Below are 57,671 nucleotides of genomic sequence, written 5' to 3' on the forward strand. Positions count from 1 at the left end.
TCGGCCTGCGACCCGGCCCTTTCCGAACACGACGAGAAGACATACGAGAACCCCTTTCGGATGGTCCTCGTTGCGACCGTCACTGGAAACCACCCGGTCGAAAAGTGAACACTCAACGATTGGAGAGTGATCACTTTGGAGGACTGGGCGTTGATCCGGCGGCTGGTGAAGGATGGGGTGCCGAAGGCGCGTATCGCTGAGCGTTTGGGGATCTCACGGACCACGGTCGTGAAGGCCGCGGCGTCGGATGCGCCGCCGCGGTACGAGCGGAAGCCGGCGGCTTCGACCTCGTTCACGCCGTACGAGGATCGGGTGCGGCAGTTGCTGAGGGCGACGCCGGACATGCCGGCGACGGTGCTCGCGGAACGAGTCGGCTGGGAGGGGTCGATCACGTGGTTTCGTGAGAACGTGCGCCGGCTGCGACCCGAGGTGCGGCCGCAGGATCCTGCGGACAGGTTGTCGTGGGAGCCTGGCGATGCGGCACAGTGCGATCTGTGGTTCCCGCCGCGGAAAATCCCGCTTGAGGACGGGTCGCGGGTGCTGTTGCCGGTGCTGGTGATCACTGCGGCGCACTCGAGGAGCATGGCCGGTCGGATGATCCCGACGCGGAAGACCGAGGATCTGCTGCTTGGGTCGTGGGAGTTGATCCAACAGTTCGGTCGGGTACCGCGGCGGCTGATCTGGGACAACGAGCCGGGCATCGGTCGGGGTCAGCGGCGCGCTGCCGGGGTGACGGAGTTCGCGGGGACGCTTGCGACGAAGATTGTGCAGCTCAGACCGCGGGACCCGGAGTCCAAGGGCATCGTCGAGCGACGCAACGGGTACTTCGAGACGTCGTTCATGCCGGGCCGTTCGTTCGTTTCCCCTGCGGACTTCAATGCGCAGTTCACCGACTGGCTGGCTATCGCGAACCAGCGGGTCGTGCGCACGATCAAAGCCCGCCCGGTCGATCTCATCGATGCCGACCGGGCGGGCATGCTGCCGCTGCCACCGGTGGTGCTGCATCTGGGGTGGCGTAACCAGGTGCGACTGGGGCGGGATTACTACGTCAGGGTTGATAGCAGCGACTACTCGGTCAGCCCCGCCGCGATCGGCCGGGTCGTCGATGTCACGGCCGACCTGGACCGGGTTCGTATCCGGATGGGCGGGCGGATTGTGGCCGAGCACCAGCGAGTATGGGCGCGCGGGCTCACCGTCACCGACCCGTCCCACGTGGAAGAAGCCGCGGTGCTGCGCCGCCAGTTCCAGCAGCCCCGAACCCTCGCAGCTGTTGATGACGGGCTGGGTCGGGATCTGGCCGACTACGACCGGGCGTTCGGGTTGAACGGGGTGGGCGCCTGATGGGCACGTCGAAAGCACCGTCCGAGGCGGTCAAGCAGATCCACTACCTCGCTGCTGCGCTCAAAGCGCCACGGATCACCGAGGCCTCAGCCCGGTTGGCCGACCACGCCCGCGACGCCGGGTGGACCCACGAGGAGTACCTCGCTGCCGTGCTCGAGCGGGAGGTCGCCGCCCGGAACGCGTCCGGCGCTGAGCTACGGGTCCGCGCCGCTGGGTTCCCGGCGCGGAAGACGCTGGAGGACTTCGATTGGGATGCACAGCCTGCCGTTCGTCAGCAGATCGGCGCCCTGGCATCGGGAGCGTTCCTTACCGAGGGGCGCAATGTCGTGCTCCTTGGCCCGCCCGGTACGGGCAAGACGCACCTGGCCACCGGGTTGGGTATCAACGCGGCACGGCACGGTCACCGGGTGTTCGCGACCGCGACCGATTGGGTCACCCGCCTGTCCGACGTGCACCGTGTGGGCCGGCTGGCGCAGGAACTCGCGAAACTGCGCCGGTACGCGCTGATCATCGTCGATGAAGTCGGCTACCTCCCGTTCGAGCAAGACGCCGCGAACCTGTTCTTCCAGCTGGTGTCGTCCCGCTACGAGCACGCTTCGCTGATCCTGACCAGCAACCTGCCATTCAGCGGGTGGGGCGGAGTGTTCGGCGATCAAGTCGTCGCCGCCGCGATGATCGACCGCATCGTCCACCACGCCGACGTCCTCGCACTCAAGGGCGCCAGCTATCGGCTACGCGACCGCGGCATCGACACCCTGCCCAGCATCAGAGCCGAACAGGACCACGGCTAGACTGCCCGCGACCGTTCACTTTTCGACCGCCGCAAGCGTCCAGAATTCGTGCGTCGTCGACAGCGAGGTCGAACTTAACCCGAAGTTTCAACGAGGTAGCGTCTGGTCTACACCGGCAAAGTCGTACCTGATCGACTCGATACTGAACGGGTATCCGATTCCCAAACTCCTCTTTCGAACCACCGTGGATCGCGACACTCGTCGGACCCTGCGGATGTTGTCGACGGGCAGCAACGACTTCGGACCATATTCCAGTTCGCGGACAACCGCCTCACGCTCGGTCGAAAGTCACCCGACTTCGAAGGCAAGACCTACAAGACGCTTGAACCAGGAGATCAAGACACCTTCTTGAACTACAAACTCACGTGCGAGCAACTCCTGGGGGCGGGTCTGCTGCACGGATAGGTGACTCTTGTAGTCACGCAGCCAGTGCGGCTGGCGTGTTCATGAGGGCCTCGAACTCTGTCGGAGTCAAACGGCCGAGGCGGGGCTGCCGGCCGAGGCGGTGGTTGCGCCGATCCGCGTACCGCGGAACGGTTCAGCAGCGCTCAGCACGCTTCGGTCAGCTAGGTCGCTTTCGTACAGTTCCAGCGCTTCGAGTCCCAACGTATAGATACTGGGCAGGCGGAGGCTGGCCGGGATTCTGATGCTGCTCGGGACCCATGCACGGGGTGAAGGGGAGACGAGAGCGCTCTTTTCCCACTGGAAGTGATCTGTGTCAGGTGGAACTAAGCTCACGACCTCGGCTGATGGCAATTCTCGAATGCTCGAGATATGGTCTGCCGTAACATACTCTGCGACCAATGCGGCCCCCGCGAACTCGACCTGCACGAGGGTCCACTCAGATGCGAAAGCGCGGCACTTCTCAAACTCGTTTCGGCTGAGATGGAAAGCGCTCGCGGTCACCTCCGTGCATCCCTTCACCTCCCACCGTCGAACCCCAGTGCCGTGGGCGCTTTCGACGTCATACCCGAACCGGTCCGAGATGGCGGACACGTGAATCGCAGACCCATCACCGCCTGTCAGTGCAGCAAATACTGCAAGCTCAGCCGCCCTCCCGATCCCCAGGGCCAGGGTGTCCGTGTGAGGCGCCTTTGGTGGTGCCGCGTTGAGGAGCAACTGCTCCAGATCCGGCCGCAACCATTCCAAGGCTTCCATATCCGCCGACGGTATGACCTCGTAGTGCACTTGACGGTCGACAACAGCAATCGGCAGCCATGGTGGCGGGTCAACCTCGAGGAGTAACGCGGCGATCGCAAGTAGCGTCTGCCGATCAGCGCGAGCCGACACGGCCTTGAGTCGTGTCCTTGGATCGATGCCTGCGGCGGACGACACCAGACCTTCCCTGATCAGGAATCTGGCCGTCGGCTCGTGATCGAGTGCCGCGGCCAGGAACGCACTCTTGGCCCGAGCTGCACCAACCCATGTCGCCACGTCGGGCTGACGACCATATCGTACGGCATTGGCCAGGAGGAAGACGCTTGTCACTGCACCGTGCGTCGGTAGCATGCGCCTACCCAGACCCTAGATGGTTCAGGATCGCGACCGTGTCGTCAATCTCGGTGGGCGGCTCTTCGTGATCCTCGTCACTCTCAGGCAAGGCGACCCGCACTAAGCCGGGATCGTTCATCAGCGCGGCAAGGGACCTCACTTTGTCTCGGAGGCGGTCATCGACGACGGCGTCGATTGAACCCTCGCTGATCAGCACGGTGAAACGCGTCTCGACGTCCGGGGCAAGCCCAAGCCGGTGAATGCGGTCCTGGCTTTGGAGGAAATGGCCGGCGTTGAAGGTGCGATCGAGGTAGATCGCATGGTGGCACCAGTGATGGAGGCTGATGCCCTCACCGGCCGCTGCAGGGTTGGCGAGCAACACTGCGCACGAGGGATCATTTCGGAAGCGCTCCAGTTCAGCCTCCCTTGTAACGACTCCAGGCGAGGCCGAGTCCTCCGAAGGCACTCCACCATGAATGAGCGCCGGGCTGAACTGTCTCAGTTCACGAGACAGGGCGCGTAGGTTGCGCACGAAAGTCGACCAAACCAAGACCTTCTCGCCACGACGCGCAGCATCCGCAACAGCCTCGATGACGTAGTCGTACTTCCAGGGGCGCTCATACTGGCCGTAGTCCCGCAGTAGCTTGCCCAACGGCTCATGTCCCGTGATTTCGATAGGCGGGTGCGCGAATCCGTCCTCGTCAGCGCGGTCCGATCCCGCCACGATGAGCGCGGGGTTCGCAGCTGCCTCGAGCAAGTACATGACAATGCGTCCCAGCTTGTCGAACTGACGCCTGGAGTCGGTCGAAAGCTGAAACGTGCCGCGATATCGGCCGACGAGAGCGGCATAAATCGCCGACTGGATAGCGCCCATAGGCCGCTCGATAATGTCCCACTTCGGGTCCGGGATCCCGAGTTCGGACTTCGGGGTGCGCGCGAAATACTGGTGGATCGCCTCACTGGTCTGACGTACAACCTCCGGATCGCGCCCCATCGATTCATTGAAGACGTCGGCCGGCAGAATCGCGCGATCTTGCCCAGGATATAGGAAGCGCATGAGCGCGATCAGGTCGCCTGCACCCTGGGGAGCGGGTGTGCCGGTCAGGACATCACGGCGGCGTGCGGCATAGGCGAGGTCCAGCACGGCACGGCCGTGTACTCCCGCCGCGCCGCGCTTCACCCGATGCGCCTCGTCGAGCACGACCTGCGTCGGCGCGGCGTCAACGAATCCACGGATTCGCTCATAGTCACTGGCGACCCTGTGGTAATTCGTCAGTAGCAGCTGGGTGTCTCGCGGGATAACGGAATCAGGGCCGGTGTGAACTGTGATCTTGGGTGCGCTCTCCAAACACGCTGCCGAGTCAGTCTTCCACGCGTCGAACGCGGCGATCGGGCCGATCACAAGCATCCGCTCCACCGTCCCGCGGGCCCGCTGGAGGACGAAGTTCGCCAGCGCAACTGTGGTCTTGCCTGCACCAGGAACCGAGAAGTCGGCGCCATGAGGCAGGCGGAGGATCTTTTCCAGGTTGCGGATTTGGAACGGCTTCAGGGTGCGGACGAAGCCGTTCGCAGCGAGTTCGTCTGCCAGTTCATCCGCGGACTGCGTCGGGCCTGCCGCGACCGCGTGCTCGCGAGCCTTTCGGTCTCCTGCGAGTGTCCTCAGCTCCTCCCGAATGCGCGAGCCGAAATCCAGGCGCTCGCCGAAGAGGGTCTGGGCCTCACGCACGCCCGCCAACTCAGCGTAGAAGACCTCGGCGCGGACCTCCAAGGAGGCCGCACTGCCACCTGTGGTGCCACGGGACAGTAGCGACTGCAGGTGCGCCCAAGCGCCTCCTCGAGATCCGGGCTGTAGCGTCAGGAAGACGGTCGGCCGTGTCCGATCGCCGAGTTCGATCGAGATCACGCGTTGCCCAAGTGCCTATCGACGAGCCCCTTGAGGTGCCGCACCCGATCGACCACAGCGGATTCGTCAAACTCGCTGAACGTGCGCGCCTTCGGTAGCGCGGCCAAGGCACGTTCGAGCTCGTCGATCGCATTGTTCACCCGAGTCAGCGGCGCCGACTGCGCCTCCTGGTCCTTCTGGTCTTCCTTGGCTTCATCGGCGGCCGCCGTGATCGCGCTCTGAAGCGAGCCGAACAAGTCCTGGACATCTACCGTTCGGCCGCCGTCGAGGATCACGGCCTCATCGGGCGCCTTTGTCGCAAGCAGCGTGAGGACTGGCGTGATCGGACCGGGCTGTGACTCTGCACCAAGTATCTCGTCGAGAATGTCCGACTCGAAGTCGGGATCGAAATGAGCGCGGGCGGCCGGGAGCAGCGGCTTCAGGGAAGGGTCGTTCTCGATTTCTTTCTGGACCAGTGCGGCGGCGTCCGGCCGCCGAAGGAGCCTGAGCTTCCGGTAGGGCACCCCTGCGAGTGTCCCCAGGAAGTAGACCGACCTGACCGCTTCTGCCTCTGCGGGCTGCTTGTTCTTGATGTGCTTTGCGAGCTCGTCGAACGCTGCCTCATTGTCATTGAAGTCAATGTGCTGCCGGGCTCCGCCGGACAGGTCGACGAGCTGATGCACCTGCTGGAGCTTGTCGTAAAGGGACTGAACGTCCGCCCTGGATCGGTGCATTCTCTTGGCAACTCGCGCGAAATCTTTGTTCTCCCGCTCAAAGAGCTCTTCGATGAGGAACGCCTCATTGATCCAGCCATACTCCTGTTTGAAGTCGCGGGCGATCTGGAGTTCGGTCTCGAGGTCGATGAGTTCCGCAGCCGTTGCGTCTGCGGGGAGGACGAGGCACTTCACGTAGCGGGCGTTTGGATGGTTGTCCTCCAAGTAGAGACTTCGGAGCGCTGCAGAGCGACGGTTCCCGTTGATTAGTACGCCGTCGGCAGACACGATCGCCGGCTCCTGTTGGCCCCTTTCGCTCAGGTCCTGCTTGAGGTCGCCGAATCCATACTGGTCGTGGAGGATCTTGTACTGGGCGGCTTGCGCTTTGGGTCCCAGGGGGTCTTGGGTGAAGAGACCATTGTCACCCATGCGGGATACCGCGGCGCGCTGTTCGCCGCGTGTGCGGTGGTTGAGGGTGGAGAACCGCACCCAGTCCACCTCGAGCTCGACGAGACTCAGCTCCTTTGCGGCACGTGGCCAAGCTGGCACCGGGACTTTTCCCATGACATCGCGCGCCTTGAGGAACTCTGCGCGTTCTAAGTCGAGGACGGAATTGGTCTGGGGTTCGATGGTCAACCTATTCAGCTCCTGTAGGTGGAGGAGCGACCTGCTCCAAATCGTGTCGCGACGGTTGTGCGGATTACGCCGTTGTCCTTCCGTTGAAAGCCGACGAACCCAGTGAACGTATCAGCCTCGGCCGCCTTGATGTCGAATGCCTGGAGCAGGACCGCGGGAAACTTCACGTGGCGGCTCCCAGTCCAGTTCCAGGCGTTCGCATCCTTCTGACGTTCGGGCATCGTGTAGATGCACGGCGCTGGGACAAGCTGGCCGTCGATCTCGGCCGCCCTTTCCTGTTTTGGGCATGGCCGCTGGGCTGTGCCGCACAGATCGTTGTGGAATATCACACCTGACAACACCCGGCCGTCGGGCTCAGCGAAGAATTTGCCCCGCAGTCGATTGACTCCCTTGATGATGTGTTCGCCAGGGTGTGCTTTTAGGCTCGGGCACAACCACCAAAGGTAGGTCTCCTGGGCCCAGTCGGGGACCGTCCAGCGGACGCTGCTGTGGGCACCATCAGGACATCCCTTCTGGATGATGGCGACTGCGCCGATGGACGGCACGTTCAGTCGGTAGACCGTGTCGTCGCCGTAGTCCGGCTTTGTGACACTTGTAGCAAGGCCACGGTCGACCACGTGGGTAAGCACACTCAGCAGGAATTGCCGTCGGTCCGCATTGCTGGCGCTCATGCTGCCGCGGACGGATTCAATCGCCGAGGGCAAGGCCGAGGTGAACTCGTTCGGTGAGATCCCGTAGCGCGCAAGCACGTCAGGGTGACTTGCCAACGATTTAATGACTGCGGCCGCCCGATCGACCGTGGCGGCGGGCGGCGCACCGATGTGTCTGCACGGTGCTGCGGCGTCTGCTGCGGTCGTCATATCGCTGCCCTCGCAGTGCGCAACGTCATCATCTCGTGCGCTCCCGATCTTTCCACAGGCCCCATCATGGCGGGGCTCCGCCGCTAAATGGAAGGATATCAACGCCGTCCGACACGTTCGGAATCTACATCCGGCCGAGACGAACTTGCGATGACGCCGTACGTGCGTGCCACGGGCCGGCCGGCACACGAACCGCCGTATCCAAGAGCGGCAGGGCCAGTGCGCCGACAGCAGGTCACACCCCCCGTAGGCTTGCGGTATGTCCGAATCGTGGGCCTCGAGCGAACATTCACGACGGGCGATGCAAGCCAATCGATCGCGCGACACCGGGCCCGAACTTGCAGTGCGGCAGCTCTTGCACGCCCGCGGTCTTCGGTATCGCGTCGACGTGCGCCCACTCCTCACACTCCGGCGGAAGGCCGACATAGTGTTCACACGCGCCCAGGTGGCCGTCTTCATCGACGGCTGTTTCTGGCACGGCTGCTCGGAACACTTTGTGATGCCCAAAGCGAACGCCCGGTACTGGGAGGGGAAGATCAACCGCAATCGACAGCGAGACGCAGAGACTGACTTGCGTCTTGCCCAGGCCGGCTGGGCGGCGCTCCGCTATTGGGAGCATGAACCGCCTGCGGAGGTCGCGGCCGCGATAGAGGAAGCAGTCCGCGTCGCACGTCTCCGTAGACGCTGAGGGGTTTCGCCCTGACGTCGGTGGCTGCTGCGATGCTGGCACCCATGACCCTCGACAGCGCAATGCGTGTCCCTGGCGCCCCAGACTGCCCGACCAGTTACGGTGAGAGCGTGAGCAACATCATCCCGCTTCGCCCACATCCGCAGGTTCTCGAGTTCTTTGCAGGGGTGGGACTGGCCCGGCTCGGACTGGAGCGTGCAGGCTTCGAGGTGGTCTGGTCGAACGACTACGAGCCTGACAAGCACGCGATGTACGAAGCCCACTTCCAGGATGGCCCGCAGCACACCTACGTCGTCAGCGATATCGGCAAGGTGAAGCCTGAGGAGCTTCCCCAAGGCGCACGACTGGCGTGGGCGTCCTCACCCTGCACAGACCTCTCGCTCGCCGGAACTCGATCTGGCCTTGCCGGACGCGAGTCCAGCACCTTCTGGCTGTGGATCGACCTCCTTCGAGGTATGAGGGACGAGGCACCCGATGTTGCCGTGCTGGAGAACGTGACCGGCCTTGCTACGTCGCATGGTGGAGACGATCTCAGAGCAGCCATACGTGGGCTCAACAGCCTGGGCTATTCAGTTGACATCCTCGCGTTAGATGCTCGCAGATTCGTTCCGCAATCGCGCCCCCGCATGTTCCTCGTCGGCGCGAAGAACCCTCCGAAGAACAGCGACGACGGACGCTCGGAGCTGCGCCCCGATTGGGCTCAGAACTTCTATGGAGACGACAGCCTCCGCATGCACAAGGCTCGGCTTCCCGCGCCGCCGCCCTTCCGCACGTCGGGTTTCGGAGAGTTGGTTGAGGAGATGCCCACTGCAGATGAACGGTGGTGGGATGCCGATCGGACTGAAGCCTTCGTGCGCTCACTCTCCCCAATGCAGCGCGACCGGCTGAGCGAGTTGCGACGCAGTCCAGGTGTCAAGTTTCGGACTGCTTATCGTCGCACACGGCATGGAGTTGCCGTATGGGAGGTTCGCGCCGACGACGTGTCTGGATGCCTGCGAACTGCGCGAGGAGGCTCCTCCAAGCAGGCGGTCGTGCGTATCGGTAACAAACGCCTCCAGGTTCGCTGGATGACCCCGCTGGAGTACGCGCGGCTGATGGGCGCGGGCGATTTCAATCTCGAAGGTGCTCGGACGAATCAGGCGCTCTTTGCGTTCGGAGACGCTGTCGCCGTTCCTGCTGTTGAGTGGCTGGCCAAGGAGTATCTGCACCCGCTCGTAACCGGCAAGCTCGGCTCCGAAGAGCCGGTCAGTCTGAAGAGCAGTGTCCAGTAGGTGGTCTTCGCAGCCGGACCTGCGCGTCTCACGGCCATCGCGAGCCGCGCTCCCGGCGGATGATGTCCGACGCTTCCGCAAGAGCCTGCGCGACTTTCTAGACATGTCGGACGACTCCGGGCGCAAGTGGGCTGATGCAACCTGGGGCGTCTACGCGTTCTATGACTACGACGGCGAGCCGATCTACGTCGGTCAAACGAACGAGAAGTTGCGAACTCGCATCCGTCGCCACCTGACCAATCAGCGAACCGACGCCGTGGCAATGCGCATCCTGGACGTGTTCGAAGTCGCTGAGATCGAGATTTTCCCAGTGTGGGAGTTGGAGGGCATTCCGCGGAGCAGCCAGGAGGCGAAGCGCCGCCTCAACGCCCTTGAGTACAGCGCCTACTTGCGCGCGATCGACAACTCACGCTTCAAGGCGATCCTCAATGAGAAGATCCCGCCGGTGTCCGCTCGCGTCGACCTCCCGGAGTCCTTGCGGCGCGATCTCATCGACCCCGAGACCCGCGCGGAGCGGGGTCATCCAGACATCCGGATCGGTCGTCGGGCTGAGACGGTGGCTCGGCTCGCCGCAGTCGCACGTGAACGCGGCGAGGTCTCAGACGGACTTCGCCGGGTCATCGTGATTCAGGCGGTTCGATTGGCCTATCTATCCGCGGCCAGGCTCGCAGAGGTCGAGGGCAGGGCAGCTCCTGACCCCGCTGCCGCCTTCAACATCGAAGCTCTGGTCGGGTCAGTGCTCTACGAGCATGATGGCACGATCGCAGAGGGCAGTGACGACGAGGAGGTGCCAGACGCGTGACGCTCCCAGACGGCAACCTGGTGCATGGCACGACCAATGTGTACGGTAACCACGGCTGCCGCTGCGAAGCTTGCAAAGAAGCGCACCGCCGGAACCACAACGACTTTATGCGCCGCGTGCGCGAAAGCGGGGAACTCGCGGCACCCGACAAGAAGCACGACACCGCCTACCGATATGACCTTGCGTGTTGATGCGATCCATGTGAAACCGCTCACAATGAGAAGTCCCGAGCGACTAAGGCCCGTCTACACGCCCGACACGACCAGCCCCCGTCAACCGGCACTTAGCAGCCGCCCTTCACTTCTCTCGAAGTGATACTGCATGGGTATGCCCGCGAGCGTGACACCGAGTGTCGTCTCATCAGCAACTGAATCCGCGGCTGCGAGCCGGCCTCGCCGGTGACTTCCCGCTCGTGTCGGAAGACGTCCCTACGATGAAGCAGAGACGTACTCGTGGGGGAAGGCACCTATGGCACTGGGATACCGCACCATCCTGACGGCGGACCCCACCGAGGACAACCTCAACGGCATCATCAAAGCTTTCAGCGGCTGGATCACCGGCAAGAAGGGCTACTCCGAGCTTCCTTCTTCCGGATCCCTCACACACCTTTCCGGCGCGACCCTCACCGCCGCCAGCTACGCCAGCGACGACGGCACCGTCAGCGCAAAGCGCTGGACCATCATCGAAGACTGGGCACCGCCGAAGTGGTACGACAATCCCGAGACCTCACGCACCGGTGTCACCAACGTGACTCTCGCTCTGGCCGAGCACCTGCTGTGGCTCTGGGTAGATGTCGAGCCGCCCACCCTCATCTGGACCAATACGAACGGCCGCGAGGTCGAAGAAGTGCAGATGAGTGGGCGCCCCACCTTCGTGCAGGACATCCTCAACACCGTCAACATGAGCGACGGAGCCGCTGAACCGCTGTCAGAGTTCCAGGTGATCGCGAGCCAAGGCCACGTCGATGAGTTGGCTCGAATCCTGTCCGACTCGGAGCGCATGGGCGCGGTCTTCGTCACTGCGACCCCGGACGGTACTGACTCTAATGAGTGGGCCGACAAAATCACGAAGCTTGCCGGGCAGATCCAGGGAATGGGCATCGGTTACACGCTCACCCCGGAAGCTCGCGTCATCTTCAACCGCCAGCACGGAGGAGCTGGTCACTGGGTCTCACCCGGAGCCATGCGCACATTCCTTCCCGGTGTGGACCTCTCCGACAGGCAGGACGCTTTCAAGCACCGCCTCCTGCACGCCTCGACCCTGCGCGATTCCACGGAAGCTCGTATCCGACGTATCCTGCGCAACGCTCAACTGAAGCGCCTGAACGCGCTCCGCATTCCGGACGCTCTGCGCGAGGTCGATTTCGAGTTCCTGCGCAAGGAACGGCTGCAACCGTTCGCGGTTCTCCACGAGCCGGTCTCTACAGATTCGCCCTCTGAAGATGAGGCGACAGTCTGGCGAGCCCTCGCCGAGCTCGCAGAAAGCGAAGTCAAGAAAGGCCTCACCGAGAACAAGGAACTCGCTCGACGCGCATCGTTGGCTGAAAGCCTCCTCGAAGAGGTTCAAGCTGAAAACGACGTGCAGTATGCCCAACTCACTGCCGCTCGTGAGGAGGCTGCATTCCTCACTCGCCAAGTGGACTACCTGCGCCGTGAACTCACCGACCTCGGCGGCGAAGGAGCCGCCTCAGCATGGTCGTTCGTCGATGAGGAAGTTCCCAAGACTTACCCCGATACCTTCGCTGAGTTGCTTGATCGTGTGGATGGACTGTCCGGCGTCAAATTCACTGGAGACATTGAGGATGCCCTTGAGCTGGATGAGCACACCGTTCTCGGCCAAGCAGCGGTGATGAAGACTTGGGATGCGCTTCTGACCTTCGATAATTACTCCCGTGCTCGACACGATGGTGCGTTCGATCACTCCCTGAGCAACTTCATCACCCATCAGAATCACGGCCACCGGGTGCAGATCGGCAAGATCGTCTGGACCGAAGGCGAGACGGTCAAGAACAACGACAAGTACCGTGCCCAGCGGATGTTGCCTGTCGATAGGAAAGTCGACCCCTCTGGTAAGACGCTCATGGTGGCTCACCTCAAGTTGTCGAACCTCACCGGCGTGGCTCCACGGCTCTACTTCAAGGACACCTATTCCGACGTCGGCTATGTGACCGTGGGCTACCTGGGCTCGCACATGGACAACACCCTCACGAACTGACCGAAGGGAAGCGGATCGCGAACTCATGAGCCACTGGCAATCCCCGACGCCTGAGTTCAGCGCCCGGCTTGAAGAACTCTCAACTCTGTTCCTAGAATGCCGCGATGCTTTCCACGAGACGGCGGACAACTACCACTGGACTCCCGCTCCAGGATCTGCCGCTGCCGAGGATGCCGCCGTGCTCCCGTCGCCTGACTCGCTCGTTCCCGAACCAAACGGGGAGACCGGCCATCGGCTGCTAGCTGAGGTTGTTCAGATATTTCTCTACACTGCAAGTGGTCACCTCGGAGGCCTCGCAAGCCTCTATGCCAGCGGCGAGGTCCTGTTCTCACCACCGCTCCTCCTTCGCGCAATCATCGAGAACTGCGCTCACGCGGTATGGGTACTCGGGGAAGAAGGAGAACCGGCACAAGACCGTCTCGCTCGCTGCTACCTCGAAGAACTGAATAGCGCGGAGGAAGCCAAGAAGAACGCCGGTTACATGCACGGCAAGACACATGCGAGTTACGTGCACGCAGCAGGCAGATACACGCGACTCAAGAAGCAGATCCTCGCGAGATTTCCCGATGCGAGCAGGCAGGCGCTGGGAGAAGGAAGGCTCCACAATCAGGAGCTTCCGAGACTCGAAGAGTCGGTGAGGCTGATGTACTCCCTAACCGAGGCCGCTGGCGGCACCATCACTCAACTGCAAGCCTCAGGAATCTACGGCTTCCTGTCCAACATGACTCACCCGACCCTCTATCCGGCTCGACAGCGGCGCGCATGGTACAACGATCCCGAGCACGGCCACGAAGTCGCTTACCTCCACGTCGAGCTGGGCTCCATCGAAGAGGAGGCGCGAGCCGGGCTTGCAGCCTTCTACAACGCGCTCACCTACACAACTTCCTACTTCGGCTGGCCGACCACGATCATGGGGGCCCTCGAAGCGAACATCGAAGCAGTCATCCCCAAATTTTTCCAGTGAGGGTCGCAGTCCTCGAAGCAGCCGAACCAGTTACGGACGAGGTGGGCGCTCATGCCCACTTCCATTCTTGAGAAGTGATAGACATCGTCCCCACGTTTGAATAGATGACGCCCAGGATGACTTTGCTCGCGAGTCGCAGATCGCGCAACTCTCGGGAGGTCGGTGCCAGGAAGCGTCACGACAGAGTCGGCCGACACTCACTGTGCACCCCTGAACTGCGTGACATCCCAGCGTCATCTCACTCGACAATGGCGGCCGCGACCCGCACGCTCCCTCCGCGCGGACCGCAGCCCGAGGCATTCGCTCGCCCTTTGGTGCCGGTCCCGCCTAATGTTCACCACCTTCCGCAGCGTGTGCCGCACCCGCCCGAGCGACGCGGCATCCGCCATCACCCGGTCGATCGGCTTTTAGGCCTGCGGGATCTCGTCGATGAACGCATCGGTGTCGCGGAACTCGATGCCGGCCATCGCCTCCCGCAGCTGCTCGTGCGTGAACTCCCGCCGAGCCGCAGACCGCGAGTACGACCGCCCCGCGCCGTGCGGCGACGAGTTCAGCGACATCGGATGCCCCAGCCCTTCGACCACGTACGACGCCGTGCCCATCGAACCCGGGATGAGCCCCGGCCGACCCGCGTCGGCCTGGATCGCGCTCTTCCGCGACACCCACGCCCGCTTGCCGAAGTGCACCTCGCAGGATCTCAGCGTTGGTCTGCACGCTGTCGCGCGCAGCGCGGTGCACCCAGACAAAGAGGTGGTCGCGGGCGCAAGTTGTGGCGACGTACAGCAAGCGCCGGCGCTCCTCGTCACCCATCTGCTCGTCGAGCGGGAGGGCGTCCGCGATGTCGTGCGTCTGGATCGAGCCCGACAGGTCTACACGTACTGCGGAAACACCCGAGCGAAATCGTCGGCCTTCGCGACCAGCCATGACACCAGTTCCTCGGCGATCGTCTCGTCGCGGAAGTCCCCGTCGCGCAGGACCTGGATGCGGCTGGCCTTCCTGTCGGGCAGCTCGAGCCACTCGAGAGGGTAGCCCAGGTCGGCCTCGATCTCGGCGCGACGCTCGAGCAGTCGATGGAAGAGAGCCTTGTCGTCGCGGATTCGGAAGTCGACGAGCACGAGTCTGCTTTCCGAATTGACGACAAGCTCGATGTTCGCACCCTTGGTGCCGATCCAGAGGCTAAACCACATCTGGGGCAGCGGCTTGCCCCAGGAGCGGATGTGAGGCGAGTGGTCAGGGCCGTAGGCTTGGACCCGCTTCCAGAATTCCAATTGGTCGATGTTCAGCTGGGTCGGGCTGGAGGTGCTCGTGGGGCGGCGCCGCTGGTTGAGTAGCTCTTCGTCCACCTCGTACCCGGCAATCGCCGCGAGATCGAGCGCACCGATGAACTGCTCAGGTGCCGCCTTCCCGACCTCATCGAATACGACACCCTCGGCCTCGAGGACGGCGCGCGGGTCATCGGTGCGACCCGGTTCGAGCCAGCGGAACCCCGGCGACAGGGTTCCGCCAACTTGGAGCACCCGCCACGCGTTCGGGATCGGATGAGCGGCGAGCACTGCTGCGAGGGGCTGTGGGTGCGTGCCTACGACAAGCGCGACCTCGCCATAGGACGTCCACCGGCCGGTCGGGATCTCGGGGACCACCTTGGCGACCGCGCGGCGCAACTCCGATGGAGTGTCGTCGACGCCGACGAGGCTCTCGTCGGGACCCGGCCACAGTTCGATGATGCGCTCGGCGAGGTCAGCAGAGCGCGCCGCGATTTCATCAGGGCCCCATTTGGGTAGCTCGGCGATGATCTGGTTCATCCGCAGCCCGCTTGTAGCGAGCCACGTCTTCTTCATCTCGAACGGGCTGTTGCTCATCTCGCTGTTGTACCCGGAGAGCGTCAGGTTGCCGAGGGTGTGGACGATTCGTTCGTGTTCGTACGCGACATCCGCCCCCTCGTCGAGTACTTCCGCAAGTTCCTCGCGCACGTCATCGCTGAGCGTCTGTGGCAGCACGTGCTCGATCGTCAGATCCTCTGGTGAGACGACCTCCTTCTGCCGGTAGGACTCCTCGAGCCACTGCAGAATGAGCTTCTTCTGCACCGCCCTGCCCTGCCAGTAGAAGGCTACGGTGCCGACTGCGTCGCGCACCTGCGCATTCGAGGCGAAGTGCTTCCGACCGGTCGACAAATATCGACGCAAGGCCAAGCCTGCGTCTTCCGCGTCGGCGATGGCGCCAACGGCCTGCAAGAGGCTGCGGTTCAAGCCAGCTGTTGCCCGTCCGATCACGATGCGACGGACGAAATACGACTCGAGGTAGGTGAGCGCACTCACCACCTGCTCGGGCGTTGCCGCACCCGCGTCATGGCGAGCGAGGATGTTCATGACCACCGGGTATGCGGTCGCTGATCCCCATGCCTTGATGCGCACCAGGTGACGGCGGATCTCGGGATTGTTCTCACGGCGCGGGTCGAGGATCTTTGCCAGTACGTCGCCGAGCTTTGCGATGCGGGCGACTTCGGCTTCGACCTCGGCGGCGGTTCGCAGCCTGGATAGGCGCTTCTGCTGGCCGACGTAGGTATCTGACTGCTTGGCGCGCTCGTCCGTTTGCACCAGATCGAGCCAGAACAACAATTCAAGGCTCGCTGAATCGAGTTTCTTTTCCAGCGGCAGCCACACGCTGTCGTAGACGGGCTCGGCACGCTCGCCGAGACGCATGAAGAGATAATTCTTCAGCAGATCGCTCTGCGTGAGCTTCAGGCCGGTGTTGTTGAGGGACTCGAAGATCCGATGCGCGTTGTCACCCGGTTCAGCGGTGACTGCGACGACCGCGAGCCCACGGAGCACGGCGTTCTCGATGCCGGCGATGTCGTATGGGTCTTCGGGGTCGTCCGCCTCGGCGATCTTCGCCCGAAAGCGCCTGTAGGCGTCACCAATCTCGTCCTGTCCCCCGGCGCTTGGCGCAGCCCTGAGCACCGCCAAGTACGACGCCCGGTCGGCCTGCGTCGGCAGAAGCTTCGCTGGTACACCGTCCTCATACTTGTTGACGAGGTACTGCGCGTCGATGCGGTCGCGGTGCCCCTCCCCCTCGGTCTCGAGGAGGTGGTCACGAAGTGCGGCAAGCAGAAGGGTCAGCGTGGTGAGGCGTTGTTGACCATCCACGACGAGGAACGTCTGCAACCCGACGGCCGCATTGTCGGGGCTCGCAGCCAACACAAGTGACCCGATGAAGTGGGTCGCCGTCGGATCGGTCCTCCGGGTCTCGGCGATCGCGACAATGTCGTCCCAGAGTTGGTCGAGTTGCTTCGTGCGCCAGGAGTAGACACGCTGATAGAGCGGCACCTGGTACTGCTTCTTACCTTCGAGCACGCCCTCGAGGTCCGTCTCTTTCGCCTTGACCATGAGACCCTTTCTAGCGACAACTCTCGGACCGCGTGAACCCTCTATCGCCGCGGATCAATCGCCCTCCGTTCAAGGGCAGCGCCCACCAAGTGATCGGTTATGTCCGGTCTGCCACTACGCCGGCACGCCCACCACCCGCCCCGCAGCACCCCCACCGTCGAGGAACACCAGCATCGCGCGCGCCCGCTCGTCGGTCGCGGCCTCGAGCGCGCGCACGTAGGCCTGCAGCTGCGGGGCGTAGTGCGCTGCACGCTCGGCCAGCGCCGCGGCATCCGACACCGCATCGGTCTTGTAGTCGACGATCACGAGCGAGCCGTCGACGTCTCGGAAGAGCAGGTCAATGAAGCCCTCGAGCACGAGTCCGTCGCTCTCGAGCGCGCCGACGTAGAGCTCCGTCCAGTGCTCCGATGCGAAGGCACGCGCCACCGGCTCGGTCGCGAGCGCCGACCTCACGAACGACGCCACGGCCGCGTCGAGCTGCGGGATGCCCTCCGCCAGGGCCTGGGATGCAGCCACATCGTCGATGCGCGACGCGTCGCCGCCGATCGCCTGCAGGGTGCCGTGCACGGCCCGGCCGATGAGGTTGCCGTAGCGTCCCTTCAGCCAGGGCGCGAGCTCGACGTCGCGGGGGCCCTTTGCGCGGCCGGCGAGGAGGTCGGCGGTGACGGGATCACCGGCCTCCTCGGCGTCGGCGATCGCCCACACCACGTCGGGTTCAGTGCCCTCGAGTCCAGAGGCGGTTCGCACCGACGGCTCCCCCGAGCGATGCCGAGCCGTTTCGGTGTCGCTCCACCAGGTGTCCCACGATGGTCCTCGGCCGGGCTCGGCTCGTCGAACGGCCGCGGGCAGCTCGACGTCGCCGGGTTCGAACAGGACGACGCCCGGCGCCTCGAGTGCCCCGGCATCCACGAAGATCTCAGCGGCGGTCTGCACGATGTCGCGCGCGGCGCGGTGCACCGAGACGACGAGGTGGTCGCGAGCGCGAGTCGTGGCGACGTAGAGCAGGCGCCGGCGCTCCTCGTCGTCCATCTGCTCGTCGAGCGGGAGGGCGTCGGCGAAGTCGTGCGTCTCGATCGAGCGCGTCAGGTGCACCGAGTACGAGTGATCCTGCCAGAGGAGCCGCACGCCTCGCTGTCGATTCGGCTGGCTCGACATGCCCGAGAGCACCACCATGCCGAACTCGAGCCCCTTCGCGGCGTGCACGGTCATGATGCGCACGACGTCGAGATCGGTTTCGGGCAGGAGCGATTCGGCGACGCGTGCCGAGTCCTGCGCCTGGTGAGCTGCCCACGCCAGGTACTCGCGAAGGCCGCCGTGCTCGACATCCGACCACGCCCGCGCCTGGTCGATGACGAACCGCACCCGGCCCCACTGGTCGCGGGCACGTGACGAGGGCTCCGTGATCGAGGCGACCTCGAGCACGCGCCGGTCGATCGCGATCTGGGTGAGCAATTGGGCCGGCGTGAGCCATCGGCTGCGTCGGAAGAGCTCGTTGAGGGAGGCCATCGCCCGGCCCACCGGATGATCGGCGAGCTCCTCGTTCACCGGAGCGCTCACGGTGAACGAGCCGCCATCACGCCGGTAGGTGAACAGGTCGTCGTCGCCGCAACCGAACAACGGCGAGCGGAGCGCGGTCACCACCGACAGCCGGTCGCTCGGGTCGGCGACCGCGCGCGCCGCCGCCATGAGCCACCGGATCTCGTCGGACTGGTAGACGAGCGAACTCGACTCGGTGCGATACGCGATGCCCGCGGCATCCAGCGCAGCTTCGAGGAACGGCAGGGAGGTGCGCGCCGGAATCAGGATTGCGATGTCGCGTGCCGAAACCGGGCGCCAGCGTCCGCTGGCTGTGTCGTGCACGGTCCAGCCTTCGGCGAGCGCGGTGCGAATGACGGACGCCACGTCCTCGGCCTCGGCCGTCCGCAGCTCGGCGGCCGGGGTCTTCGGCGGGTGCGGTGCTGCACCCAGGAGGCTTACCCCCGGGCCCGAGTACTCGGTGCCGTCGATCGGATCGGTCGTGCGGTGTGCCTGAAGTGCCTCGTACGCCGGCTGCGCCCGGGGCTTGGCGCGGATGATGCGCTCGAACACGGCGTTGACCCAGTCGAGCACCGGCGGCACCGTGCGGAAGTTGGTGACGAGCGACACGCGACGGCCCAGCCGTTCCCCGGCGTCGAGGTAGGTCGAGATGCTCGCGCGTCGGAACCGGTAGATCGACTGCTTGGGATCACCGACGACGAACAACGCCCCTTCGGGAATCGTCACGTCACGCCAGTCGTCGACGTCAGCCGCGCGACCTCCGGCGATGCGCACGGCCAACTCGATCTGGATCGGGTCGGTGTCTTGGAACTCATCGAGCAGGAGCCGTCGATACGTGCGCTGCAGTTCTGCCCGGGCGTCGCCGTCGCGACGCAGCAGGTCGCGTGACGCGACCAGCAGGTCGTGGAATTCGAGCGAACCGGATGCCACGCGCTCGCGTGCTGCCTCGAGCACGGCCTGCGCGATCCAGCGGGCGAGCGGCCGGAGCGCGGCATCCCCGTACGCGCCGGCCACGCGCTTCGCAGCCTCGATGAGTTCCTTGCACTGGCTCTTGAGCCCCGGCAGATCGGGCCAATTGGCGCCCCGCCCGCCCCTTCCGGTCTTGAGGTCGCCGAGTTGGCGGAGGAGCTCGTACCGCTCGCGCTCGTCGCGGGCTCCCGAGAACGACGCGTGCCAGTCGGTCACGTTTCGGACGACCTCGAGGAACAGGTCGGCCTCGTCGCGGCATCCGCTCGCTGCCTCGCTGATGAGCACAGCCTGCCGCAGCAGCGCGCCGGCCTCAGGGAGCTGCATCGGCGTCTCGGGCTGCGAGAGCACGTGCGATTCGATGAGGTCCCAGTCGTTGCCGAACGCCCGCGCCAGCGCACGCAGCCGCTCGGCGTCGGCGCCGGCCGAGAGGGCGAGATGCAGTGGCTCCGCCAGGGCATCGTCGTCGAGCATCCGCCGCCACATGTCCGACCAGCGGGCATCGAAGGCCACCGACGAGGCGACCTCGTCGAGCACCTCGACCAGGGGCGGCATGCCGGCCTGGATCGGAAAGGCGGCCAGGATGCGCTGGGCGAACGAATGCAGGGTGCCGATCGCGGCGCCGTCGAGAGCGTCGAGCGCGGCCTGCGCCCGCGACCTGACCGTGTCGTCATCGGCCGTTCGGTGGAGTTCCTCGAACGTCGCGCGGAGGCGATCGCGAAGTTCGCCGCCCGCTTTCTCGGTGAAGGTCACGACCGCGGTATCGGCGAGGGGAACGCCGTCGCCCATGACGGAGGCGACCACGCGGCCGACCAGGGCAGCGGTCTTGCCACTGCCGGCGCCGGCGTCGACGAACAGGTTCTCGTGGCGCTGCTCGCGGATCTCGCGACGGGCGGGGTCATCGATGAGCATCATCGCCCGCCTCCTCGGCTGGAACCGCCGACGGGTCGACCACCGACGGATCGAGCAGCGAGAACAGGCTCGCGAGCACCGGATCCGTGCGCTTGCGTTCGCTCGCCACGCGTACGTGTCCGTACCCGACCCCGTCGGGGTTGCAGAACGCGCACCGCACCCAGAGGAAGTCGTCCTCATCGGGTGGCCGAGCAATGAACCGACCATCGCGGATGCCGTCGGTGAGCGTTTCGAGCGCGGCGGCGTACGTGGATTCGAGGGCGTCGTCGAGGGGCAGGTCGATGCGCCTGCCTCGGTCGCGGCGCCCGATGAACCAGTACCCGGCCGTCACCCGATCTCGGCTGAACGCCGCCCGCGCCGCGTGCGCGTAGAGCGGGAGCTGGAGCTTCGTGCCGGCCACGACCGAGTCGTTCCCGATATCCGTGAACCCCCTCATGCGGCCGGTCTTGAAGTCGGTCACGATGAGTCGGCCGTCGCGGGTCTCGTCGACGCGGTCGGCGCTTCCTCTCATTGCGACCGCGCCGGTGCCCACGTGGATCAGCACGGGCGGAGCGTCACGCATGCCGAACACGAGTTCGCTCGCCAGGATCCTCGAGTCGTTCGCTCGGTGGGCCTCATCGTCGAGATCGAGGATGGCCTCCAGATCGTCCAGCAGGACGACCCGTTCGCGCTCCCACAGCCGTGGGTGTCCCGTGAGGCCCCGGCGCTCGAAGTCGCTCATGACCTCCTCGGCGATGTGGCGCATCCGCTGACGATGCTCGGCGCTCCACGGTTCGCCGTAGCCCGGCAGATCGTGCGCCGAGGCCTTCACGAGCCGATCGAGCACCTCGTGCACGATCGACCCGAGGTCCATCGGGCGGATGGCGATGATCTCCTCGGGCGCTTCGAGCGGGCTCACCCCGAGCAGGTGCTCGACGAAGTAGGTGTGCGGACAGCCCGCGTAGCCCTCGAGCACCGTCGGGGCGATCGCGGACGCGCCGTCGGTGAAGTCGGGCAGACCCGCAATGCCTTCGAGGTTGCCGTCGTAGCGCGTGAAGCGGATCGAGCGTCGCGCCGCGATGAGGTCGACGGATGCCTCGGCCGCGACATCCGCCGGAAGCCGCTCGCCTCCCGCGAGTCGCCGCAGCCGCCACTCCTGCTCGGTGCCCGGTCGGTCGGCGCGCGTGATCGCCTCCCAGTGCGAGGCGACCGAGCTCATGTGTGGGCCGGATGCCTCCGCCCAACGTGTGGCCTCCAGCCCGGGATTGCCGGTGAGTGCGCGCAGGGTCGGCATGAGCCAGCGGCTGGGGAGACGTTCGGCACCCCGTCGCAGATCACCCCGAGGGAAGCTTGCCGTGACCACGTCGCCGGCCGCGAACGCCGCAAGGAGGGCCCGATGCTGCTGCCGAAGCCGATCGCGTGCGGTGAGCAAGGCGCCGGCGGTCGCCGCGCGCACGGACTCGTTGAGCAGCGGATCGGGACGGTGTCGGCCGGGGAACTGATCCTCCGACAGACCCGCGATGAAGACGTGCGACACCTCGAGCGACAGCGCGCTCGAAACCGGACCGACGAACACGCCGTCGCCGAACCGGCCGGCTCGCGGCCGACGAGCATCGAGGTCGATGTCGAGGATCTCGGCCAGCCCGGCGAGGGTCGGCGATTCGCCGAGCGTGGGCGACTCTCGCAGGCCGTCGAGCTCGGCGAGCGCACCCAGCGTCGTCTCGATCGCGGTTGCTGCGCGCTGCTCCTCCTCGGGGAGTCGCGCCGAACCGAGGTAGCGGCGGAACAGCCCGAGCGCCCAGTCGCCGAGTGCGGCCCAGTCGCGCAGCGATTGCCCTTCGCGCAGGAGCTCCTGCAGTTCGGCGACGAACGCTGCCAGTTCCCGCATCTCGGCGATGGCTCGCTCCCGGTAGGCGATGGAGCCTGCGCTCGCGGTGTCGCGATCCGCCTCCAGCCTGGATCGGTGCCGGGCCTCGTGATCGGCGAGGCGGGCGCCCCAGTCGCCGCCCGTGATGCCCGCCTCCCGAGAGAGGCGCTCCCACTGCGTGCGGGGAACCGTGCCGGCGCCGTCGCCGTGCCGGATCGGCGCGCGGCCGAGCCAGTCGAAGAACGCGACCCGCTGGAGGTCGTCGGGGTCGAGTGCCAGCAGGGTCAGGAACGCGTCTGCGACAGCCCGGTCGCGAAGAGATCGCACTCCAGGTCCGTTCGCCGTGATCCCCGCAGCGGCGAGGTGGTCGTGCACCAGTCGGGCATAGGGCAGGGGAATCGTGTGGAGCACCGCGATCCGGTGCGCCGGGGTTCCGTCGGCGAGCAGGGCTCGCACCTCGCGCACGATCGCCCGCACCTCATCGTCGGCGTCGGATGCGTGGAAGACCCGCGTTGCGACCGGAGTCGACGCCTGCTGCTGCGCGTCCTCGTGGCCGAAGGTCGCGTGGATCGGCGCGTCGAGGGCGGGGTCTCCCGTCTGGCCGATCAGCGCCGTGAGGCCGCACTGCTCGTCGAGTGCGGTGAGGAAGGCCCGCTCGAGCGGGCTCGGCTCGTCGGGGAGATGGGCGATGATCGCACCGAACTCGGCGAGCCACGAGGCATCCGCCGTGACGAGGGCCGTGGCATCTTGGAGCACTGCCGCCTCATCTCGACGCCCGGCCAGAGCACGCGCGGTGACGGCGTGATGGAGCCGCACGAGATCGGCCCCGAGTCGACCCGAGGCTGCGATGGCGTTGAGCGCCGCGGCATCCGCTCCACGCAGTTCGCGATGGGCACGCACCAGCGCCCGAACGGTGGCGGGGTGCTCGGCGACCGGTCCGAAGCATCCGGGATCGACCGCCAGTTGGTGCCGCCACAGGATGGTCAGCAGCGTGGAGGTCACCGGGGGCGCCGTGCGCGCGGCCGCCGCGAGGATCTGCTCGGCGAGGCGCCGGAGCGTGGTGACCGTGATGGCCGCGACACCGCGGCGCTCCCCAACCCCGCGGGCCAACGCGCGACGCACGGTGATCGCGGCGATGTTGTCGCGCACGATGATCGTCACCGGCGCAAGCGCGTTGCCGCCCTTCGCCTCGGCGACGAGAGTGCCCAGCGTCGCGATGGCTGAGGCGCCGTACGCGGCGGGGTGTGTGAGCATCTGGGCCTCCCGAGGGCGACTCTAGCGATTGCTGGAGACGTTCACCGCGATAGCTTCGATCTCGTGATCAGCGATATCAGCGCGATATACTCTCGTCATGAACGCCAGGGAGGAGTCCGCCGCCGCCCTCGTTCGACGCGCGCGTGAGGACGCCGGCATGTCTCAGCGAGAACTCGCCGACCGCGCCGGGCTGAAGCAACCGAACCTCGCCGCCATCGAGTCGGGCGCCCGAGAGCCGAGCAGCGAACTCCTCTCCCGAATTCTCCGCGCCGCGAGGCTGCGTCCATCTATCCCGCTCGAGCTCTTCGCGTCGCGCATTCGCGCGCTGGGGCCGCGCTACGGCGTGAGCAACATCCGGGTATTCGGTTCCGCTGCCCGTGGCACCGACACCGAGCGCAGTGATGTTGATCTCCTGGTCAACGCCGGGGATCAGGTGGATTTCCTCACCCTCGCCGCCTTCCGCGAGGAGGTCGCGGGTATCCTCGGCTTTCCCGTCGACGCTGTCGTCGACGACCCCGACGACGAGATCGTCCGAGTCATCCGACGCGAAGCGGTCCCACTGTGAGCGAGGAACCCGCACCTCGTGGCTTCCGTGCGCGGCCACGAGCGGATGCCTCGGACCAGCACCGAGTCGAACGCCTGCTCGACGAGGTCGCGCGCCTTCGCTCGCGATTCGAGCGCGCTTCGCATGACGGGCGTGAGACCTTCGTCGCGTCGGGATCCGACAGCTACGACATCGGCATGCTCGCGGTCATCCACCTCGCCGATTTCGTCGCCCGCGAGCTGCCCGCTGAAGTCGCGTCCGCCCTCCCGGAACTCGCCCGCGACGGGCTACGTGCAACACGCAACATCGCGGCACACAACTATGCAGGCCTCGATAATGCGCGGCTCTGGAGCACGGTCAACGAGCATGCTCCAGCGTTGCTCGACGACATCGAGGCGGCCCTCCGGGCACGCTGACCCACCGCTCATCCGTTACGCTCCGACGCAATCGCCGCGGCGTGCACCTGATCGCGCTCGTGAGCCCGACCACCTCACCCCTCTTCGGAGGATCAGGGAGGGCCCCTCCTATTGGAACGATCGGACGACCCAAGCGTGACCGGAGAGCTTCACATGACGTCCTCGAGACATCCCTACCTGACCGAACCAACGGTCCCCGGCTCCGTTGCCCTCCGCCGCCGGCCCCGCGGCATCTGGCATCGCTTTCGCTGAGGCGGTACTGGCGGGCGGCGATGGGTGTGCTGGATGCGCTGACGTATCGAGTTCTCGCGGTGTCGGCGGCGCGAGCCTGCCGAGCGTGTCCCCGATCCCGAGCCTGATCACGGCCCGAGCAGTGCGAGCGGCACGACGGCCACACCATCTTTCCGGCGATAGGCGAACTCGCCGGTCGTGACGACGATGCGATCGATGACTCGATCGCCGAGGCGATCGTGGAGCCAGGTGAGGTGGCGAACGTCGCGGTCGTCGACGGTCGCCGCAAGTTTCACCTCGATCGCGATCACGCCCCCGTCGCCGCGCTCCACAATCAGGTCTATCTCACGGTCAGTGTTCTTCGTTCGCAGGTGTCCGACGCGAGCCTCCGCGGCGTCGGCGTAGATCCGCACCGATTGGGTGACAAGCGACTCGAATAGCGCACCGAGCCACGTGCCGGTTGCTGGCGACACCGTGCCTCCGCCGCCTCGCAGCAGCCCGGCTGCATCGATACCGACGAGCCGAGCGGCCAATGCCGGATCGACAAGATGATGCTTCGGGGCGTGGGTGAGACGCTGCAGCGGCGCGAAGGCGGGGGCCCAAGCCGGCACTGGGTCGAGCACGAAGAGTCGCTGCAGGTGCTCGCGGTATCCGTCGACCGTCTGTCGGGCGGGCTTGTCGGGCTGACCGGCGGTGGCCGCATCGAGGATCGTGGTGTATGTGGCATCCGTCGCAGTCGCGGCGCCGTACGCGGCGAGCCAGGCCCGCAACGCGGCCGGGCGGCGCACGACCACGCCGTTGTCGGGAAGCTCGCGCTCGACGATGCGCGTGAGGTAACCGTCGAGCTGAGCCCGTCTGGCGCGTTCGGAAAGGCCGCGGATGCCCGGGAATCCGGAACGCAGTATCTCGTCGACGTAGTCGGGCAAGCGAATCGGTGACGCACCCTCGACAGCTGGCGCGTCCCCGGCGAGGAGGGTTCGAAGCGAAACGGATGGCGCTACCATCGCTCGTTCACTGAAGGCGAGCGGTCGCATCGTCAAGCTGACGATGCGACCGGCCCCGGAGTGGATTCGCGCTCCGTCGGCCGCGCCGGCGGAGCCGGTGAGCAGAAATCGTCCGCCCATCGGATCATGATCGACGGCTCGGCGAACGCGATCCCAGACCGCAGGCTCCAGCTGCCATTCATCGATGAGCACCAGGCCCGGCATCTGCGTCACAAGGTCGAGATTCGCCGCCAGCGCCTGTCGCTGCGCTGGATCGTCGAGCGACAACACCGACGTCGCCCGCTGATCGGCCGTAGCCGTCTTTCCGACCCCCTTGGCGCCTTCCAGAGCCACCGCAGCCAAGTCGGGCAGGAGGTCGTCAAGGGAGTCGTCGATGATCCTACGCTGATAGGCCATGGCTCAAATCTAACAAACAGACGGGCGTCTATTCAACAGATGGACAAGTTTCTATCGAACAGATGGACGGCTCCATATGTAACAAACGGACGACACCAGCCCCCGTCGTCGGTTCGAATGCGCTTACAGCCCGCTCGACCGCTGAGCGAGCGGCAGCTCACCCCGGCAACCGCCCCCGATCCAACTCGGCGAGGAACCGCGGCCGACGCCGGTTCTCCTCCCGGATCCGCGCGGTGAACGCCTTCGCCCGCGCGATCGCGTCGACGCCGACCCCGATGGCGAGCCGGTGCATCAGCTTCAGCCGTCGCACCGCGGTGCGGTAGGCGTCCACCCCGGTCACCTCGAGGTCCGACTCCACGAGCTCCTCGAGCACCGGCAACACGGCGGCGGCATCGATCGGGGCGTACGCGTCGACGAGCTCAGTCCACTCGCGGGCGTTGCGCAGCTCGAGCCGGTGCGCCTCGTCCCACGCGCGACGCGCGTCGCCGAGCTCCCGCAGGATGAACCCGATGTACGCGTCGACATCCGCCGACAGCTTCGCGAGCACCTCCGCCTCGATCCGATCCCACCCGGCGCCGGCCGCGCGCCGCAACGCCGACGCGTTCGACGCGGACGGCCAGCGCTCGAACACCACCCGCCGCGCCCCGGGCTCGTCCTCGGGCCGCGCCTCGGCGAGCAGGTCGCACCAGCGCTTCGCGGCGCGCTCGGCCTGCCAGCCGTTCTCGACGAACGCCGCGCCCTCGGCGAACTCGATTGCCCGATCCAACTCGCCGATCTCGGTGAGCGCTTTCGCGACATCCTCGAGCTGATACGCCCTGGTGCCGTCGCCGCCATGGGTCGCGATGATCGCCTCGACATCACGGTCGGCGACCGCCAGTCGACGCCGGGCCTGCCCCACGACCGAGCGCACATGATGGGCATGTGACATCCGCTGGTACTCCGGCGAACTGGTCGAGAACTGCCGCACCGTCGCCATCACGTCATCGTGCGAGACATCCGGAACCGTTGCCTCGATGCGATCGAGCTCGGCACGGTACCGAGCGACGCCCCGCGGCCCGAGTGCGTCGACGTACCGCGCGATGTCGACCTGGAAGTAGTCGACCTCCTCGTCGAAGTCGAACGCGAGGATCCACCGCACGAGCTTCGCGGGCGGCGGCGGCGCGAGCATCGCGAGGTCGGCATGCAGCGCGAGCAGCCGGTACACCACGTCGCCGATGACGCCGCTCGAGTCATCCGCCCGCATGATCGCGCGCTTCGTGCTCGCGATCGCCTTCTGCACGTACGGCAGCACGAGGGTCGCGCCAGCGGATGCCGCGGCCTCGCGCAGCTCGTCGACGCCGCCGTGCGCCTCGCTGCCGTAGGCGTTCGCCTGCCGGTAGGTCAGGTAGCGCGAGCGCGAGCGGAACAGCGGGAGGATGTCGCGCTTCAGGTACTCCTCGACGTCGGCGGTCAGCGGGTCGCGGGCGGATGTCTCGGGCACGTGTCCATCCTCGCGTCTTGCAGCGCACCGAACCGCTCTCTTCTGCGCGGAATTGTGTTTGATCGCCCGGAATTCTGGTCGCTGGCGGAGTCTTGCGTTCCTCGCGGACTCGTCCTCCACAGCCATGGCCTCGCACGGCAGCTCCAACCCGGCTGGCTCTCGCCGATCGACGGAGATGCCGGCTCACCTAAGCTCGACCCCGTCAACCGATCCAAGTGCATGCATTTTGCAGGCGTCAGAGCTACAGTGAAGGGATGCCGGTGAATATCACGATTCGCTCCGTTCCCGACGACGTGCGCAACGAACTCGCGGCACGCGCCAGGCGCTCCGGCCGATCGCTGCAGGAGTACTTGACATTCGAGCTCACCCGCATCGCGAGCACGCCGTCGCCCGACGACACCCTCGCACGCATCCGAGAGCACGCGCGCGGCTATCCACGAGTCTCGACCGCCGAGATCCTCGACGCGCGCGACGCAGACCGCCGCTGACGCGATGAGTTCGCACCCACGGCAGCTCGTCATCGACGCGTCATCAATGACCGCATTGCTGCTCGACCCGGGGGCGGGCGAGCACGCACTCGTGACCGGGTCTCAACTGATCGCCCCAGGTGTGTTGCCCTACGAGGTCGCCAACGTGTTGCGACGGCTCGCCCTCGCCGGCCGTCTCACCGCGGCGGAAGCCGATCAGGCATTCGACGATTTCACCGCCCTGGCGGTTGCTCTCTGGGACTGGACGGCGATCGCCGCACGCGCCTGGAGCCTCAAGGCGAATCTCTCCAGCTACGACGCCGCGTATGTCGCGCTGGCCGAACTCGTCGACGCGCCGCTGGTAGCCCGCGACGCACGTCTCGCACGCGCACCGGGACTCGGCTGCCCGGTCGAGCTGTTCGACTGACCCGCGACCTGCGGCTACGAGTGGCCTCCTCTGATTCCGGACTCGTCCTCCCCACCGCCGCAGTCATCGGAGTTCCTCCCAAGCGTTCGCCGGCCGATCCCGCTCGCGCCACGACCGTACGGTCGACGAATGATCATCGATTCCGGCTGGGATTTCGTCCAACTCACCTCGGCGCGCATGAACTGGAGCGACCCGAGTTCCCGACGCCTGTTCGTCGTGGGCATGGATCGCGACCTCTGCTACTTCTTCACCCGGGTCGTCACCGAGCGGTTCAACGGCGACCTCTCCGCCAGCGCCGAGCAGATCGTCGACCTGGTAGACGAGGACTTCATCCGGTATTTCGCGACGATCGAGCAGGTTCGCGAACTCGACCGGCACGATTGGTGGGTCCACGACGCTGACGGAAACTCGATCACGAGCGAGCTCGAGCGAGTGAGCGAAGCTCGCGGCATCCACCACATCGGTCACTACCAACTCGATCCGACGAGCTGGCACGCGACAGGTCCGATGCACAGCTTCCGCGACTACTACAAGCCCGATCTGCCGAAGTTCGAGATCACGCGACCGCCCCAGTACGACGGCTGGCGGCGTGCCACGAAATCGGCGGATCGGTTCGGGTTCCGTGACGAATTCGAAGTGACTGGCGAGCTGCCACTTAACTAGGTCAAGTCTGGTCAAGTACGATCGACGTATGGTGACGAGCGAAGAGAGCGTCAACATCTACCAGGCGAAGACGGAGTTCTCGCGCCTGATCGCGCGCGTCGAAGGCGGCGAGCGCATCGTCATCAGTCGCAGCGGGCGCCCGGTCGCGAGACTCGTGCCGTTCTCACCCGAACGATCCACACGGCATCCGGGCGCCTGGAAGGGACGGGTCGCGATCGCGCCCGATTTCGACGCGTTCACGGCGGATGACGCGGCGGCCTGGTACGACGAATGAGGCTGCTGCTCGACACCCATGTCCTGCTCTGGTGGCTCGCCGACGACCGACGGCTCGGCGATGACCATCGCGCCCTGATCGCCGACGCGTCGAACATCGTGCTGATCTCGGCGATGACGGTCACCGAGATCGCGATCAAGACCTCGCTCGGCAAGCTCGAGGCGCCCGGTGACCTGCTGCCGACGCTCGAAGCCGGCGGCTTCGAGGAGCTGACGTTCGAGGCGCGCCACGCCGAGGTACTCCGAACCCTGCCCTGGCATCACCGCGACCCGTTCGATCGAATGCTCCTCGCGCAGGCGATTACAGATCACCTCACCGTGCTCACCGCCGATCCGCACTTCGCAGCGTACGGCGTCGACCTCCTGTGAGCGGGGGGATCCACAACGGGTGACCAGAGCATCACCTCCGCCGTCGACTCACCCGGATCAGCGCCATCTGCTCCGGGCTCCGGGGTTCGATGCTCGGCGAGCCGCACGGGCGTGAAGCGGCGACGGATGCCCCAGGCCGCTTCCTCTCCGTCGCCGACATGTCCTCCACAGGTGAGTTGATCGCGGAGTTCTCCACAGGCGATATGCCTGATCAGCGTCGTTTTCTGTACGGATCGAATGTCGGTGGGTCGGTGCAGGATGGAGTCATGGAACAACCTCTGCTCACCCTCGAACGCGATGTCGCGCAGTTGCGTGCCGCGTGGGCCGGGGCGATGCCGGCGTTCGGAGCCCTCGAGGGCGCCACGCAGGTCGAGGTGGAGCAGATGAGCGATACGGGTCTGGTCCGGGTCACTGACGCGCTCGCGCGGGTTCGACGCGACGCCGAGGCGCTCCTCGCCCGCGTCGCGGCCGAGGTGTCGAAACGGTCCAGCACCGAGTTGGGCGAGTCCAGCCTCGCCAGGGCGCACGGGTTCCACAACCCCGTGCGGATGATCGCCGCATCGACCGGGGCATCCCGGGGCGACGCGGCGAAGCTGATCGCGGTCGGCACCGCCACTGCCGGGCGACAGACGTTCGGCGGCGACCGGGTGCCGTCGCGGCATCCGCACGTCGCCGCAGCCCTCGAGACGGGCGGCATCGGGGTCGACGCGGCATCGGTGATCACCGCGATGCTCGACCGGGTGCGCCTGCGTGCCGATCCCGCGCTGGCCGACACCACCGAGGCGGTCCTCGTCGACCTCGCCGAACGGGTGCCGCTCGACCTGCTCGTGCGCGGGGTCCGTGAAGCCGAGGCCCGGCTCGACCGCGACGGCGTCGAACCGCGCGAGGAGCAACTGCGCAGCGAACGCTCGCTCACGATCCGCGAGGACGCGGCGGGCATGGTGCACCTGCATGCTCGCCTCGACCCCGAGACCGCTGCACCCATCAAGACCGCGATCGAGGCGATCGTCGGCGACACCCTGCGCCGCCGTGATCCAGCCACATCGGGTTCGGGTTCGGTCGTCGACGACCCCCGGTCGATCCCGCAGATCCAGGCCGACGCGCTCGCCGCGATCGCACGCCACTCCTTGGGTTGCGAGCAGACCCTCGCCCCACTGGCCAAGGCCACGGTCGTGGTGCGCCTCGACCACGAAACCCTCGTCGCGGGCCTCGGGCACGCGCGCATCGATGGCATCGACCAGCCGATCAGCGCAGCCACCGCCCGGCGCATGTCAGCCGACGCGTACCTCATCCCCGCGGTCTTCGGCGGCGAAGGGGTACCGCTCGACCTCGGCCGCTCGGCGCGGCTCTTCAGCCGGGCGCAACGCCTCGCACTCGCCGAACGCGACGGCGGATGCGCCTCATGCGGCCAGAACATCGCCTACGTCGACGCACACCACATCAGATGGTGGGAACGCGACGCCGGACCGACCGACCTTTCGAATGGGGTCATGCTCTGCAGCTTCTGCCACCACCGCATCCACCGCGAAGGATGGGGCATCCGCGCAACCCGCAACGAGGTGTGGTTCATCCCACCACCGCACGTCGACCTTGCACGAACACCCAGACTCGGCGGACGCGCCCGATTCGCGCTGCCCGCATCGCGGTCGGCGGCATGAGGAAGCCCACGATCGGGCGTGGCACGCCCCGAGAGGAGCACGGTGGTCGATGAGACCGATCCGGCGCCCTGGCGTTCAGCGAACATCGCGCCAGCCGTGTGACCTTTCCGCATTTCCAGACATCTCTACAGTGAGGAGGTGCGCGTGGACGAGAGCGATGGCACCGACGCCGAACTGTTGAAACGGTTGGCGGCCGGTGATCAACGAGCGCTGGCGGTCGTGTTCGATCGGCATGCGCCGGCGGTGACGAGGTACGCGTGGGCGATCGCGGCGAGCCGGATGGACGTCGAGGAGATCGTGCAGGACACGTTCGTGACGATGTGGCGCAAGTCGTCCGAGATCACGATCGCCGAAGCATCCCTTCTTCCCTGGCTGCTGGTCGTATGCCGCAACCTCGGACGCAACACCGCACGCAAGGCCGCACGGCATCAGGCCGACGAGCTCGACGAGACCTCGACCAACCGGGGCCAGGCGCTGCGTGACCACCATGAGGCCGAGTCCGCCCGAGATGACCTGCGCTGGGTGCTCGCCGAGATCGAGCGCCTCGAGCCGATCGATCGGCGCATCTGCGAGTTGTGCCTGATCGACGGCGTGCCCTACGCGGAGGCGGCGAAGCAGCTCGGCCTCAGCGTCGGCGCGGTGAAGCAACGCGTGTCCCGAAGCCGGACCCGATTGAAGAAGGCGGTGACCCTCGATGAGATCTGAACCCCCCACAGGAGACGAACTGACACGCATGCTCGTGTCGATGAAGCGCAACGTGCTCGAGCAGGTCGGGAATGAGCCGGCAACCGCCAAGCGGTTGTCACGCACCGACCGAATCGTCGGCGGCGTGCTCGCGGGAGCCCTGCTCGCCGGTGTCGCAGCCGGAGCCGCGTTCGTCTTCGGTCTCGCGCCCCTCGGGCAGTACTCGATGGATCCCGCTGCGACGACGTCGCCGAAGCCGGTCACCAGCCCGTCCCCGACTCCGACCCCGACTCCGACGCCGCCTCCCACCGAGGAGCCGGCGGCACCCGGAATGCCCGAATCGCGCTACGGACTCACGTGCGAGTCGCTGGTCGACCCAGCGCTGGTGTCGGATCTCTTCACCACGGATGTCGCGCCGGCCGACCCGATCGTCACCGCCTCGGGTGTCGGAATCGCGGTCCCGCGAATCACCTCGATCTTCTCGGTCGGCGGCACGGTGTGCGAGTGGTCGAACGGGGTCGCCGAGAACGACCAGTACGGATGGGAGCCCGAGTACGTCGGCGTCACGGTCTCGATCGTGCCGCAGCCGGTGGCGGGGTGGAGTGAACGCGCGACGCAGTACGGCATGCCGGACGATCGGAGCCGTTGCGACGTACCTGCGGGAGACGGACCTGTTCTCTGCGCGGGCTCGCAGGTCGTTGGCGACGCGTGGCTGACCGTCGTGGCGCACGGCGAACCGAGCGTCATCGATCAACCCAGTTGGCAGCCGTTCTACGACGCGATCCTCGAAGCCGTGAACGCGGCCGGCCCTGCCGCGGCTCCCACCGCCCCCGAGCAGGTGGGCACGCCGCCGGCGGAGGACTGCGAGGCCGTGCTTCCGCTCGACACCGTTCGGTCCATCACCGGCGCGCCCGACGCCGAACCCCAGCGTGCCGGAGGCGGCGGCTGGAGCGCATGGGCAGAGGCCCGCCAGACCGCCGGCGACGTCGGATGCCTCTGGTCGATCTTGGATGCCGACACCGCGGCGAGTGTGGACTGGGTGAACGACGGCCGCTGGGCATTCGAGCGGATGCTGCAGGCCGGCACAACATCACCGGTCGAGCTCGCCGGGCTGAGCGCCGACGACGCAGCCGTCCTCCGATGCAATGTCGACCCGTACGGCGACAGCTGCGCGATCGACCTCGGGGTCGGCAACGACTGGTACAACGTCGCGGGCACCGACCGCGACAGCGCGATCGCGCTCGCTGAAGCGGTATTGGCGCAGCTCCAACGCTAGACCGGATCACGATTCGGTCACCGAGACCCGGCCGCCCGCCGGCTCTGTCACCATCGAAGTATGAGCGACCCGAGCAGGGCGCCCGCCGGGTGGTACGAAGACGGATCCGGCGGGCGGCGGTACTGGGACGGCGACACCTGGACGCAGTACGTGGCGCCCGGCCCCGAGACCGTGCCGCCACCGCCCGCGTCGTCGCCGGCCGCGCCCGATCAGGCGGACACCGCGGTGCTGCCGACCGGGGACGACAGCCCGACGATCCCCTTCGTCTGGGGGTCGCGGGGGTCGGATGCCGCGGCGACCACGCCGTACGCACCACACGCGCCCTACGCGGCCGTCGGCGGCACGCCGCTCGAGCCCCCACCGCCGCCGACGTACGGCGCACCCGCCACGACGATGCTGCCGGGACCTCCGTTCACCGAACCGTCGAACCCGGGCCCGCACGTGGTGGGCATCATCGCATTCGTGGTCGCGATCGTGGCGCTCGTGGTCCCGCTCATCCCCGCCGTGAGCGGATTCGCGTGGATCCTGGTGCCCGCCGCGTTCGTGCTCTCGATCATCGGCCTGTCGCTGCGCGGCGCGAAGTGGCCGGCGGTCATGGGGCTCGTGGTCTCGATCGTCGCCGCGATCGTCGGCATCGTGATGCTCGTGACGTTCCTCATCGGGTCGGTCGGCAACGTGGTCGATGAGATCGACGATGCGATTCCGGATGTCCCGGCGTTGCCGCTACCCGACGACGGCGGCCCGGGCGCAGACCCCGACGCCGACCAGCCCGAGGCGCCCGACGCCGGCAACCTCAGATTCGGCGAGACCATGACCTGGGACGACGGCGTCGCGCTCACCGTCTCGGTGCCCGAGCCGTACACGCCGAGCGATTTCGCGGTCGGGGCGACGCAGGCGAACCACGTCGTGTTCACCCTCACGATCACCAATGACTCGTCGGAGGACCTGCAGCCGTTGCCGCTCCCGACGCTCTCGTCGGGCGATCAGGAGGTGAGCCAGATCGTCGACCTCGGCGGCGACCTCCTCAATCCCGCTGATGATGTCGGCATCCCGCCGACCGCCACGGTCGAACCGGGCGGGTCCGTCACCTGGCGGGTCGCCTGGTCGCTCGACGACCCGAGCTCCCTCACGCTGCAGGCGGCGCCGAGCCTCGGCTACCCGAGCGTGACGTTCACGAACGTGCCGTAGCGGCGTCAGCCCGTCAGAGGAACGTGACGTGTCTCGAGTTCCTGAAGATGGCTCGTTGCAGACGATTCATCTGAATCCCTCGGGGGACCCCCTTGATCATGAGGTTCGACCGAGGCGTCTTCGACCATGACTGGGGGCCTTCGTGCCACAGACCGCAGGCGTGGCCGACTTCATGCATGGGGGTGGTCGGACGTGTGGTCACACCGTCCGCCGTTCCCGTGTACCGGTTGAAGCCGGCTTTCTCAACGACGACCCAGTCGGTCAGCGGCCCGAGCGAACAGCCGAGCTTGTCGGCGACATCCTGGACGACGAAGATCGTGACAGGGCTGCCGTAGAACGGCCGATTCGCTGAGGAGTGTCGACGGAAGTATCGGCCCGTCTGCCCGAAGTCCTGACCCCAGAGCCCAGCTCCGCACTTGACGTCGAGGGCATAGGTCGGAGCCGGGAACGGGAGGATGCGGTAGAAGTCCTCTGCGTCGTCAGAGGAGGAGCCGTCGGCTGTGCGGAGATCGACCTTCACCTGGTTCTTGAGACATTGCTTCATGACGTCCACCGCATCCTGCAGCTTCTGCTGGTCATCTGCCAGATCCGTCGGCGACAGGCGGTCGTCTGCGAGAAGGGCGTTGCCCTGTGCGTCTCGAAGGACGACGATCCCGACCCGCATCTTCTTCGGGAGCATGATCCCGAGAAGTGTCAGGAGGAAGTCGACCACACCGATCGCCCGATTCAGGATCTCGATGAGGAGTGTCCCGAACTCCGCGAAGAAGGAGCCGACTGCGTCGGCGACGGATTCGTACCACGGCGTGTCGTTGTGCTTCCCCTTGTCCGCAAGCCACTTCAGGTTGATGCCGTATCGGCGCGGATCGTAGAACAGCGTGTCCCCGGCGGTGTTGTTGACGAGTCCGACCGCGTCGCCCATCCGAACGTCCGTCCCCGCAGAAGACCCGGATCCGGCGATCTGCCATTCGTACACCGGGTCTTCGGACCACTTGAGGTTGATGCCGTAGTCCCGCCGTCCGTAGCGCAGGTACCCGCCCCCTCGAACCCGGATGGCGACGAGTTCCCCGTACCGGATCGGCGTGGTATCCGAACCCTCCCGTACCACATTCACCGCGGCCGTTGTCGGGTCCAGATCCGCCCAGTCGAGGTTGATGCCGTACTCGCGTTCCTTGTAGATCAGGCGCTTGATTGCATATTCGTTGACGAGGTCATACTCGGCCGAGGTGGTCGGGTCCAGCGTGGTCGTCGCGTTGTCGTTCGGAACGATGAACCAATTGAGCTGATCAGACATGATGCCCCCCGCTCGGGCGTGCCGTTGCCTGGTCGCAGTCTAGCGAACTGAGGATTCCTCATGCATTCCGGATCAACCCCGCGGGCACTGCGACTCCCGTCCTCATCCGTCGAACATGCCGTCGAAGATGCTGCCGATGACCAGGCCGCCGAGGAGGCCGCCCATGAGGTCGGATCCGCCGCCGCGACGCCCGCCGCCCCAACCCTGGCCGCCCCACTGCCCGGGATCCTGGGGTCGGGAGGCATCGATGTCGCGCTGCGCGAGGTGAAGCGCCTCGCCCGCGAGGTACGCGACGCGCCGGGCCATCGCCATCGCCTGTTCGCGGTGGTCCTCGTCGATGACGGTCGCGGCCGCCGCCGACGTGCCGAGGTAGCGATCGAGGTCGATCCGGATGCGCTCCGACTCGGCCAGTCGCGTGCGAGCGTCGGCGCCGATCCAGCCGCGGTGGCCGGCGATGACATCACGGGCGACGGCGAGCTGGCGGTCGGCGTCGTCGATCGCGTGGCGCACGTGCTCGAGCGGCGGGATCGGGCGCGCCGCGCGCTCGCGGGCCGCCGCGATCGCGGCATCCAGCCCCGAGTTCGCCTCGCGCAGGCGGCTCAGCTGGGAGAACGGGTCGATGTTGACGCCGGCCACCGGAAGGGCGGCGAGCGCCGACTGCAGCTCAGCGATCGCGGCAGCGACACCGGCGCTGTGCGGCTCCTTCAGCGCGACGACGAGGTCCTGGCGGGAATCCTCGACGATCGCCGCCAAGGTGGCCTCGGCCCGCAGCGCCTCCACCTCGAAGGTCTCCACCGCGTCGAGGAGGGCCGCAGCTCGGCGAACCGATTCCGTCGACGCCTCGAGTGCGAGATTCGCCTGCTCGCGCTGCCCGGCCTCGCGCCGACGCTCGGCCACGCCCGCGCTGTGCTCGGCGAATCCGAGCAGCTGCTCGGCCTCCGCGGGGTTCGCCTCCACCTGGGTGAGCGCCTCGCGCGCGTAGCGAACCGCGAGCCGGTCGACGGTCTCACGGGCATGCGGGATGCGAGCGCGCAGCCGCGCGGCATCCGCTCGCACACCCGCGATGATCTCGGGAGCCCGCCGCGCCCGCGCGATCTTCTCGGCGAGTGCCGAGGTGCGCTCGTCGAGCACGTCTTCCGCCCAGTCGCACAGCTGCACGATGCGGGCGTTGCGAGTGCGAAGCTCGTCGCGGGTGTCGGGGATCTCGTCGTGATTGAGCTGGTTCAACCGGAACGCCTCGCCCAGGTGCTGCCGAACCGTGGCGAGCGCCACGCTCAGTTCGGCGGTCGCGTTCGGCCCCAGCTCGGCCTCGGCGAAGGCGAGCTCGTCGGCGGTCACGCGAATGCGCTCGTCAGCGGCGACCAGCGCCGTTCCCGCCCGCTTCGCCAGATCGGCGTCGTGTGCTGCGAGTTCCTGCTGCTGTTGCTGATCGCGCTGTCGCTTGCCCCAGAACCCGGCCATGCCTTCGATCCTAGGGGTGCCGCTGGGTGGCGGCTGTGGGGGGCGACGTCTCCCGAGACCCGCCGGGCCGATAGGCGCGACATCCGCCACAATCGAACCCATGCGAATCACACCCCGCCGACTCGCGATCGGCATGAGCCTGTGGATACCGAACCTCTTCAGCGGCATCCGTGTGAAGCGGTTCTCCCCCGACTGGACGAGCGCGACCGTCGAACTGCACGTCAACCCGTTCACCCGCAACTACGTGAAGACCGCGTTCGGCGGGTCCATGTCGGCGATGACCGACCCCTACTACTTCATGCTCGTGAAGCATCAGCTCGACGGCGACTACGTCGTATGGGACACGCGCGGCGAGATCGAGTTCCTCAAGCCCGGTCGCGGCGTCCTGACCGCGCACTTCGAGGTGCCCCGCGAGAAGGTCGACGAGCTTCGCGAGCGCGCCCGCGGCGGCACGAGGGTGCTCGAGTGGTTCGAGACCGAGATCACCGACCGCGACGGAGACGTCGTCGCGCGCGTGCGGCGCGAGGTGTACGTGCGCGAGAAGAAGCGCGTGACCGAGGGCGCCCGCGGCTGATCGGATGCCGCGAGCCGAGCATGCCGCGACCGGCGCCACGCGTGCGGCGCGTCAGAGAAGGCTGAGCCCCGCACCCCAGTCGGCGAGCCACGCGCCGGCCAGCAGCAACCCGACGGCCATGAGGAACGCGACCGGCGGAATCCACGACGCCCGACGCCGCCGCGCAAGGACGACGATCGAGGCGACGAGTGCGACGACCCACACGATGGGGCCTCCGGGCCCCGCCATGAAGATGCCCGCCGCGACGACGTCGTTGCAGACGTATCCGCCGCACCGCACCGTCACGGTGCCGACCCACCCGCCCATCATCGCGAGTCCCAGCACCGCAGGAGCGAGGAGCAGCAGGCCGACCATCGTCAGGACGAGGTCCATCCTGCGCGACGCTCGCCGGTCGGCTTCGACATCGGCGTTCGTCTCCATTCGCACGCCCTCCGCAGAATCCATCCGCTCAGTATCGGGCCTCGTCCGCGACCTCGCAAACGGACTGACGTCGAGGCATGGTGGACCCGATCGTCGCGGCGATCGTCACTCACCGATCAGCCGCGCTTCGGCGGCGTCGGCGGCGGGTTGTCCGGTGCGAGCTCTCCGCCGAGCGCCAGCGCGAGTTCGTCGGCGTAGTTCGCGAGCGATGCGCTCCAGTCGTCGTACGAGTCGGGGGTGTAGGTGACCGCAACGGCGACGGTGATCGCGCGGCCGTCATCGGCGCGCGCGGCGGGCAGGGTCACGACCGATCCGGCGTAGCCGCCGAAGAGCGGAGTCTGCTTCACCCAGTCGCCCGTGAGCACGGCACCGAGCCCGTACGACCAGCCGTCGACCATGGTGTGGCAGCTGCGGCATCCATCGAGTGGCTCGCCGAACCCGACGAGCTCGGCGTCGAACATCGCCGCCCACGACGACTCCTCGAGCAGCTCGCCCCTGCCGACGATTGCGTCGAAGCTCGCCGCCATGTCGCTGACCGAGCTCGTCTCGACCGCTCCGGCCGGAAGGGTCCATGACGGGTTCCAGTACGACGAGTCCTCCCAGACGCCCCGCTCGAGCGTGAACGCGTGCACCGCCGGTTCGGGAATCGCGGGTCCCTGGTCGGGCACCGTGGCGTCGAGCTCGAGTGGGTCGAGGATGTACTCGTCGATGAGCTCTTCGAGTGACTGACCGGATGCCGCTTCGAGCACCTGCCCGAGCACCACATAGCCCGCATGCGAGTAGTCCCAGTTCTCCCCGGGCACGAACAGCCGCGGGGCGCCGAAGCTGTACTCGAGCAGCTCGTCGGTCGTCCACGCGCGGAACGGGTCGGCCACGAACGCGTCGACGAAGGCCTGGTTCGCGACGTGATCGGGGTAGCCCGCGGTCATGTTCGCGAGCATCCGCGGCGTCGCCCGGTCGGCGTCGGGCACGTCGGGCAGCCACGTGGCGATCGGCTCGTCGAGGTCGATGGCGCCCTCCTCGGCGAGCTTCATCATGACGGTGCTCACGTACGTGATCGCGACCGCACCGTTGCGGAACCGGCCGTCGATCGTCACCGGCTCACCGCTCATCGCCTCGCCGAGGGCGACCTGCGCCGCGACCTCCCCGTCGATTCGGATCTCGGCGAGCAGTGACCCGAGCGCACGCTCGTCGAAGTGCCGCGCGGCGGCGGTGTCGAGCAGCTGCTGCACCGCGGCATCCGTCGACGCGCCGGGCTCAGTGCCCGGCTCCGTGCTCTCCGTGCTCGGCTCGTTCGTGGCGACGTCGCTCGCGGTTGCCGTGCAGGCAGCGAGCAGAAGAGCGGATGCCGCAGCAGCAGCGATCGCGTTGACGGCACGTCGAACGGGGTGCAGCATCATCGGCTCCGATCTCGGGAGGCGCGGAGACGGCCGGCGACCTCATGAGCCATGCTCCGGTCATTCCGAGCGGGCCGCTACCCCGCATGCGGGGCGCGGGAGGCAACGGAGTCGACGAACCGACCGCCGATCCGCACGTCGCCCGCCGGGCGTCAGACGGTGCCGGCCGGCGGCCACACCCCGATGATGATGCCCATGACGACGAGCGTCACGAGCTCGTGCGCGATGTTGATGATGGTGAGCGTCGACGGACGGCCCTCGAAGGCGTCGTGCGTGATGAACCGCGCCGCGGTGAACCCGGCCCAGAGGATCACGGCCGTGAGGAGTGCCGCCACGAGGTAGCCGCCGCCGTAGAAGTGCCACGCGATCGTCGAGGCGCCCGCGAGCACCCAGGCCGTCACGAAGCTCACGAGCACCGTCACGATGATCGGCATCACCGCGCTGGCACCGGGGCGATCCATGTCGACGTTCGCGAGCTTCGCCCAGCGTGTTCCGAACACGCGCGGCGTGTACCAGATCGTGCCGACGATCATGCTCGACGCCGTCGCCAACAGGACCGCCCAGTAGTTGATCTCGGGGACCACGTCCGCCTCCTCGCCGCGGCCGGAGCCGCTGTCGCTGCGCTGTCGCTGCGCTGTCGCTGCGCTGTCGCTGCGCTGTCGCTGCGCTGTCGCTGCGCGCGAGCGTACTCCCGCAGTGGTCCCGGTGGTGCGCAGCGCGCCGTACCATCGCGCGACGCCGCGTCGCGGCATCCGCTCTAGGCTTCACTCCAAGGGGGTGCCGGATGACGCGACGGATGCCGAAGGCCCTGTACGAGCGCGAACTGATGGCCCTGCAGGCGAAGCTCGTCGACATGCAGGCGTGGGTGCAGCAGTCGGGCGCCCGGGTCGTCGTGATCTTCGAGGGGCGGGATGCCGCGGGCAAGGGTTCCACGATCAAGCGGGTCACCGAATACCTGAACCCGCGCGTCACACGCATCGTTGCGCTGCCGACGCCGAGCGCGCGCGACAAGACGCGCTGGTACTTCCAGCGGTACGTGCCGCACCTGCCCGCGGCCGGCGAGATCGTGCTCTTCGATCGCTCCTGGTACAACCGCGCCGGAGTCGAGCGCGTCATGGGGTATTGCACCAATGAGGAGTACCAGCGGTTCCTGCACCAGGCGCCGACCTTCGAGCGGCTGCTCGTGGAAGACGGCGTCATCCTGCTGAAGTACTGGTTCAGCGTGTCGGATGTCGTGCAGGAGGAGCGGTTCCGGTCGCGGTTGAACGATCCGATGCGGCGGTGGAAGCTCAGCGGGACCGACCTGAGCTCCATCACCAAGTGGGAGGAGTACTCCCGCGCGAAGGACACCATGATGCTGCACACGGACATCACCGAGGCGCCCTGGTACGAGGTGGAGAGCGACGACAAGCGGGCGTCGCGGATCAACATGATCGCGCACCTGCTGTCCAAGGTGCCGTGGCAGAAGGTCGAGCCGGAGCCGATCGAGATCCCACCGCGGCCGCCTGCAGGCGGGTACGAGCGGCCGCCTCGGGAGTGGACGAACTCGGTGCCGGATGTCGCGGGGCAACTGATGCGACGGCACGAGCAGGACGGGTGAGTCGGGGGGCTTCCGGGCCGGCCGGCGCGGTCTGATCAGGCGAACTGGGGTTCAGGTGCGGATGCTCCGGCCGTGTCGGATGCCGCTTCGGTCGCCGCTTCGCCTGCGTCGATCGGGTTCGCGAGCTCATCCCGCGTCATCCGCGCCGCGACGATCGCGACCACGCCGATCACGAGCGGTGCCACACCCGCGATGAGGAACACCATCGGCAGCCCCAGCGACTCCCCCGCCGGCCCGGCGAACGCCATCGACACGGGCATGAACGCGAGCGAGACAAAGAAGTCGAGGCTCGAGACGCGTCCGAGCATCTCGGCGGGGACCCGGCGCTGCAGCAGCGTGCCCCAGATCACGACGCCGCCATTGAACGCGGCCCCCACGAGGAACGCCGCGACGACCATCACCCAGATCTGGTCGGTCAGTCCGAACACCGCGAGCGGGAGGCATCCGAGCCCCCAGAGCAGGTTCATCACGGTCAGGTAGCGCCGTGGCATCCGGAGCGACGCCACCGCCATCGACCCGGCCGCCCCGCCGATGCCGAACGCGGCGAGGATGAGCGCGTGCTCCTCGGGACCGCCGCCGGCGACGTCCTTGATCACGAACGGCACGAGCACCTCGAACGGCCCCATGATCAGCAGGATCAGCAGCGACGCGAACGTGAGCGTGCCGAGCAGCCACGGCGTGCGCACCATGTAGCTGAAGCCGTCGCGCACGTCGACGAGCAGGGCGACGGCCGGATGCCGCGTGGCGCCCGTCGTGCCGTTCGCCTCCGTCATCGCACGCTCACCGCGCAGCGGCACCTCGGGCACCTTCAGCAGGCACGCCGCCGCCACGACACCGGTCAGCGCGGTGATGGCGAGCGCGGCCCCGGGCGACGAGACCGCGATGAGGCCGCTCGCGAGCGCCGGGCCGCCCGCCTGCATGAGCACCGGCCGGGCCATGCCCTCGAACCCGTTCGCGGCCATCAGCTCGTCCTCAGGGAGCACGCTCGGCAGCAGCGCCGAGTACGCCGGGTAGTAGAGCCCGGCCATCACGCCGCCGACGAACGCGACCGCGGTCAGCTGCCACACCGCGAGGCCCCCGGTGAGCGAGAGCAGCGCGACGACACCGACGGCCGCGGCACGCACGACCTCGACGACGAGCAGGATGCGCCGCTGCGGAATGCGGTCGGCGAGCGCCCCGCCGAGCAGCGTCGTCAGCAGCATCCCGACCGCCGTCGCGCCGGCGACGACCGAGAGTTCGGTCGCGCCGCCGCCGATCGCGACGATCTGCCAGACGAGGGCAACCATCCAGATGCCGGCGCCGACGAGCGACGCCACGAGCGCCGACGCCAGCCACCGGTATGCGGGGTTCCGCAGTGGCCGCAGGGCCCGAGGTGTTGACATGAGGTTCTCCCATCAGATTCGCGTTCGCATGAGCGGATGCTTCGTGAGGCGGATGCCTCGACGGATGCTTCTACTCATGCGTCGAACAGGGAGCGGCCAGATCGACACCGGCGGCGGGAAGGTCTCAGCTCTCGCCCCCACTACCAGATCGTGCCGGCGCCCAGGAAGATCGAGAAGAACGCGAGCGCACCGAGCACGAGGCCGACGACCGACATGGCGAGTCCCCGACCGCCGTTCGCGTTCGCCCGCACGATGCCGAGGATGCCGAACACGATGGCGAGGACGTCGGGCACCCCGCCGACGAACAGACCGACGAAGAACGGGATCCACGTCGTCAGGAAGCCCCAGATGCCGAGCACGAGCGCGGCGATGGCGAACCCGTTCGAGCCCGCGCCGGCGCCCAGGCCGACCGCCGCCCCGAACGGCTGCGCGACGGGTGCGGCGTATCCCGCCGGCATCTGGTCGTAGTACACGCCCCAGTTCACGCCATCCCACCAGCGATAACGGTTCGTCGCAGGCTCGAGGTGCCAGCCTGCGGCCACGGCGGGACGATACGGGTTCTGCTGGGAGGTCATTCGGGGGGCCTCTCGGGGCGAGGGCCAGCGCGGAGGGCGCGCGGCGGAAACGAGACGGGTCGGCCACAGGCTATCGCTGCGGAGACCGCGGCCGCACGGACCCGGTGAATCCCGCGATCAGTCGGCGCCGAGCGCCTGCCGCGCGATCCGGTACTTCTCCACGAGGCGGAGCTGCATGTCGTAGTCGAGGCGACGCAGCCGCCACCGCGCGGTGTTGTCGTCGATGTCGGCGAGCTTCACGCGACGCGCGACCGGGCTGCGGCGAATGCGCGCGTAGTACTCGTCGTCGGAGACCTCCGGCGTCCGCGTGAGCAACTGCACGACCTCGAGGATCGGCGGCGTCACACCGGCCTCGAACAGCTCCTGCGCGGTGACGGGCGACTCCTCGAGCACGTCATGCAGCCACGCCGCCGCGGCCTCGACGGTCTCGGTGACCGGATCGAACCGCTCGGCGATACGCCCCGGGTGGTCGATGTAGGGCGCACCGCTCCGGTCGAGCCGGCCACGGTGGGCGATGAACGCGATGCCCTTCGCGAGCGAGACCTGCTCGATCGCCTCGGTCGCCGACGTCACCCCGTCGACGCCCGGTGCCGCTTGCTCCTCGACGGCGCGCTCGTTCTGCTCCACCGTGTCACTCGTCGTCGCCGTCATCTCCGCCTCGAACTCCTTCATCATCGAATCCTCGTCGACGGATGCCTCCGCGTCATCGCGATCGCCCTCCGGCGTCGACTCGGTCACTTCGTCTTCGGTCACTTCGTCTTCGGTCATGTCGTCATCCGTCCCATCTCCGTCTGCCGAAGCATCCGTCTCCGCGACATCCGTCACCGCGGCATCCGCCACCTCTGCGATCGGATCCCGCCCCCGCACCGGACGCACGAACTGCAGCTCGGCCTCGAGCTCGCCCACCTCGCGCTCGTCAAGCTCCAGCAGCGAGCGGGCTCCGCCCTCACTTCGCTGCACGAACGAATCCTCGTCGACCTCGGCGAGCCGCTCGCCGTCGCGGGTCGCGAAGTAGCGTCGTCGCCCGGCATCCGTCACCGCGACGATGACCTCGTCGAAGTCCCCGCTCGGCTCGAGGCAGCACAGGTAGTACCGCACGCGATCCTGCACCGGATGCCGCGGCCCCTCGACGGGCGGAACCTCCAGCGGCAGCGCGTGTGCGCCGGCCGAGCCCGACACGCCGTCTCCGCGCTCGGCCCGACGCTCCAACTCCGCCGAGGGCGCACCGAAGCCGGTCGGGTGCTCATCGGGGGGTGGGTGGTTCAACCGGGCTCCAAGGTGCGGGGGGCGCATCCGATGCTACGGCGACACCCGCCGATCGAGGCGTCACACCGCCGCCGTACCCGAAAACAGGGCGGAACGTCGAGAACAGGCCGATCTTGCATGCTTCCGGATCCGCACGGTGCCGTCGACCTGTTTTCGTGAGCGGATGTCGCGGGCTCCGGGACATCCGCCGCCCTTGTGGGAAGGCACAAAGGGCGCGTGGGAAGTGCCTGATCGGGTCGTCGAATCGGCACACATGGCCACGTCCCCGAGAGGCCTCGGAGTTACGCTGCCGCTATGACCGAATTCCGTCCGCCTGTTGCTGATCTGACCTATGCGCTGAAGCACGTCGTCGGCTACGACGACATCGCCCGGCTGCCGGGCTTCGAGCACGCCGACTTCGACACCGTTTCCGACATCATCGAAGAGGTCGGCAACTTCATGGCCGACGTCGTGGCGCCCACGAACCGCGCCGGCGACCTCGAGGGCGCCCGCCTGAACCCCGACGGCACTGTGACCACGGCCACGGGCTTCAAGGAGGCGTACTCCGCCTACGTCGATGCCGGCTGGGGCTCGGTGCCGCTGCCCGAGGAGTATGGCGGCGGCGGATTCCCCCGCACCGTCGGTCTCGCCCTCCAGGAGCTCGCGGCCACCGCGAACATGGCGTTCGCCCTCGCGCCGCTGCTCACGCAGGGCGCCATCGAGGCGCTCCTCAACTACGGCACCGACGAGCAGAAGCAGGCCTGGCTGCCGAAGATGGTGACCGGTGAGTGGGCCGGCACGATGAACCTGACCGAGCCGCACGCCGGCTCCGACGTGGGCGCGCTGACCACGAAGGCCGTGAAGCGTCCCGACGGCAGCTACGGCATCACCGGCCAGAAGATCTTCATCACCTTCGGCGACCACGACCTCAGCGAGCAGATCGTGCACCTCGTGCTCGCCCGCACGCCCGGCGCGCCGGCCGGCACGAAGGGCATCTCGATCTTCATCGTGCCGAAGTACCTCGTGAACGAGGACGGCTCGCTCGGGGAGCGCAACGGTGTGAAGACCGTGGGCGTCGAGCACAAGATGGGCATCCACGGATCGCCCACCTGCGTGCTGTCGTACGAGGACGCGACCGGCTACCTCATCGGCGAAGAGAACATCGGCATGCGCATCATGTTCGTCATGATGAACAGCGCCCGGCTCTCGGTCGGCATGCAGGGCCTCGCCGTCGCCGAGCGCGCCTACCAGCAGTCGCTCGACTACGCACGGGAGCGCATCCAGGGTCGCGCGATCGGCGCCACCGAGGACTCCCCCATCATCGACTTCCCCGACGTGCGCCGCATGCTCATGACGCAGAAGTCGTACATCGCCGCGATGCGTCGCATGATGCTGCTGAACGCCGCCTACGTCGACATCTCGACGCATCACCCCGATGCCGCGACTCGCGCTCGTGCCAACGAGATCGTGGGTCTCCTCACCCCCATCTGCAAGGCGTTCGGCACCGACCTCGGCAACGAGCTCACGTCGCTCGCGCTGCAGATCCACGGCGGAATGGGCTTCATCGAGGAGACCGGCGTCGCCCAGCATTACCGCGACGTTCGCATCGCCGCGATCTACGAGGGCACCAATGGCATCCAGGCCGCGGACCTCGTCGGACGCAAGCTGCCGGTGCGCGACGGCGCCTCGGCGCTCGAGTTCATCGCCACGATGCGTGAGCTCGACGGCGAGCTGGAGGCGGCCGGCGAGGAGTTCGCGTCGATCCGCGCGCAGCTGAAGACGCAGCTCGGCACGCTCGAGCAGACGACGGTGTGGATGCTCCGCACCGGCGCGACCGACCCGAACGCGATGCTCTCCGGGTCGACGCCGTACCTGCGCATCTGGGGCCTCGTGCTCGGCGGATGGCTCATGGCGAAGTCGGCGCTCGCGGCACGCGGGCTCGACGATGACCCGATCGCGGAGTCGCAGCTGCCGCTGGCCCGGTTCTACGCCGAGCAGCTGCTGCCGCAGGCGGCCGGACTGGTCGGGGCGACGATGGCCGGAACCCGCGACCTGTTCGCGCTCGACGCCGATGCGCTCGCGGATGCCGCTCGTCGCGGGGCTCGCGTCTGAGCTGACTGCGGTCGCACTCGTTCGTTCCCGCCGCTGAGGACCCCCAGTCCTCGCCGGCGGGAACGACTGGTTCTGCTAGTCGGCCGACGACCCCGATGAGGCCGCCCGCGCAGCGCTCCACGAGCCGTCGGAGGCTGAGAGCGCGTCGACGAGCTCGAGTCCGCGCTCGGCCCACCCGATCTCGCCGCGCGCGCGCTCGACGAGGCCCTCGTACGCGAAGCGCTTGAACGCGATGGTGCGCTCGTGGTCCTCGGGGGGCATCGCCGCGAGTCGCCGGATGAGCATGGGGTTGTCGATGGCGTCGATGCGACGCAGCTCCCCTTCCCACTGCTCGAGCTCGCTCTCCCATGCCGCGATGTGCGCCCGGAGGAACTCGCGCGCAGCCGCGGGCGTCGTCGCCTCGAGGTAGGCCGCCTTCAGGTGTGCGGGGTCGCGCACGCGCGAGTAGTCGAGCGGAGCCGCCATCCAACCGAGGAACGACTGCTCACCGGCATCCGTCACGTGATAGACGCGCCGGGTGCCGCGCTCGCCGCGCACCTGCTCCTCGCCCTCGATGAGCCCCGCGATCTCCATCTTGCGAAGCTCGGGGTAGATCTGCGAGTCGGGCGCATGCCAGACATGCCCGACCGACAGGGAGAACTGCTTCTGCAGGTCGTAGCCCGAGAGGGGCCCCACGCGCAGCAGCGCCAGCAGGGCGTTACGCAGGCTCATGTGCAAGCTCCTCGAGGGCGGGGGATGGTCGAGAGGGGCCAGGGCCGAGCCCTGACCCCCTCGAGCTTCAGGGTACCAACCTAGACCTGGGCGGCCTCGGGCTGGTCCTGGTAGCCGGTGCGCCATCCGCCCTGGTACGTGGCGCGCGCGACGGTCGAGTACGGCACGGGGCTGACGACGGCACGCACCTCGGTCTGCTCGTGCGGCTCCACCGACGCCTTCGACGTGCCGCCGTTCGGCTCGCCCCAGACGACCTTGAGCTCGGTGCCCTCGGGCACGTTCGCGTCGACCGTCGCAAGCGACAGGCCGCGGCGCTCGTTCGCGCTGTACCCGGTGAACATCGAGAATCCGACGACGGTTCCGTCGGCGTCGACGACCGCGTCGTAGTTCGCCGATCCGTAGTTCGCGAGCGGCAGGTCGAAGAACTTGTAGTTCGGCCCGTCGACGTCCAGCAGCGACGTGAACACCTTGCCGAGGTCCTCGGCGTCCCACGCGAGGGTGACCTTCTTGCGCTGCGACGCCTGGTCGACCTTCTCGAGCGCGTCGCGTCCGATGAAGTCGTGGTCGAACTTCACGAACGAGCCGTAGCCGAGCTCCCACGGGGTGAGGTAGTAGTCCTCGATGTTGTCCGACACGAAGGATCCGGCCAGGGTGCCGGTCGCCTCGTAGCCGTCGGCGGGGAGCCATTCGCGGTACGCGCGCTCCTCCTCACCGGTGTAGATGGCCGGCAGCGGCGACGGGATCCAGCCCGACTCGAGCGTGTTCGACGGGTACGCGCGCGAACCCACCGGCACGAGACCGAACTCGGCGCCCGCCTCGACGATCGCGTCGCGGATGCGGTGGTGGTCGGCGTAGGGGCCCCAGATCTCGAGGCCCGGCGCGCCGGCCATGCCGTGACGCAGCGTGCGCACGGTGGTGCCGTCGATCGTCATGGTCGACATGTTGAAGAACTTCAGCTGCTCCAGCGGTCCGCCGTTGAGCTTCTCGATGACCTGCCACGCGTTCGGGCCCTGGATCTGGAAGCGGTAGTACTTGCGGCTGACCTCGTCGCCGTAGGGGCGCGAGGGCGAACGGCGGTCGACGGTGATGTCGAGGTTCTGGTAGCCGCCGGTCTCGCCGTGGAAGAGCAGCCAGTTGGCCGCCGGCGCACGGCCGACGTACACGTACTCGTCCTCGGCCTCACGGAAGAGGATGCCGTCGCCGATGACGTGTCCCGACGCGGTGGTGGGAACGTACTGCTTCGCCTTGTCGACCGGGAAGTTCGCGACCGAGTTGATGGCGGTCGCCTCGATCAGCTTGATGGCGTCGGACCCCTTGAGGAACAGGTTGTCCATGTGGTGGGACTGGTCGTAGAGCACGGCGGTCTCACGCCACGCCTTCTGCTCCTTGATCCAGTTCTGGAAATCGGCCGGCACGACCGGGTAGATGTACGAGCCGATCTGCGAGTTGCGGAGCAGGTCGACGGCGCCGTTCGAGGCGTCGAGGACTTCCTGCAGATTCTTGGGTGCCACGGTGTGAACCTCTCTGTTCTTGCTTCTTGCTGGGTTTTCGGTTTCGTTCGCCGGATGCCTCGGGCTGAGACATCCGCGGTTCAGAAGACGATGGTGTGGTTGCCGTGTCGGATGACGCGGTCTTGGGCATGCCACTCGACGGCACGCGAGAGCACCGCCCGCTCGACGTACGCGCCGCGAGCGGCGAGATCAGCCGCCGAATGCGCGTGCGTCACCCGGGCGACGTCCTGCTCGATGATGGGCCCCTCGTCGAGGTCCTTCGTCACGTAGTGCGAGGTCGCGCCGATCAGCTTCACGCCACGCTCCCTGGCCTTCTTGTACGGTGCGGCACCGATGAAGGCGGGAAGGAACGAGTGGTGGATGTTGATGATCGGCACGCCGACCTCCTCGAGGAAGGTGTCGGAGAGGATCTGCATGTACCGGGCCAGCACGACGAAGTCGACGTTGCCCTTGAGCAGCTTCACGATCTCGGCCTCGGCTTCCGACTTGTCGGGGCCCTGCGAGGGGATATGGAAGAACGGGATCCCGAACGAGCGCACGTCTTCGGCCGAGTTGGTGTGGTTCGAGATGACCATGGGAATGGTCACCGGAAGCTCACCTCGCCGGTGCCGCCAGAGCAGCTCGAGCAGGCAGTGATCCGACGTCGACGCCAGGATCGCCATGCGCTTCGGGATGGACTGGTCGGTGAGCGTCCACTCCATCCCGAGCGGCTTCAACGTCTTCTCGAGGTCGGCCTCGATGTCGGGCGCGGCAACCGCGAAGTCGGCGCGGTGGAACACCACCCGCTGGAAGAAGGCACCGCCGCTCGGGTCGTCGGTGTACTGGTCGAGCGTGATGATGTTGCCCTTGTTGCGCGTGACGAGCGCCGCGACGGCCGCGACGATGCCGGGGCGGTCGGGCCCGTGCACGATCAGGCAGGCCTGATCCCTGCGCGGTTGCACATGCAGCGTCATGACCGGCCCCTCACGACTGGCTGGCGCGGAACTCGCCCGCCCACTTCGAGGTCGCGAGCAGGCCGCCGAACGTGTAGAAGTGCAGGCCGACGCGACCCGAGGCCGGGTTCTCCGCGAGGAGCGCGGCGAGGTCGTTGACGAATCGGTCGGGTCCGGCGGTGCCCATGAGGTTCGTGAGCGAGAAGCCGTACTTCTTCACGATCATCGCGTTCGCGCCCACGCCGAAGCGGCGGGCGAAGGCCAGGAGCCGCTTGATGCCGGCGGGTCCCGGCGTGCCGACGCGGATCTGCGTGTCGATGCCCTTGGCGCGCACCTGGTTGATCCAGTTGATGACCGGCTCGGTGTCGAACGCGAACTGCGTCAGGATGACGGCCTCGAGGCCCTGCTCCTTGAGCGCAGCAGACTTGGCCTCGAGGTGCTGCCAGAGCACGTCGTTCGAGATGTCGGGGTGACCCTCGGGGTAACCCGCGATCGACACCTCGCGCACGCCGTACTTCTGCAGCACACCGCTCTGGATCACCGACAGCGAGTCGGGGTAGGGGCCTTCGGGCGTGGCCGGGTCGCCGCCGACGGCGAACACGTGCTCGGTCGCTCCGACCTCCTGCAGGGCGGCGAGGAACTCCTCGAGCTGCTCCTGCGATTCCAGCCGGCGCGCGGAGATGTGCGGAACGGGCACGAACCCGAGCTCGCGCACCGCCTTCGCCGCGGCCACGCGCATCTCGAGGTCCTCGTTGCCGAGGAACGTCACGTTGATCTTCGTGCCGGCCGGGATGGTGTCTTTCGCTTCGATGAGCCCGGGAACGTCCTTGCCGGTCATCTCCAGCGAGAAGTCGTTCACGAGTTCGAGCGATGCCGCGCGATTGGGTGCGGGTGTGGTTCTGGTCACTGATCGAGGTCCTTTCCAGGTTCAGCGGGCGCCTCGTTGCGCGCTTGCACCAAGCTTACCTATGTGGATAGGGAATGTCCATAGGTACCGCCGACGTTTTCCGCTGTATGGAAGGGTCGCTTCGTGACGCCGCGTCGGGCCATCATCGCCTCAGTCGGCGGCCTCTGCGTGCCATCCGTTCTCGAGCACCTGCAGCTCGCGGGTCTTCTCGAGCATCCGCCGAAGCAGGCTGTTGAGCCGGTCGATGTCATCGGGGGCGAGGTCGGACACGATGATCTCGTGCCCGCGCATGGAGATGGGCAGCATCCGTCCGTGCATCTCCGCACCCGCCGCGGTCAGGTACATCGGTCGGGAGCCCCGCGGTCCGTCGACGAGCAGCACCAGGCTGTGGTCGACGAGCTTGGTGACGGCCTTCGAGATCACGGCCTTGTTGAGACCGAGGAACTCCGCGAGTTCGGTCGCCGAGGCGCCGGGCCGGATGGCGAGCGCGGAGATGATGCGCCAGTCGTTCGTGCCGAAGCCGAAGCGCCGGCGCAGTTCGTGCGACTCGCGCCAGACGAGGGCATTCGAGAGGAGCGCCAGCAGGCGTGGCGTGAAGTTGTCGGGGTCGATGATCTCGGGCAACGGCTCCGTCACCGCCTCGGGCGGCACAGCCGCACGCGCCCGCTGCTCGGTGTCGGTCATGACGTTCCCTTCGTACCGCCGCGGCATCGGCTGACCACGGCTCATCTTCGAGTGTCCCAGACGCAGGGGATCCGGCCCCGCGTGCGAGGCCGGATCCCCTGTCGGTCCATCGTCAGTGCGCCATGGCGGCGAGTGCCTCGGGATCGATGGTCGCGATCGAGCGGGTGTCCTGGAAGGCGCGAATGCCCTCGATGCCCTGCTCGCGACCCATGCCCGACTGCTTCATGCCGCCGAACGGCGCGCGCAGGTCGAGGCGGGTGGCGCCGTGGTCGTTCACCCAGACGTAGCCGCACGCGAGTCGCGAACCGATCCGCTCCGCCGTGGCGGGGTCGGCGGTCCAGACGCTGCCGCAGAGGCCGCTCCACGTGTCGTTCGCGGCGGCGACCGCCTCCTCCTCGCTGTCGAACGGGATGATCGGGATGACCGGGCCGAATTGCTCCTGGGTCACGACGCGCAGCTGCGGGTCGGGATCGATCACGAGCGCGGGACGGAGGAAGTTGCCTCCGGCGAGGTCGCCGCTCGGCAGCTCGCCGTACTCGCGCACATCGGCGCCGGCATCCTTCGCCTCCTGGATGATCTCCTCGACGAACGCCTTCTGCGCCGACTGGTGCAGCGGGCCCATGGTCGTGCCCTCGTCGAGCCCGTAACCGAGGACGACCTTCTCGAGCCGCGACTCCAGGCCGGCGACGAGCTCGTCCATGCGTGAACGGTGCACGTAGACGCGCTTGGCGTTCATGCAGATCTGCCCGGTCGTGTCGTAGATCGCCGAGAACAGCCGGTCGAGGTGCGTGTCGTCGATGACGGCGTCCTCGGTGAAGATCGCCGCGTCGTTGCCGCCGAGTTCGAGCGTCACGCGCGTCAGCGTCTTGGACGCCATCTCCATCATCCGCTTGCCGCCGTTGACGCTGCCGGTGAAGCAGACTTTGGCGATGTCGGGATTCTGGATCAGCGCGCCCATGTTCTCGTCGCGTCCCGTCACGACGTTGAGGACGCCGGGCGGGAGCTTCTCGGCCACGCGCTGCACGATGCGCGTCGTCGCGAGCGGCGTCGTGGGCGGCGGCTTCACGATCGCCGTGTTGCCCGCGAGGAGCGCGTGCGGAAGCGACGCGCCGAGGATCGCGATCGGCCAGTTGAACGGCACGATCACGGTGACCACGCCGAGCGGCTGATACGCCACCTCGGTCGTCACGGGAATGTGCCCTGGGACGACGGGAAGGGTCTTGCCCGTGTCCACCTCGTCGGCGATCATCAGCGCGAGGTTCCAGCGGATCTCGAAGACGAGCGCGTCGATGAAGCTCTCGAAACGGATCTTGCCGTTCTCCTGCGACAGGATCGCGGCATCCGTGTCCCGCTCGTCGGCGATGCCCGCGATGGCCTCGGCCATCAGTGCCGCCCGCTCGGTCGCGCTCATCGCGGACCATGCGGGGAAGGCGGCCTTCGCGGCCGCGACGGCGTCGGTCACGTCCTGCGGGGACGCCGAAGCCGCTTCACCCACGATCACGCCGGGCTTGCCCGGATCCGCGACCTTCAGCGTCTCGGCGGTCTGTCGGGCCTCGCCCCCGATGAACAGTCCGGTGCGGACGCCTGCTCGGGTACTCATTGTGTCGGTCATTCCGTACACCCACCTCTCTGTGTGTGCCTGATCCGGATGCCGGTAGCAGCCGGGTACGACAGTAAACGAGTTTACGTGCATTCTTGTTTACTTGTAAATGGGTTCGTGCTAACGTCACTCGCAATCGCCCCGAGCATTGACGGGTCGACCGCAGAACGAGCGTCGATGACGACACGAGTACGAAGCCATCGACCCTCGGCGCGTGAATCAACGAGGAGGCATGCGATGGCCCGACAGACCCTGAGGTCCAGAGAAGACCGACCGAGCGTCGAAGAGCTGGAGGACCTGGCGTTCGAGCTTCGGTCGAAGCTCCTGCACCTGTGCGGCACGTACGAGGGGGCCGTGCATATCGGCGGCGACCTGTCGGCGGCCGATATCTTCACCGCCCTCTTCCAGTACGGCCTGGACGTCGATCCTTCCGACATCCGGAACCCGGAGCGCGACCGATTCGTGCTCAGCAAGGGCCACGCAGCGGTCTGCATGTACATCGCCATGGCGATCCGCGGCTTCTTCAGCTACGACGGCATCGTCGAGACGTACGGCCAGCTCGACAGTGCGTACGGCATGCACCCGTGCAAGGTGCAGCTGCCCGGCGTCGAGGCTTCCACCGGTTCGCTCGGCCACGGCCTTCCCCTCGCCGTCGGCATGGCCCTCGGCGCCCGGCACCGCGGTGAGGACCACCGCGTGGTCTGCCTCCTGGGCGACGGCGAGACCGGCGAGGGGTCGGTGTGGGAGGCCGCCATGGCGGCGCGCAGCAACGAGCTCGGCAACCTCGTCGCGTTCATCGACCGTAACCGCCAGCTGATGACGAGCTTCGCCGAGGAGCGGGTCGTGTTCGAGCCCTACCCCGACAAGTGGCGCGCGTTCGGCTGGAACGTCATCGAGACCGACGGCCACGACATGTCGCAGCTGGTCGCCGCGATCGACGCACTGCCGGCGACGGACTCCGACCGCCCGACCGTCGTCATCGCCGAGACGATCAAGGGCAAGGGCGTCGATTTCATGGAGCACAACCTGGCCTGGCACGCCGGATCCCTCGGCGCCGCCGACCTCGAGCGCGCGATGGCCTCGCTCGAAGCCAACCGGAAGAAGGAGACGGTCTGATGCCGGTCACGTTCACGTTCGGAGAGATGCTGTCGGCTCGCTCCGTCATCGGCACCACGCTCGCCGAACTCGGCGAGGAGCACGAGAACCTGTGGGTGCTGACGCCCGACATCGGTGCGACGCTCGTGGAGTTCCGCGACAAGTATCCCGATCGCTTCCTCGATGTCGGCCTCGCCGAGCAGGTCTGCGTGGGCATCGCTGCGGGACTCGCCTACGACGGCAACATCCCGGTCGTCTCGGGCATGCTCCCGTTCCTCAGCATGCGGGCCCTCGAGCAGGTGCGTACGGATGTCTGCTACCCCAACCTCCCCGTGAAGATCATCGGCACGCACGGTGGTCTCGTCGGCAACGGCGGCTCCACCCACTACGCGGTCGAGGACCTCGCGCTCATGTGCGCGCTCACCAACATGACGGTCACCTCGATCGGCGACCCGCTCATGGTGGGCGAGATCATCCGGCAGTCGATGACCATGCCCGGCCCGATCTACATCCGCCTCGCCGTCGGCAAGAAGGACATGGTGCTCTACGAGCCCGGCGAGCACGAGGTGCGCATCGGCAAGGGCATCGTCGCTCGCGAGGGAACGGATGCCACGATCTTCACGCACGGCACCACCGTCGCCCAGGCGCTGCAGGCCGCCGACACGCTCGCCGAGGACGGGCGGTCGGTGCGAGTCGTGGACATGTTCACGCTGAAGCCCATCGACGAGGAGCTCATCGTGCGCAGCGCCGAGGAGACCGGCGGCCGGTTCGTCGTTCTGGAGGACCACCTCGCCTACGGCGGCCTCGCCACTCGGATCGCGGACGTGCTGGCCGACCGCGGCGTGCACCTCGCCGCCTTCGAACGCCTCGGCATCCCGCAGGTGTATGCCGGCTTCGGCGAGGACGAGGAACTGCGCGACAAGTACGGCTACGGCCTCGACGCCACCATCGCGGCGACCCGTCGGGTCATCGCGGCCCAACCCTGACCCTCGTCATCGAGCTCAACGGAGAGACGCATGAGAACAGTCGCCGTCACGAAGATCGGCAGCCTCCGCGACCCCGATGAGGACGCGCGCGGCCGGATCGGCGTGGTCGACTTCCCCGACCAGCCCCTCGGGCCCGAGGACGTGCGCGTCCGCGTCGCCTACGCGGCCATCTGCGGATCCGACCCCCACCTGGCCGAGGGATACTTCGGCACCGACGTGCCGATCGGCCTCGGTCACGAGGTCTCGGGCGTGATCGAGGCGCTCGGCGACGCCGCGACCCGCAACGGGCTGCAGGTCGGCGACCGCGTCGCGGGGAACTTCCTTCGCTTCTGCGGCACGTGCGGCCCCTGCCGGGAGGGCAAGCAGCAGTTCTGCGAGCACATCCAGGAGTACAACCGGCCGGGCATGGCCGAGACGGTCACCTGGCACGAGTCGCAGGTCTACCGGCTGCCCGACGAGGTGTCGCTCCTGAAGGGATGCCTCCTCGAACCCACCTCGGTGGCCGTGCGCATCGCCGACAAGACGAACATCAAGGTCGGCGACCGCGTCGCGATCTGCGGTGGGGGCCCGATCGGGCAGCTCGCCCTGCAGGTCATGCGGATGTACGGCGCCACCTCGCTGACGATGATCGAGCCGATCGAGGACCGGCGCGAGATGGCGCTGCGTCACGGCGCGGAGTTCGCGATCGACCCGGTCGCCGAAAACCAGGATGCCCGGGCCACCGAGATCACGGGCGGCAGAGGGTACGACGTCGTGATCGACGCATCCGGTTCCACCCGCGCGGTTCACGGGCTGCTCGACCTCGCGGCCAAGGGCGGCACCGTCGTCTACGGGGCGATGTACCCGGCCGACTTCGAGATGCCGCTCAACCTCTCTGATCACCTGTACCTCAAGGAGCTCACGCTCACCGGCGTCTTCATCTCGCCGTACGCCTTCCCCCGCGCCCTGCAGGTGCTGCCGCACCTCGAGGTCGACGAACTGACTCGGGCCGTGTTCGACCTCGAGGACGCCGTGCAGGCGTTCGCCGCGCACGTGAGCGGGGAGCATCCGAAGGTCGTCATCCGCTGCAACGACCTCGACGAGGGGGGTGCCTCATGACGGCGACCGACCAGACCGGCACGATGACTCCGGCGCTCGAAGCGCGCGACATCGTCAAGCGCTTCGACGGGGTCCACGCACTGAACGGTGCGCAACTGTCGGTTCGGCCCGGGGAGATCCACGCGCTGCTCGGCGAGAACGGCGCCGGTAAGTCGACCCTGATCAAGGTCCTCACCGGCGTCTACCCTCCGGACGCCGGAACCCTCTGGAGGAACGGCGAAGAGGTCGAGTTCCACAACGTGCGCGTGGCCAACCGCGCTGGAATCGTCGCGTTGTACCAGGAACTGTCCATCGTCCCGACGATCAGCGTCGCCGAGAACATCCTCCTCGGCGAGCAGATCCCCTCCCGCGGCGGCGTCGTGCAGTGGCGGGCCCTGCGTCGTCGCGCTCGGGAACAGCTCGACCGTCTCCATCAGCGGATCTCGCTGAGCAGGCTCGCCGGCGAGCTGTCGCCGGTGCAGCAGACCATGGTGGCCTTCGCGCGCGCGCTGGCCACCGACGCTCGCGTCCTCATCCTCGACGAACCGACCGCGTCGCTGACGGACACGGAGATCACCGAGCTGTTCAGCGTGCTCCGAAGCCTGCGGGACGAAGGCGTCGCGATCCTCTACGTGTCGCATCGTCTCGAGGAGGTGTTCGAGCTCTGCGACCGCCTCACCGTCATGCGCAACGGCGAGACCATCGTCACGAAGGATGTCGCCGACTCGCACATCGACGAGGTGATCTCCAGCATGGTCGGTCGCTCCGCCGGGGAGCTGTACCCCGACCGGACGACGGTCACCGACGAGGTCGCCCTCACCGTGGCCGATCTCGACGGTCGGCGAGTCAAGGACGTCTCGTTCACCGCGCACAAGGGCGAGGTGCTCGGCATCGGAGGCCTGGCCGGCTCCGGCCGTAGTGAGCTGCTGCGCATCCTCTCAGGAGCTCAGAAGCATATCGCCGGGACCATCCGGGTGGGCGACAAGACGCTTCCGCATTCACCGGGTGTGGGTCGGGCACTGGATGCCGGGATCGCCCTCGTTCCCGAAGAACGTCGCACGCAGGGCGTGATCCTGGGATCGACGATCCGCGACAACATCGCCCTGGCGAACATCCCGGCCGTCAGCTCGTTCGGCGTGGTCGACGGCGCGCGCATCTCCGACATCGTCCACAAGGGCATGGCCGACCTGAAGATCAAGGCGCGAAGTCAGCGGCAGCCGGTGGGCGAGCTCTCCGGCGGCAACCAGCAGAAGGTCGTGCTCGCCAAGATGCTGGCCCGGAAGCCGAAGATCCTGCTCATGGACGAACCGACGCGAGGCATCGACGTCGGCACCAAGGCGGAGATCTACCGCCTGATCCGCGAGCTCGCGGCCGGCGGCACGACCGTGATCGCCGTCAGCTCCGAGCTCCCCGAGCTCATTGGCATGAGCGACCGCGTGCTCATCATGCACGAAGGACGGATCTCGGGCGAGGTTCGCGCCGACG

General features: G+C 67.2%; 49 protein-coding genes and 1 pseudogene (1 of these 50 running past the window's edge). 26 read left to right on the forward strand and 24 right to left on the reverse strand.

Annotation, left to right across the window (positions count from 1 at the left end; translation table 11 throughout):
* Positions 1 to 126 precede the first annotated feature (126 nt).
* Both istA and istB read left to right on the forward strand, forming a co-directional pair.
* Positions 127 to 1,341 (forward strand): IS21 family transposase, encoded by a 1,215-nt coding sequence (gene istA, locus AB0K73_RS00005; RefSeq protein ID WP_360511243.1) that lies wholly within the window; start codon positions 127 to 129, stop codon positions 1,339 to 1,341.
* Complete coding sequence (gene istB, locus AB0K73_RS00010) at positions 1,341 to 2,132, forward strand: IS21-like element helper ATPase IstB (protein WP_360511242.1); 792 nt, start codon at positions 1,341 to 1,343, stop codon at positions 2,130 to 2,132. The genes istA and istB overlap by 1 nt, the downstream gene beginning before the upstream one ends.
* Before the next feature lie 471 nt (positions 2,133 to 2,603).
* Here istB and AB0K73_RS00015 read toward each other — a convergent pair whose 3' ends face one another.
* From AB0K73_RS00015 to AB0K73_RS00030, 4 genes are all read right to left on the reverse strand, one after another.
* Positions 2,604 to 3,620 carry a DUF3883 domain-containing protein gene (locus AB0K73_RS00015; RefSeq protein ID WP_360511241.1) on the reverse strand — a complete coding sequence of 339 codons (1,017 nt, stop codon included), beginning with the start codon at positions 3,618 to 3,620 and terminating at the stop codon, positions 2,604 to 2,606.
* Between the two features lie 25 nt (positions 3,621 to 3,645).
* Complete coding sequence (locus AB0K73_RS00020) at positions 3,646 to 5,349, reverse strand: DEAD/DEAH box helicase (RefSeq protein WP_364774732.1); 1,704 nt, start codon at positions 5,347 to 5,349, stop codon at positions 3,646 to 3,648.
* 173 nt (positions 5,350 to 5,522) lie between these two features.
* Positions 5,523 to 6,854: a ParB/RepB/Spo0J family partition protein gene (locus AB0K73_RS00025; protein WP_360511239.1), complete on the reverse strand. Its 1,332-nt coding sequence runs from the start codon at positions 6,852 to 6,854 to the stop codon at positions 5,523 to 5,525.
* 5 nt (positions 6,855 to 6,859) lie between these two features.
* Positions 6,860 to 7,714 carry a hypothetical protein gene (locus AB0K73_RS00030; RefSeq protein WP_360511238.1) on the reverse strand — a complete coding sequence of 285 codons (855 nt, stop codon included), beginning with the start codon at positions 7,712 to 7,714 and terminating at the stop codon, positions 6,860 to 6,862.
* Positions 7,715 to 7,973: 259 nt separating this feature from the next.
* On the opposite strand from AB0K73_RS00030, the gene AB0K73_RS00035 reads away from it, so the two are divergent.
* The 6 genes from AB0K73_RS00035 to AB0K73_RS00060 all read left to right on the forward strand — a co-directional run bounded on the left by AB0K73_RS00035 (position 7,974) and on the right by AB0K73_RS00060 (position 13,653).
* Positions 7,974 to 8,402: a very short patch repair endonuclease gene (locus tag AB0K73_RS00035; protein WP_360511237.1), complete on the forward strand. Its 429-nt coding sequence runs from the start codon at positions 7,974 to 7,976 to the stop codon at positions 8,400 to 8,402.
* A gap of 110 nt (positions 8,403 to 8,512) precedes the next feature.
* Positions 8,513 to 9,673, forward strand: a complete 1,161-nt coding sequence (locus tag AB0K73_RS00040) for a DNA cytosine methyltransferase (RefSeq protein ID WP_360511236.1) — start codon at positions 8,513 to 8,515, stop codon at positions 9,671 to 9,673.
* 103 nt (positions 9,674 to 9,776) lie between these two features.
* Positions 9,777 to 10,475 (forward strand): GIY-YIG nuclease family protein, encoded by a 699-nt coding sequence (locus AB0K73_RS00045; protein WP_360511235.1) that lies wholly within the window; start codon positions 9,777 to 9,779, stop codon positions 10,473 to 10,475.
* Positions 10,472 to 10,666: a hypothetical protein gene (locus tag AB0K73_RS00050; protein ID WP_360511234.1), complete on the forward strand. Its 195-nt coding sequence runs from the start codon at positions 10,472 to 10,474 to the stop codon at positions 10,664 to 10,666. Before AB0K73_RS00045 ends, AB0K73_RS00050 begins: the two co-directional genes overlap by 4 nt.
* A gap of 277 nt (positions 10,667 to 10,943) precedes the next feature.
* On the forward strand, positions 10,944 to 12,689 hold the full coding sequence (locus tag AB0K73_RS00055; protein ID WP_360511233.1) for a hypothetical protein: 1,746 nt from the start codon (positions 10,944 to 10,946) through the stop codon (positions 12,687 to 12,689).
* Positions 12,690 to 12,714: 25 nt separating this feature from the next.
* Positions 12,715 to 13,653, forward strand: a complete 939-nt coding sequence (locus AB0K73_RS00060; protein ID WP_360511232.1) for a hypothetical protein — start codon at positions 12,715 to 12,717, stop codon at positions 13,651 to 13,653.
* Between the two features lie 320 nt (positions 13,654 to 13,973).
* Here AB0K73_RS00060 and AB0K73_RS00065 read toward each other — a convergent pair.
* The 4 genes and pseudogenes from AB0K73_RS00065 to AB0K73_RS00080 form a co-directional block, all read right to left on the reverse strand.
* Positions 13,974 to 14,342, reverse strand: a pseudogene (locus AB0K73_RS00065) (RtcB family protein); the annotation flags it as partial.
* A 180-nt stretch (positions 14,343 to 14,522) separates the two neighbouring features.
* Positions 14,523 to 17,036, reverse strand: a complete 2,514-nt coding sequence (locus tag AB0K73_RS00070; RefSeq protein ID WP_360511231.1) for a DUF4268 domain-containing protein — start codon at positions 17,034 to 17,036, stop codon at positions 14,523 to 14,525.
* A 114-nt stretch (positions 17,037 to 17,150) separates the two neighbouring features.
* Positions 17,151 to 20,453: a UvrD-helicase domain-containing protein gene (locus AB0K73_RS00075; protein WP_360511230.1), complete on the reverse strand. Its 3,303-nt coding sequence runs from the start codon at positions 20,451 to 20,453 to the stop codon at positions 17,151 to 17,153.
* Positions 20,437 to 23,550, reverse strand: coding sequence for a PD-(D/E)XK nuclease family protein (locus AB0K73_RS00080; RefSeq protein ID WP_360511229.1), 3,114 nt, complete (start codon positions 23,548 to 23,550; stop codon positions 20,437 to 20,439). Before AB0K73_RS00080 ends, AB0K73_RS00075 begins: the two co-directional genes overlap by 17 nt.
* A gap of 97 nt (positions 23,551 to 23,647) precedes the next feature.
* Between AB0K73_RS00080 and AB0K73_RS00085 the strand changes: the two genes are divergently transcribed.
* Complete coding sequence (locus AB0K73_RS00085) at positions 23,648 to 24,115, forward strand: helix-turn-helix domain-containing protein (RefSeq protein WP_360511228.1); 468 nt, start codon at positions 23,648 to 23,650, stop codon at positions 24,113 to 24,115.
* Positions 24,112 to 24,510, forward strand: a complete 399-nt coding sequence (locus tag AB0K73_RS00090; protein ID WP_360511227.1) for a HepT-like ribonuclease domain-containing protein — start codon at positions 24,112 to 24,114, stop codon at positions 24,508 to 24,510. The genes AB0K73_RS00085 and AB0K73_RS00090 overlap by 4 nt, the downstream gene beginning before the upstream one ends.
* A gap of 359 nt (positions 24,511 to 24,869) precedes the next feature.
* On the opposite strand, the gene AB0K73_RS00095 is transcribed toward AB0K73_RS00090, so the two are convergent.
* Both AB0K73_RS00095 and AB0K73_RS00100 read right to left on the reverse strand, forming a co-directional pair.
* Positions 24,870 to 26,141 (reverse strand): DUF4143 domain-containing protein, encoded by a 1,272-nt coding sequence (locus AB0K73_RS00095; protein ID WP_360511226.1) that lies wholly within the window; start codon positions 26,139 to 26,141, stop codon positions 24,870 to 24,872.
* A gap of 157 nt (positions 26,142 to 26,298) precedes the next feature.
* Positions 26,299 to 27,621 (reverse strand): DUF6880 family protein, encoded by a 1,323-nt coding sequence (locus AB0K73_RS00100; protein WP_360511225.1) that lies wholly within the window; start codon positions 27,619 to 27,621, stop codon positions 26,299 to 26,301.
* Between the two features lie 254 nt (positions 27,622 to 27,875).
* On the opposite strand from AB0K73_RS00100, the gene AB0K73_RS00105 reads away from it, so the two are divergent.
* The 9 genes from AB0K73_RS00105 (at position 27,876) to AB0K73_RS00145 (ending at position 34,626) form a co-directional block, all read left to right on the forward strand.
* Positions 27,876 to 28,109 (forward strand): hypothetical protein, encoded by a 234-nt coding sequence (locus AB0K73_RS00105; RefSeq protein ID WP_360511224.1) that lies wholly within the window; start codon positions 27,876 to 27,878, stop codon positions 28,107 to 28,109.
* Between the two features lie 4 nt (positions 28,110 to 28,113).
* A complete protein-coding gene (locus tag AB0K73_RS00110) occupies positions 28,114 to 28,515 on the forward strand; it encodes a type II toxin-antitoxin system VapC family toxin (RefSeq protein WP_360511223.1) in 402 nt (133 codons plus the stop codon).
* Positions 28,516 to 28,644: 129 nt separating this feature from the next.
* Positions 28,645 to 29,178: a hypothetical protein gene (locus tag AB0K73_RS00115; protein WP_360511222.1), complete on the forward strand. Its 534-nt coding sequence runs from the start codon at positions 28,645 to 28,647 to the stop codon at positions 29,176 to 29,178.
* 28 nt (positions 29,179 to 29,206) lie between these two features.
* Complete coding sequence (locus tag AB0K73_RS00120) at positions 29,207 to 29,452, forward strand: type II toxin-antitoxin system prevent-host-death family antitoxin (RefSeq protein ID WP_360511221.1); 246 nt, start codon at positions 29,207 to 29,209, stop codon at positions 29,450 to 29,452.
* On the forward strand, positions 29,449 to 29,820 hold the full coding sequence (locus tag AB0K73_RS00125) for a type II toxin-antitoxin system VapC family toxin (RefSeq protein WP_360511220.1): 372 nt from the start codon (positions 29,449 to 29,451) through the stop codon (positions 29,818 to 29,820). Before AB0K73_RS00120 ends, AB0K73_RS00125 begins: the two co-directional genes overlap by 4 nt.
* Before the next feature lie 266 nt (positions 29,821 to 30,086).
* Positions 30,087 to 31,478, forward strand: a complete 1,392-nt coding sequence (locus AB0K73_RS00130; RefSeq protein ID WP_360511219.1) for a DUF222 domain-containing protein — start codon at positions 30,087 to 30,089, stop codon at positions 31,476 to 31,478.
* Positions 31,479 to 31,622: 144 nt separating this feature from the next.
* A complete protein-coding gene (locus AB0K73_RS00135) occupies positions 31,623 to 32,183 on the forward strand; it encodes an RNA polymerase sigma factor (protein ID WP_360511218.1) in 561 nt (186 codons plus the stop codon).
* The gene (locus AB0K73_RS00140) at positions 32,173 to 33,438 is read left to right on the forward strand and encodes a hypothetical protein (RefSeq protein ID WP_360511217.1); all 1,266 of its coding nucleotides are present in this window, start codon (positions 32,173 to 32,175) and stop codon (positions 33,436 to 33,438) included. Before AB0K73_RS00135 ends, AB0K73_RS00140 begins: the two co-directional genes overlap by 11 nt.
* A 60-nt stretch (positions 33,439 to 33,498) precedes the next feature.
* Positions 33,499 to 34,626 carry a DUF308 domain-containing protein gene (locus AB0K73_RS00145; RefSeq protein WP_360511216.1) on the forward strand — a complete coding sequence of 376 codons (1,128 nt, stop codon included), beginning with the start codon at positions 33,499 to 33,501 and terminating at the stop codon, positions 34,624 to 34,626.
* 13 nt (positions 34,627 to 34,639) lie between these two features.
* On the opposite strand, the gene AB0K73_RS00150 is transcribed toward AB0K73_RS00145, so the two are convergent.
* Both AB0K73_RS00150 and AB0K73_RS00155 read right to left on the reverse strand, forming a co-directional pair.
* Positions 34,640 to 35,917, reverse strand: coding sequence for a hypothetical protein (locus tag AB0K73_RS00150; protein ID WP_360511215.1), 1,278 nt, complete (start codon positions 35,915 to 35,917; stop codon positions 34,640 to 34,642).
* A gap of 102 nt (positions 35,918 to 36,019) precedes the next feature.
* Complete coding sequence (locus AB0K73_RS00155; RefSeq protein WP_360511214.1) at positions 36,020 to 37,378, reverse strand: hypothetical protein; 1,359 nt, start codon at positions 37,376 to 37,378, stop codon at positions 36,020 to 36,022.
* A 100-nt stretch (positions 37,379 to 37,478) separates the two neighbouring features.
* Here AB0K73_RS00155 and AB0K73_RS00160 point away from each other — a divergent pair, with 100 nt between their 5' ends.
* Positions 37,479 to 37,952 (forward strand): DUF4442 domain-containing protein, encoded by a 474-nt coding sequence (locus AB0K73_RS00160; RefSeq protein ID WP_360511213.1) that lies wholly within the window; start codon positions 37,479 to 37,481, stop codon positions 37,950 to 37,952.
* Between the two features lie 51 nt (positions 37,953 to 38,003).
* Here AB0K73_RS00160 and AB0K73_RS00165 read toward each other — a convergent pair whose 3' ends face one another.
* The 3 genes from AB0K73_RS00165 to AB0K73_RS00175 form a co-directional block, all read right to left on the reverse strand.
* A complete protein-coding gene (locus AB0K73_RS00165) occupies positions 38,004 to 38,396 on the reverse strand; it encodes a hypothetical protein (protein ID WP_360511212.1) in 393 nt (130 codons plus the stop codon).
* A gap of 92 nt (positions 38,397 to 38,488) precedes the next feature.
* Entirely contained in the window at positions 38,489 to 39,769 is a 1,281-nt protein-coding gene (locus AB0K73_RS00170) for a serine hydrolase domain-containing protein (protein ID WP_360511211.1), read from the reverse strand.
* A 152-nt stretch (positions 39,770 to 39,921) separates the two neighbouring features.
* On the reverse strand, positions 39,922 to 40,353 hold the full coding sequence (locus tag AB0K73_RS00175; RefSeq protein WP_360511210.1) for a DUF1761 domain-containing protein: 432 nt from the start codon (positions 40,351 to 40,353) through the stop codon (positions 39,922 to 39,924).
* Positions 40,354 to 40,553: 200 nt separating this feature from the next.
* Between AB0K73_RS00175 and ppk2 the strand changes: the two genes are divergently transcribed.
* Complete coding sequence (ppk2, locus tag AB0K73_RS00180; protein ID WP_360511209.1) at positions 40,554 to 41,369, forward strand: polyphosphate kinase 2; 816 nt, start codon at positions 40,554 to 40,556, stop codon at positions 41,367 to 41,369.
* Positions 41,370 to 41,404: 35 nt separating this feature from the next.
* On the opposite strand, the gene AB0K73_RS00185 is transcribed toward ppk2, so the two are convergent.
* The 3 genes from AB0K73_RS00185 to AB0K73_RS00195 form a co-directional block, all read right to left on the reverse strand.
* On the reverse strand, positions 41,405 to 42,751 hold the full coding sequence (locus AB0K73_RS00185) for an MFS transporter (protein ID WP_360511208.1): 1,347 nt from the start codon (positions 42,749 to 42,751) through the stop codon (positions 41,405 to 41,407).
* 140 nt (positions 42,752 to 42,891) lie between these two features.
* Entirely contained in the window at positions 42,892 to 43,326 is a 435-nt protein-coding gene (locus AB0K73_RS00190; protein ID WP_360511207.1) for a DUF4190 domain-containing protein, read from the reverse strand.
* A 117-nt stretch (positions 43,327 to 43,443) separates the two neighbouring features.
* Positions 43,444 to 44,592, reverse strand: a complete 1,149-nt coding sequence (locus AB0K73_RS00195) for a hypothetical protein (protein WP_360511206.1) — start codon at positions 44,590 to 44,592, stop codon at positions 43,444 to 43,446.
* A 294-nt stretch (positions 44,593 to 44,886) separates the two neighbouring features.
* On the opposite strand from AB0K73_RS00195, the gene AB0K73_RS00200 reads away from it, so the two are divergent.
* A complete protein-coding gene (locus AB0K73_RS00200; protein WP_360511205.1) occupies positions 44,887 to 46,683 on the forward strand; it encodes an acyl-CoA dehydrogenase in 1,797 nt (598 codons plus the stop codon).
* Between the two features lie 75 nt (positions 46,684 to 46,758).
* Here the strand turns inward: AB0K73_RS00200 and AB0K73_RS00205 are convergent, their stop codons facing one another.
* The 6 genes from AB0K73_RS00205 to AB0K73_RS00230 form a co-directional block, all read right to left on the reverse strand.
* The gene (locus tag AB0K73_RS00205; protein ID WP_360511204.1) at positions 46,759 to 47,394 is read right to left on the reverse strand and encodes a PadR family transcriptional regulator; all 636 of its coding nucleotides are present in this window, start codon (positions 47,392 to 47,394) and stop codon (positions 46,759 to 46,761) included.
* Between the two features lie 80 nt (positions 47,395 to 47,474).
* Positions 47,475 to 48,905 (reverse strand): aminomethyl transferase family protein, encoded by a 1,431-nt coding sequence (locus AB0K73_RS00210; RefSeq protein WP_360511203.1) that lies wholly within the window; start codon positions 48,903 to 48,905, stop codon positions 47,475 to 47,477.
* 80 nt (positions 48,906 to 48,985) lie between these two features.
* Positions 48,986 to 49,858 (reverse strand): formyltetrahydrofolate deformylase, encoded by an 873-nt coding sequence (purU, locus tag AB0K73_RS00215; RefSeq protein WP_360511202.1) that lies wholly within the window; start codon positions 49,856 to 49,858, stop codon positions 48,986 to 48,988.
* A 10-nt stretch (positions 49,859 to 49,868) separates the two neighbouring features.
* Positions 49,869 to 50,675 carry a methylenetetrahydrofolate reductase gene (locus tag AB0K73_RS00220; RefSeq protein WP_360511323.1) on the reverse strand — a complete coding sequence of 269 codons (807 nt, stop codon included), beginning with the start codon at positions 50,673 to 50,675 and terminating at the stop codon, positions 49,869 to 49,871.
* Positions 50,676 to 50,894: 219 nt separating this feature from the next.
* Complete coding sequence (locus AB0K73_RS00225; RefSeq protein WP_360511201.1) at positions 50,895 to 51,428, reverse strand: MarR family winged helix-turn-helix transcriptional regulator; 534 nt, start codon at positions 51,426 to 51,428, stop codon at positions 50,895 to 50,897.
* A 112-nt stretch (positions 51,429 to 51,540) separates the two neighbouring features.
* Positions 51,541 to 53,028 carry an aldehyde dehydrogenase family protein gene (locus AB0K73_RS00230; RefSeq protein WP_360511200.1) on the reverse strand — a complete coding sequence of 496 codons (1,488 nt, stop codon included), beginning with the start codon at positions 53,026 to 53,028 and terminating at the stop codon, positions 51,541 to 51,543.
* A gap of 237 nt (positions 53,029 to 53,265) precedes the next feature.
* On the opposite strand from AB0K73_RS00230, the gene AB0K73_RS00235 reads away from it, so the two are divergent.
* The 4 genes in view from AB0K73_RS00235 to AB0K73_RS00250 are tightly spaced (at most 30 nt apart) and all read left to right on the forward strand, a layout consistent with a single transcriptional unit that may run on beyond the window.
* Positions 53,266 to 54,144, forward strand: a complete 879-nt coding sequence (locus AB0K73_RS00235) for a transketolase (protein WP_360511199.1) — start codon at positions 53,266 to 53,268, stop codon at positions 54,142 to 54,144.
* Complete coding sequence (locus tag AB0K73_RS00240; RefSeq protein ID WP_360511198.1) at positions 54,144 to 55,109, forward strand: transketolase C-terminal domain-containing protein; 966 nt, start codon at positions 54,144 to 54,146, stop codon at positions 55,107 to 55,109. Before AB0K73_RS00235 ends, AB0K73_RS00240 begins: the two co-directional genes overlap by 1 nt.
* A 30-nt stretch (positions 55,110 to 55,139) precedes the next feature.
* A complete protein-coding gene (locus AB0K73_RS00245) occupies positions 55,140 to 56,207 on the forward strand; it encodes an alcohol dehydrogenase catalytic domain-containing protein (protein WP_360511197.1) in 1,068 nt (355 codons plus the stop codon).
* Positions 56,204 to 57,671, forward strand: partial view of a sugar ABC transporter ATP-binding protein gene (locus AB0K73_RS00250; RefSeq protein ID WP_360511196.1) — the 5' portion only. Its footprint extends 68 nt past the window's final position; only the first 1,468 of its 1,536 coding nucleotides appear in the window; its start codon is at positions 56,204 to 56,206; its stop codon lies beyond the right edge, outside the window. The genes AB0K73_RS00245 and AB0K73_RS00250 overlap by 4 nt, the downstream gene beginning before the upstream one ends.

The organism is Agromyces sp. NPDC052230 (genome assembly GCF_040679595.1).
Taxonomy (GTDB): Bacteria; Actinomycetota; Actinomycetes; order Actinomycetales; family Microbacteriaceae; genus Agromyces.

Bases quoted from the DNA above. Each gene is read 5' to 3' on its own strand.
- istB (WP_360511242.1), top strand. From the start codon at position 1,341: ATGGGCACGTCGAAAGCACCGTCCGAGGCGGTCAAGCAGATCCACTAC.
- AB0K73_RS00030 (WP_360511238.1), bottom strand. From the start codon at position 7,714: ATGACGACCGCAGCAGACGCCGCAGCACCGTGCAGACACATCGGTGCG.
- AB0K73_RS00035 (WP_360511237.1), top strand. From the start codon at position 7,974: ATGTCCGAATCGTGGGCCTCGAGCGAACATTCACGACGGGCGATGCAA.
- AB0K73_RS00045 (WP_360511235.1), top strand. From the start codon at position 9,777: ATGTCGGACGACTCCGGGCGCAAGTGGGCTGATGCAACCTGGGGCGTC.
- AB0K73_RS00055 (WP_360511233.1), top strand. From the start codon at position 10,944: ATGGCACTGGGATACCGCACCATCCTGACGGCGGACCCCACCGAGGAC.
- AB0K73_RS00060 (WP_360511232.1), top strand. From the start codon at position 12,715: ATGAGCCACTGGCAATCCCCGACGCCTGAGTTCAGCGCCCGGCTTGAA.
- AB0K73_RS00070 (WP_360511231.1), bottom strand. From the start codon at position 17,036: ATGGTCAAGGCGAAAGAGACGGACCTCGAGGGCGTGCTCGAAGGTAAG.
- AB0K73_RS00075 (WP_360511230.1), bottom strand. From the start codon at position 20,453: ATGATGCTCATCGATGACCCCGCCCGTCGCGAGATCCGCGAGCAGCGC.
- AB0K73_RS00080 (WP_360511229.1), bottom strand. From the start codon at position 23,550: ATGCTCACACACCCCGCCGCGTACGGCGCCTCAGCCATCGCGACGCTG.
- AB0K73_RS00085 (WP_360511228.1), top strand. From the start codon at position 23,648: ATGAACGCCAGGGAGGAGTCCGCCGCCGCCCTCGTTCGACGCGCGCGT.
- AB0K73_RS00095 (WP_360511226.1), bottom strand. From the start codon at position 26,141: ATGGCCTATCAGCGTAGGATCATCGACGACTCCCTTGACGACCTCCTG.
- AB0K73_RS00105 (WP_360511224.1), top strand. From the start codon at position 27,876: ATGCCGGTGAATATCACGATTCGCTCCGTTCCCGACGACGTGCGCAAC.
- AB0K73_RS00110 (WP_360511223.1), top strand. From the start codon at position 28,114: ATGAGTTCGCACCCACGGCAGCTCGTCATCGACGCGTCATCAATGACC.
- AB0K73_RS00115 (WP_360511222.1), top strand. From the start codon at position 28,645: ATGATCATCGATTCCGGCTGGGATTTCGTCCAACTCACCTCGGCGCGC.
- AB0K73_RS00120 (WP_360511221.1), top strand. From the start codon at position 29,207: ATGGTGACGAGCGAAGAGAGCGTCAACATCTACCAGGCGAAGACGGAG.
- AB0K73_RS00125 (WP_360511220.1), top strand. From the start codon at position 29,449: ATGAGGCTGCTGCTCGACACCCATGTCCTGCTCTGGTGGCTCGCCGAC.
- AB0K73_RS00130 (WP_360511219.1), top strand. From the start codon at position 30,087: ATGGAACAACCTCTGCTCACCCTCGAACGCGATGTCGCGCAGTTGCGT.
- AB0K73_RS00140 (WP_360511217.1), top strand. From the start codon at position 32,173: ATGAGATCTGAACCCCCCACAGGAGACGAACTGACACGCATGCTCGTG.
- AB0K73_RS00145 (WP_360511216.1), top strand. From the start codon at position 33,499: ATGAGCGACCCGAGCAGGGCGCCCGCCGGGTGGTACGAAGACGGATCC.
- AB0K73_RS00150 (WP_360511215.1), bottom strand. From the start codon at position 35,917: ATGTCTGATCAGCTCAATTGGTTCATCGTTCCGAACGACAACGCGACG.
- AB0K73_RS00155 (WP_360511214.1), bottom strand. From the start codon at position 37,378: ATGGCCGGGTTCTGGGGCAAGCGACAGCGCGATCAGCAACAGCAGCAG.
- AB0K73_RS00160 (WP_360511213.1), top strand. From the start codon at position 37,479: ATGCGAATCACACCCCGCCGACTCGCGATCGGCATGAGCCTGTGGATA.
- AB0K73_RS00165 (WP_360511212.1), bottom strand. From the start codon at position 38,396: ATGGATTCTGCGGAGGGCGTGCGAATGGAGACGAACGCCGATGTCGAA.
- AB0K73_RS00170 (WP_360511211.1), bottom strand. From the start codon at position 39,769: ATGCTGCACCCCGTTCGACGTGCCGTCAACGCGATCGCTGCTGCTGCG.
- ppk2 (WP_360511209.1), top strand. From the start codon at position 40,554: ATGACGCGACGGATGCCGAAGGCCCTGTACGAGCGCGAACTGATGGCC.
- AB0K73_RS00185 (WP_360511208.1), bottom strand. From the start codon at position 42,751: ATGTCAACACCTCGGGCCCTGCGGCCACTGCGGAACCCCGCATACCGG.
- AB0K73_RS00190 (WP_360511207.1), bottom strand. From the start codon at position 43,326: ATGACCTCCCAGCAGAACCCGTATCGTCCCGCCGTGGCCGCAGGCTGG.
- AB0K73_RS00200 (WP_360511205.1), top strand. From the start codon at position 44,887: ATGACCGAATTCCGTCCGCCTGTTGCTGATCTGACCTATGCGCTGAAG.
- AB0K73_RS00205 (WP_360511204.1), bottom strand. From the start codon at position 47,394: ATGAGCCTGCGTAACGCCCTGCTGGCGCTGCTGCGCGTGGGGCCCCTC.
- purU (WP_360511202.1), bottom strand. From the start codon at position 49,858: ATGACGCTGCATGTGCAACCGCGCAGGGATCAGGCCTGCCTGATCGTG.
- AB0K73_RS00220 (WP_360511323.1), bottom strand. From the start codon at position 50,675: ATGACCGGCAAGGACGTTCCCGGGCTCATCGAAGCGAAAGACACCATC.
- AB0K73_RS00225 (WP_360511201.1), bottom strand. From the start codon at position 51,428: ATGACCGACACCGAGCAGCGGGCGCGTGCGGCTGTGCCGCCCGAGGCG.
- AB0K73_RS00230 (WP_360511200.1), bottom strand. From the start codon at position 53,028: ATGAGTACCCGAGCAGGCGTCCGCACCGGACTGTTCATCGGGGGCGAG.
- AB0K73_RS00235 (WP_360511199.1), top strand. From the start codon at position 53,266: ATGGCCCGACAGACCCTGAGGTCCAGAGAAGACCGACCGAGCGTCGAA.
- AB0K73_RS00240 (WP_360511198.1), top strand. From the start codon at position 54,144: ATGCCGGTCACGTTCACGTTCGGAGAGATGCTGTCGGCTCGCTCCGTC.
- AB0K73_RS00245 (WP_360511197.1), top strand. From the start codon at position 55,140: ATGAGAACAGTCGCCGTCACGAAGATCGGCAGCCTCCGCGACCCCGAT.